Origin of the sequence: Pseudomonas frederiksbergensis (genome assembly GCF_003732275.1) — a bacterium.
Classification (GTDB): domain Bacteria; phylum Pseudomonadota; class Gammaproteobacteria; order Pseudomonadales; family Pseudomonadaceae; genus Aquipseudomonas; species Aquipseudomonas frederiksbergensis_H.
The window spans coordinates 1153146-1210816 of the sequence record NZ_MOBM01000038.1 but is presented as its reverse complement, the minus strand read 5'-3'; the positions used below and the strand labels follow the sequence as shown (position 1 = coordinate 1210816).

47 protein-coding genes and 2 pseudogenes (2 of these 49 cut by a window edge) are annotated in these 57671 nt (G+C 57.8%); 34 read left to right on the top strand and 15 right to left on the bottom strand.

The features are described from left to right. The 8 genes from BK662_RS24950 to BK662_RS24915 form a co-directional block, all read left to right on the top strand. A protein-coding gene (locus BK662_RS24950) for an outer membrane protein transport protein (protein WP_123359931.1) crosses the window boundary here: on the top strand, positions 1 to 953 show its 3' portion. 295 nt of this gene lie to the left of the window's left edge; 953 of the gene's 1248 nt are visible here — the last part of the coding sequence; its start codon lies beyond the left edge, outside the window; the stop codon is at positions 951 to 953. A 197-nt stretch (positions 954 to 1150) separates the two neighbouring features. Then, complete coding sequence (choxAB, locus tag BK662_RS24945) at positions 1151 to 2803, top strand: cholesterol oxidase (RefSeq protein ID WP_123359537.1); 1653 nt, start codon at positions 1151 to 1153, stop codon at positions 2801 to 2803. Positions 2804 to 2827: 24 nt separating this feature from the next. Further along, positions 2828 to 4093 carry an NADH:flavin oxidoreductase/NADH oxidase family protein gene (locus BK662_RS24940; protein WP_123359538.1) on the top strand — a complete coding sequence of 422 codons (1266 nt, stop codon included), beginning with the start codon at positions 2828 to 2830 and terminating at the stop codon, positions 4091 to 4093. After that, positions 4018 to 5028: an alpha/beta fold hydrolase gene (locus BK662_RS24935; RefSeq protein ID WP_259695953.1), complete on the top strand. Its 1011-nt coding sequence runs from the start codon at positions 4018 to 4020 to the stop codon at positions 5026 to 5028. The genes BK662_RS24940 and BK662_RS24935 overlap by 76 nt, the downstream gene beginning before the upstream one ends. After that, positions 5015 to 5413: an SCP2 sterol-binding domain-containing protein gene (locus BK662_RS24930; RefSeq protein ID WP_123359540.1), complete on the top strand. Its 399-nt coding sequence runs from the start codon at positions 5015 to 5017 to the stop codon at positions 5411 to 5413. The genes BK662_RS24935 and BK662_RS24930 overlap by 14 nt, the downstream gene beginning before the upstream one ends. A 485-nt stretch (positions 5414 to 5898) precedes the next feature. After that, the gene (gene mexE, locus BK662_RS24925; RefSeq protein ID WP_007905572.1) at positions 5899 to 7152 is read left to right on the top strand and encodes a multidrug efflux RND transporter periplasmic adaptor subunit MexE; all 1254 of its coding nucleotides are present in this window, start codon (positions 5899 to 5901) and stop codon (positions 7150 to 7152) included. A 15-nt stretch (positions 7153 to 7167) separates the two neighbouring features. Next, positions 7168 to 10359, top strand: a complete 3192-nt coding sequence (locus BK662_RS24920; protein WP_123359541.1) for an efflux RND transporter permease subunit — start codon at positions 7168 to 7170, stop codon at positions 10357 to 10359. Beyond that, positions 10356 to 11777, top strand: coding sequence for an efflux transporter outer membrane subunit (locus BK662_RS24915; protein ID WP_123359542.1), 1422 nt, complete (start codon positions 10356 to 10358; stop codon positions 11775 to 11777). Before BK662_RS24920 ends, BK662_RS24915 begins: the two co-directional genes overlap by 4 nt. 208 nt (positions 11778 to 11985) lie before the next feature. Here the strand turns inward: BK662_RS24915 and BK662_RS24910 are convergent, their stop codons facing one another. From BK662_RS24910 to BK662_RS24900, 3 genes are read right to left on the bottom strand one after another with little or no spacing between them, the layout of a single operon-like run. Beyond that, entirely contained in the window at positions 11986 to 12951 is a 966-nt protein-coding gene (locus BK662_RS24910) for an HlyD family secretion protein (protein WP_123359543.1), read from the bottom strand. Positions 12952 to 12955: 4 nt separating this feature from the next. Continuing rightward, positions 12956 to 13156 (bottom strand): DUF1656 domain-containing protein, encoded by a 201-nt coding sequence (locus BK662_RS24905; RefSeq protein WP_038983381.1) that lies wholly within the window; start codon positions 13154 to 13156, stop codon positions 12956 to 12958. Then, entirely contained in the window at positions 13146 to 15293 is a 2148-nt protein-coding gene (locus tag BK662_RS24900) for an FUSC family protein (protein WP_123359544.1), read from the bottom strand. Before BK662_RS24900 ends, BK662_RS24905 begins: the two co-directional genes overlap by 11 nt. A gap of 212 nt (positions 15294 to 15505) precedes the next feature. Between BK662_RS24900 and BK662_RS24895 the strand changes: the two genes are divergently transcribed. The 4 genes from BK662_RS24895 to BK662_RS24880 all read left to right on the top strand — a co-directional run bounded on the left by BK662_RS24895 (position 15506) and on the right by BK662_RS24880 (position 20934). Beyond that, the gene (locus BK662_RS24895; protein ID WP_123359545.1) at positions 15506 to 16405 is read left to right on the top strand and encodes a bestrophin family protein; all 900 of its coding nucleotides are present in this window, start codon (positions 15506 to 15508) and stop codon (positions 16403 to 16405) included. Positions 16406 to 16481: 76 nt separating this feature from the next. Beyond that, the gene (locus BK662_RS24890) at positions 16482 to 17537 is read left to right on the top strand and encodes a tetratricopeptide repeat protein (RefSeq protein WP_123359546.1); all 1056 of its coding nucleotides are present in this window, start codon (positions 16482 to 16484) and stop codon (positions 17535 to 17537) included. A 227-nt stretch (positions 17538 to 17764) separates the two neighbouring features. Then, entirely contained in the window at positions 17765 to 19267 is a 1503-nt protein-coding gene (locus BK662_RS24885; RefSeq protein ID WP_123359547.1) for an ATPase domain-containing protein, read from the top strand. 5 nt (positions 19268 to 19272) lie between these two features. Continuing rightward, positions 19273 to 20934 (top strand): ATP-binding protein, encoded by a 1662-nt coding sequence (locus tag BK662_RS24880; protein ID WP_375539013.1) that lies wholly within the window; start codon positions 19273 to 19275, stop codon positions 20932 to 20934. Between the two features lie 133 nt (positions 20935 to 21067). On the opposite strand, the gene BK662_RS24875 is transcribed toward BK662_RS24880, so the two are convergent. The 4 genes from BK662_RS24875 to BK662_RS24860 all read right to left on the bottom strand — a co-directional run bounded on the left by BK662_RS24875 (position 21068) and on the right by BK662_RS24860 (position 27087). Next, the gene (locus BK662_RS24875; protein WP_038983388.1) at positions 21068 to 21445 is read right to left on the bottom strand and encodes a response regulator; all 378 of its coding nucleotides are present in this window, start codon (positions 21443 to 21445) and stop codon (positions 21068 to 21070) included. 44 nt (positions 21446 to 21489) lie between these two features. Then, on the bottom strand, positions 21490 to 22704 hold the full coding sequence (locus BK662_RS24870) for a hybrid sensor histidine kinase/response regulator (protein ID WP_123359549.1): 1215 nt from the start codon (positions 22702 to 22704) through the stop codon (positions 21490 to 21492). Positions 22705 to 22780: 76 nt separating this feature from the next. Beyond that, the gene (locus tag BK662_RS24865) at positions 22781 to 23596 is read right to left on the bottom strand and encodes a CheR family methyltransferase (RefSeq protein WP_123359550.1); all 816 of its coding nucleotides are present in this window, start codon (positions 23594 to 23596) and stop codon (positions 22781 to 22783) included. Continuing rightward, a complete protein-coding gene (locus BK662_RS24860) occupies positions 23596 to 27087 on the bottom strand; it encodes a response regulator (RefSeq protein ID WP_123359551.1) in 3492 nt (1163 codons plus the stop codon). The genes BK662_RS24865 and BK662_RS24860 overlap by 1 nt, the downstream gene beginning before the upstream one ends. Before the next feature lie 257 nt (positions 27088 to 27344). Here BK662_RS24860 and BK662_RS24855 point away from each other — a divergent pair, with 257 nt between their 5' ends. From BK662_RS24855 to BK662_RS24790, 14 genes are all read left to right on the top strand, one after another. Next, complete coding sequence (locus tag BK662_RS24855; protein WP_123359552.1) at positions 27345 to 27707, top strand: response regulator; 363 nt, start codon at positions 27345 to 27347, stop codon at positions 27705 to 27707. 55 nt (positions 27708 to 27762) lie between these two features. Then, positions 27763 to 29055, top strand: a complete 1293-nt coding sequence (locus BK662_RS24850) for a glycosyltransferase (RefSeq protein ID WP_123359553.1) — start codon at positions 27763 to 27765, stop codon at positions 29053 to 29055. 120 nt (positions 29056 to 29175) lie between these two features. Further along, positions 29176 to 30042 (top strand): PI-PLC domain-containing protein, encoded by an 867-nt coding sequence (locus BK662_RS24845; RefSeq protein WP_123359554.1) that lies wholly within the window; start codon positions 29176 to 29178, stop codon positions 30040 to 30042. A gap of 73 nt (positions 30043 to 30115) precedes the next feature. Further along, positions 30116 to 31021 carry an AraC family transcriptional regulator gene (locus tag BK662_RS24840; protein WP_123359932.1) on the top strand — a complete coding sequence of 302 codons (906 nt, stop codon included), beginning with the start codon at positions 30116 to 30118 and terminating at the stop codon, positions 31019 to 31021. A gap of 320 nt (positions 31022 to 31341) precedes the next feature. Then, positions 31342 to 32652 carry an ABC transporter substrate-binding protein gene (locus BK662_RS24835; protein WP_123359555.1) on the top strand — a complete coding sequence of 437 codons (1311 nt, stop codon included), beginning with the start codon at positions 31342 to 31344 and terminating at the stop codon, positions 32650 to 32652. 179 nt (positions 32653 to 32831) lie between these two features. Then, complete coding sequence (locus BK662_RS24830; protein ID WP_259695954.1) at positions 32832 to 33731, top strand: carbohydrate ABC transporter permease; 900 nt, start codon at positions 32832 to 32834, stop codon at positions 33729 to 33731. Between the two features lie 10 nt (positions 33732 to 33741). Further along, a complete protein-coding gene (locus tag BK662_RS24825; protein WP_007905617.1) occupies positions 33742 to 34572 on the top strand; it encodes a carbohydrate ABC transporter permease in 831 nt (276 codons plus the stop codon). A gap of 169 nt (positions 34573 to 34741) precedes the next feature. Continuing rightward, positions 34742 to 35845 carry an ABC transporter ATP-binding protein gene (locus tag BK662_RS24820; protein WP_123359933.1) on the top strand — a complete coding sequence of 368 codons (1104 nt, stop codon included), beginning with the start codon at positions 34742 to 34744 and terminating at the stop codon, positions 35843 to 35845. A gap of 14 nt (positions 35846 to 35859) precedes the next feature. Beyond that, complete coding sequence (locus BK662_RS24815) at positions 35860 to 37332, top strand: mannitol dehydrogenase family protein (protein ID WP_123359557.1); 1473 nt, start codon at positions 35860 to 35862, stop codon at positions 37330 to 37332. 158 nt (positions 37333 to 37490) lie between these two features. Further along, positions 37491 to 38987, top strand: a complete 1497-nt coding sequence (gene xylB / locus BK662_RS24810; RefSeq protein ID WP_123359558.1) for a xylulokinase — start codon at positions 37491 to 37493, stop codon at positions 38985 to 38987. Positions 38988 to 39000: 13 nt separating this feature from the next. Continuing rightward, the gene (locus BK662_RS24805) at positions 39001 to 39939 is read left to right on the top strand and encodes a carbohydrate kinase family protein (RefSeq protein WP_123359559.1); all 939 of its coding nucleotides are present in this window, start codon (positions 39001 to 39003) and stop codon (positions 39937 to 39939) included. A gap of 543 nt (positions 39940 to 40482) precedes the next feature. Then, the gene (locus BK662_RS24800; RefSeq protein WP_123359560.1) at positions 40483 to 41214 is read left to right on the top strand and encodes a hypothetical protein; all 732 of its coding nucleotides are present in this window, start codon (positions 40483 to 40485) and stop codon (positions 41212 to 41214) included. A gap of 280 nt (positions 41215 to 41494) precedes the next feature. Continuing rightward, the gene (locus BK662_RS24795) at positions 41495 to 41761 is read left to right on the top strand and encodes a DUF2790 domain-containing protein (protein ID WP_123359561.1); all 267 of its coding nucleotides are present in this window, start codon (positions 41495 to 41497) and stop codon (positions 41759 to 41761) included. Between the two features lie 90 nt (positions 41762 to 41851). Next, entirely contained in the window at positions 41852 to 42250 is a 399-nt protein-coding gene (locus tag BK662_RS24790) for a hypothetical protein (protein ID WP_123359562.1), read from the top strand. On the opposite strand, the gene BK662_RS24785 is transcribed toward BK662_RS24790, so the two are convergent. Next, positions 42247 to 42516 (bottom strand): DUF1652 domain-containing protein, encoded by a 270-nt coding sequence (locus tag BK662_RS24785; protein WP_123359563.1) that lies wholly within the window; start codon positions 42514 to 42516, stop codon positions 42247 to 42249. The two genes, BK662_RS24790 and BK662_RS24785, sit on opposite strands and share 4 nt — an antisense overlap. Before the next feature lie 387 nt (positions 42517 to 42903). Here BK662_RS24785 and eco point away from each other — a divergent pair, with 387 nt between their 5' ends. Further along, positions 42904 to 43386 carry a serine protease inhibitor ecotin gene (eco, locus tag BK662_RS24780; protein ID WP_123359564.1) on the top strand — a complete coding sequence of 161 codons (483 nt, stop codon included), beginning with the start codon at positions 42904 to 42906 and terminating at the stop codon, positions 43384 to 43386. A 31-nt stretch (positions 43387 to 43417) separates the two neighbouring features. Next, entirely contained in the window at positions 43418 to 43723 is a 306-nt protein-coding gene (locus tag BK662_RS24775) for an NIPSNAP family protein (protein ID WP_123359565.1), read from the top strand. A gap of 40 nt (positions 43724 to 43763) precedes the next feature. On the opposite strand, the pseudogene ilvA reads toward BK662_RS24775, so the two are convergent. Beyond that, positions 43764 to 44759, bottom strand: a pseudogene (gene ilvA / locus BK662_RS24770) (threonine ammonia-lyase, biosynthetic); the annotation flags it as partial. A gap of 359 nt (positions 44760 to 45118) precedes the next feature. On the opposite strand from ilvA, the pseudogene BK662_RS24765 reads away from it, so the two are divergent. Further along, positions 45119 to 45450: pseudogene (locus tag BK662_RS24765) on the top strand (ABA4-like family protein). A gap of 141 nt (positions 45451 to 45591) precedes the next feature. Here the strand turns inward: BK662_RS24765 and BK662_RS24760 are convergent. Together BK662_RS24760 and BK662_RS24755 are read right to left on the bottom strand one after the other, a co-directional pair. Next, a complete protein-coding gene (locus BK662_RS24760) occupies positions 45592 to 46515 on the bottom strand; it encodes a magnesium transporter CorA family protein (protein WP_123359567.1) in 924 nt (307 codons plus the stop codon). A gap of 7 nt (positions 46516 to 46522) precedes the next feature. Then, positions 46523 to 48109 (bottom strand): RimK family ATP-grasp domain-containing protein, encoded by a 1587-nt coding sequence (locus tag BK662_RS24755; protein WP_123359568.1) that lies wholly within the window; start codon positions 48107 to 48109, stop codon positions 46523 to 46525. Positions 48110 to 48201: 92 nt separating this feature from the next. Here BK662_RS24755 and BK662_RS24750 point away from each other — a divergent pair, with 92 nt between their 5' ends. Continuing rightward, complete coding sequence (locus BK662_RS24750) at positions 48202 to 49299, top strand: GNAT family N-acetyltransferase/peptidase C39 family protein (RefSeq protein WP_123359569.1); 1098 nt, start codon at positions 48202 to 48204, stop codon at positions 49297 to 49299. Between the two features lie 106 nt (positions 49300 to 49405). Here the strand turns inward: BK662_RS24750 and BK662_RS24745 are convergent, their stop codons facing one another. Both BK662_RS24745 and BK662_RS24740 read right to left on the bottom strand, forming a co-directional pair. Further along, a complete protein-coding gene (locus BK662_RS24745) occupies positions 49406 to 50557 on the bottom strand; it encodes a PQQ-dependent sugar dehydrogenase (RefSeq protein ID WP_123359570.1) in 1152 nt (383 codons plus the stop codon). A 51-nt stretch (positions 50558 to 50608) separates the two neighbouring features. Next, the gene (locus BK662_RS24740; protein ID WP_123359571.1) at positions 50609 to 50968 is read right to left on the bottom strand and encodes a hypothetical protein; all 360 of its coding nucleotides are present in this window, start codon (positions 50966 to 50968) and stop codon (positions 50609 to 50611) included. A 210-nt stretch (positions 50969 to 51178) separates the two neighbouring features. Between BK662_RS24740 and ku the strand changes: the two genes are divergently transcribed. Then, positions 51179 to 52051: a non-homologous end joining protein Ku gene (ku, locus tag BK662_RS24735; RefSeq protein ID WP_123359572.1), complete on the top strand. Its 873-nt coding sequence runs from the start codon at positions 51179 to 51181 to the stop codon at positions 52049 to 52051. 147 nt (positions 52052 to 52198) lie between these two features. Here the strand turns inward: ku and lpxO are convergent, their stop codons facing one another. Then, on the bottom strand, positions 52199 to 53098 hold the full coding sequence (gene lpxO / locus BK662_RS24730) for a lipid A hydroxylase LpxO (protein ID WP_123359573.1): 900 nt from the start codon (positions 53096 to 53098) through the stop codon (positions 52199 to 52201). 374 nt (positions 53099 to 53472) lie between these two features. Here lpxO and BK662_RS24725 point away from each other — a divergent pair, with 374 nt between their 5' ends. Further along, positions 53473 to 53682, top strand: coding sequence for a hypothetical protein (locus BK662_RS24725; RefSeq protein WP_123359574.1), 210 nt, complete (start codon positions 53473 to 53475; stop codon positions 53680 to 53682). An 84-nt stretch (positions 53683 to 53766) separates the two neighbouring features. On the opposite strand, the gene BK662_RS24720 is transcribed toward BK662_RS24725, so the two are convergent. Further along, the gene (locus tag BK662_RS24720) at positions 53767 to 54108 is read right to left on the bottom strand and encodes a hypothetical protein (RefSeq protein WP_123359575.1); all 342 of its coding nucleotides are present in this window, start codon (positions 54106 to 54108) and stop codon (positions 53767 to 53769) included. 805 nt (positions 54109 to 54913) lie between these two features. Here BK662_RS24720 and BK662_RS24710 point away from each other — a divergent pair. Next, positions 54914 to 56503: an ABC-F family ATPase gene (locus tag BK662_RS24710; protein WP_123359576.1), complete on the top strand. Its 1590-nt coding sequence runs from the start codon at positions 54914 to 54916 to the stop codon at positions 56501 to 56503. 310 nt (positions 56504 to 56813) lie between these two features. After that, positions 56814 to 57671, top strand: partial view of an MFS transporter gene (locus tag BK662_RS24705; RefSeq protein WP_123359577.1) — the 5' portion only. The gene runs 330 nt beyond the window's last position; the window shows 858 of its 1188 coding nt (coding positions 1-858); it begins with the start codon at positions 56814 to 56816; the stop codon falls past the right edge of the window.

The following is a 57671-nucleotide window of genomic DNA, read 5'->3' as shown; positions in this document are numbered from 1 at the left end:
CCATACCGATTGACGAACGCTTCACTTTCGGCTTGGGCTTGTACGCTCTCTATGGCCTTGTGAACGATTACGAAAGTTCGTTCCAGGGACGCTACCATGGTTCCTATAGCAAGGTTCAAGTTAAAACCCTGAACGCCGCCGTTGCTTATCGCATCAATGATCATGTCTCTGTCGGAGGCGGGCTAACATTGAACCGTATCGAAAACAATATGCAAACCTATTTGGCCACAGGGCTGCTCAATGGGGGCAACGACACGCAGATCACTATCAAGGGTAACGATAACGCCATTGGCTATAATTTCGGCCTGATGATCGACCTGAACGACTCCACCACGTGGGGCATCACCTATCATTCAAAACTTGATTTTCACGTCAACGGCCATACGCAGGTGAGCAACTCGCCAAGTGCTTTCGGTCTCGATGGCAAATACAGCAATAAAATAGACATCACTTTGCCAGAGTCGCTGGACACATCGTTTACCCATCACTTTGACGAGCGCTGGACTGGCTACCTGGGCGCGACCTGGACCCGATGGAGCCGCGTTCAGAGGATCGAAGCCGTTAATAGTGGTGTACCGCCGCTGGGCCAGCAACTGGGTTTTAACAGCTTCGGGGATGACTTTAAATTACATGACACCTGGTCGATGGCTGTTGGGGCCTCTTACCGACTTTCTCCCCAATGGCTACTGCGAAGTGGCTTCGCCTACGATCCATCACCTGCCCGCAACGCCGATCGAAACGTCCGACTCCCCGTGGGCGACCGAAAAGCGGTGACGTTGGGTGCAGGTTTCTCCCCCAACACTGACCTGACCATCGATTTCGCTTATGGCTATCTATGGGAATCAACCACCTCTGTCAGCCAAGCAAATACAACCGGCGTACAGCCCAGCTACAACGCAAAATACGACAACAGCGCGCACATTATAGGTACACAGATAACCTATCGTTTCTGATTTGACCCTTCCTGCGCCTACGTCTACAGCCCAACAATACTATACTGTTCGTATAGCGATAAAAATATACGAATGGTATAGTCATCCTGACAGAGTCACTCCTGCAACTAGTGTCCGCAGCACCATTACAAAAATAAGGAGACCGGCATGACCAGTTTTTCCACGCCTCTACGCAGTGCTTGCCTGAGCAGCACGCAATGAATCCATCTTTCGATTTCGACTACATCGTGATCGGCTCCGGATTCGGTGGCAGCGTGTCCGCCTTCCGGTTGACAGAAAAGGGCTACCGCGTTGGCGTAATGGAGATGGGCCGACGCTGGACGGCCGAGGACTTTCCAAAATCCAACTGGGACGCGCGGCGCTGGATGTGGCGACCCGGGTTGAAGATGTTCGGCTTCTACAACATGCGCCTGTTCCGTCACGTGATGATCGTCAGCGGCAACGCAGTCGGTGGCGGATCCATCACCTATGCCAATGCCTTGCTGACACCGCGCGATAGCGTATGGAATGAGGGTTCCTGGGCCGGCCTGGCGGACTGGAAACGAATCATGCCGCAGTACTACGCCACGGCGGAGAAGATGCTGGGCGTGACAGAGAGCAAGATCATGGGCGAGGCTGATTTACGCCTCAAGAAAATGGCGGATTTGCAAGGCGTGGGCCATACGTTTCACGCCCCCCGCGTAGGGGCCTTCTTTGCTCCCGACGGTGAAGCAGGCGGCAAGAGCTACCCGGATCCCTACTTCGAGGGTGAAGGCCCGGAGCGCGGGACTTGCACCGGTTGCGGTGGCTGCATGATGGGTTGCAAGCACAACGCCAAGAACACACTCGACAAGAATTACCTTTATCTCGCAGAAAAACGTGGCGCCCAGGTTTTTGCCGAAACCAGGGTGGTGGACGTGCGGCCGCTCAACGGCAAGGAGGACGGCAGTGACGGCTATGAAGTCCTCACTGAGTGCTCGACCACCTGGTTCGACAAGCAGCGCCGCAGCTTTCGCTGCCGCGGCGTGGTCTTCGCCGCGTCGTCGTTGGGCACGATGGAATTGTTGTTCCGGCTCAAACAAAACGGGTCGTTGCCGCGCATCAGCGACGACCTCGGAAAACGTGTGCGCACCAATGCCGAATCCCTTATCGGCGTACGCTTCCCGGCAGCGGACAAGAGCATGTCGCCGGGACTGGCGGGGGGTGGCAGCATCTATCTCGATGAGCGCACACATATCGGAGTCGTGCGCTACCCGGAAGGCTCGGACGCCATTGGCCTCATGATGACCTTGCTGTGCGGCGGGCGCCCGGGGTGGACGCGAATATTGACCTGGCTGTGGACGCTGCTCAAACATCCGCTGCAAGCATTGCTCGTGCATAACCCCGTCGGTTTCGCCCGTCAGACCCTGTTATTGCTGGTCATGCAGACCGTGGACGCGTCTCTCGACATGCGATTCAGGCGTCGCTGGTTTTGGCCGTTCGCAAAACAGCTCGCCAGCGAAGGTGGCCCCATCCCAACCTTCATTCCAGAGGCGAACGCGTTTGCCGAAAAGGGCGCGAAAGCGCTCGGTGGCATACCGACCACCTTTCTGTCCGAGATCTTATTCAACATCCCGACCACGGCCCACTGCATGGGCGGCTGTGCGATGGCGGACTCGCCGGAGCGCGGCGTGATGGACGTACAGAACCGGGTCTTCGGCTATCAGAACTTGCTGGTTTGCGACGGCTCGATGCTCAGCGCCAATCTCGGGGTTAATCCAAGCCTGACGATTACCGCGCTGACCGAGCATGCCATGTCGTACATCCCATTGAAAAACACGCAATCCTGGCAGGTATCGGACTCCATCCCGCTGCACACCCTTCAATCATGAAACAGCCCTTATTGAGAACTCACCATGACCGCCGCCTCGCCTGAAGAAAATCTGCTGAACCAGCCTTTGCAACTCCCGAACGGCAGCGTTTTTCGCAACCGCCTCGCCAAGGCATCCATGAGCGAAACGTTGGGCACCTACAACAATCACCCGACGTTGAAACTGGTCGAGTTGTACCGGCGCTGGTCCGCCTCGGGCATTGGTTTGCTCATCACCGGAAATGTGATGATAGACCGGCGTGCGCTCGGCGAACCAGGCAACGTGGTGATCGAGGATGTCACTGACATGCCTATGCTACGCCAGTGGGCCGGTGCTGCAACCAGGCAGGGAGCCGCGATCTGGGTGCAGCTCAATCACCCTGGCAAGCAGTCGACCAAGGGCCTGAATGACAGCAACCTCGCGCCATCAGCGGTCCCGTTCCGCGAGGACATGGCCGCACTTTTCGAGACTCCGCGCGAAGCCACCACGGCCGAGATCGAAGATATCGTCCGGCGCTTTGGACGCAGCGCCGCCATCTGCAAGGAGGCCGGCTTCAGCGGCGTGCAAATCCATGGCGCGCACGGTTATCTGATCAACCAGTTCCTCTCGCCACACCACAATCGGCGTACGGATGAATGGGGAGGCAGCCCGGAAAAACGTCGACGTTTCGTGTTGGCTGTTTACGCCGAGATTCGCCGCCAGGTCGGCGCCGAATTTCCCGTCGGCATCAAGCTCAACTCAGCAGATTTCCAGCGCGGAGGCTTCACCGAAGAGGAATCAATGGCGACGATTCATGCACTTGCCGAAGCAGGCATCGACCTGATTGAGATTTCGGGGGGCACCTATGAGGCTCCAGCCATGAGCGGCGGGCTCCAGGAGACGAAAAAAGCATCCACCGTAGCGCGGGAGGCTTACTTTCTTGAGTTTGCTGAAAAGGTGCGCGCCTCGATCAAGGTGCCTTTGATGGTCACTGGCGGTTTTCGCAGTGCCGCCGCCATGAACGCTGCGCTGCGTTCCGGAGCGCTCGATGTCATTGGCCTCGCGCGGTTATTGGCCATTGATCCCGAGGCACCGGCGGCCCTGCTGCAAGGTCAGGACAGTTCGCAACGTGTACGGCCGATCACCACAGGCATCAAGCAAATCGATCAGATGGGCGTCATGGAAATTTTCTGGTACACGCTGCAGCTCAAACGAATCGCCAATGGCGGTGATCCGCGCCCCAACGAAAGTGGGCTGTGGGCACTTTCGAAATCAGTGATGAAAAGCGGCTGGGGCACGTTCCGTACGCGGCGCATGCGCGCACGGGCCTGAGCCCGAGGCTCACTCGCATCGATCGCCACAATAACCACCTGGAAGACTTCAACATGACCGACACCCATTTCACCACCCCTACCCGCTTCGTGGAAGTTGATGGTGATCAATTTGCCTATCGCCGCTGGGGCAACAATACGACAGGCCAGCCCCCCCTGTTCTTCCTTCAACATTTTCGCGGCGGTATGGATCATTGGGACCCACTTATGACGGATGGCCTGGCTGCAGGGCGCGAGGTCATCCTCTACAACGGTCGAGGGATTGCCTCTTCTTCCGGCAAACCGCGTAACCGGATCGAACATATGGCCGATGACGCGGCTGCGGTAATCCGCAAGTTAGGCCTGTCCAAGGTAGATGTTCTAGGCTTCTCACTGGGTGGTTTTCAGGCCCAGGACCTGACACGACGCCATCCCGACCTCGTCCGCAAGCTCATGCTGCTCGGCACCGGACCTCGTGGCGGTAATCCGGATTCAGACCCTGGAGTGCTGGAAGCTGCACCGCGCCCCGTTCCGACCCTCGAAGACTTTCTGTTTCTGTTCTTCGGTCGATCCGCGGCGGCGCAGCAGGCCGGACGTGATTTCTGGGAGCGCCGTCATCAGCGTGTCGACCAGGACCCACCCAGCTCTCCTGAAGTGATACAGGCCCAGATCGAAGCGAATATGTACTATTTGCCAAAGCTGGACCCGAACGATCCTTTCAATCATCTGCGCGAGATCAAACAGCCGACGTTCATTCTGAACGGTATGAATGACGTTATGGTTCCAACGGTCAATTCCTGGTACATGGCTCAGAACATCCCGAACGCCCAACTGTTCCTGTACCCGGATGCCGGTCATGGTGCTCAATTCCAATGCCCTGAGCGTTTTCTCAAACACGCCATTCAATTCCTCAACGAGTCCCCCCTTGCGGAGCAAGCTCACCATGCTGAAGTTTAAATTTTTGTTATGGGCGTTGACCAAGCTATTACAGAGAACAATCAAAAAAAGTCCTGACTGTGCAAAATACGTTAAAGGCAAGGAGCTGGTCTTTCAAATCCAAACGCATGACGGAGTGGGTCGCTACTTCACCCTTAAAAACGGCAAGATAAAATCCTCTGCCGGTTTGACTGAAAAGCCAAAATTCACCCTGTCGTTTAGAGATGCAGCAAAGGGTTTCGCCATTCTGTCTGCCAAAGATAGTAAAGATGCATTTCTGACAGGATTGCGTAAAGAGGACTTGGTTATCCGCGGTGACTTTGTTGAAGTGATGTGGTTCCAGGGATTAACTGAATACTTGCAGCCCGGTAAAAAAACATCAGCATTTTACCCTTCGACGCGCTAGGAATTTGATGCAGTAAGCCCTACTTGATCTGACAGTCACCCGCTTTTTTATGGGTGCCTGTCGGATCTGACTTTCTCGCCGTGATCTTAGTGGCTATTCAAGAGTTTTCGGGCTCAGTCAGCCCCCCGTTTCGGTCGCTCGTGTGCTGGGTGCTAGTGGGGGCATCGCTAAGCTTTTTCAGCCTTAAACCACCGCCATAGAGCCTAGTCAAAATGTTCTTCGGAGATCCGGATCACCTGGCTTGATCCTCAGTTTTGGGTTGAGGCTGATGGCCGCAACACAGTTCCAAGCCAATCCTTTACACTCCCTGCAACACTGAATTGTCATCATTTCATTTGATAGCCCACTAACGGAAGGTGCATGCTAGAGGGCTCGCTTTGAGCTTATATCATTCCGAATGATAGTTACCTTCGCTTCATTCGATTCGTGCCATACACCCCCGCCAAGCATCATCCGTCCATCTCAATACATTGGCGGATGCATCCATGGAACAGTCACTCAAACATTTGCGCTTCCCCTTGGCCCTGTTGGCCGTGCTGGTGATGAGCGCTTGCGGCAAGACTCCGGACGCTGCCGCCACCATGCCCGCGGCCAAAGTCAGCGTGGCCAAGGTGCTGGAACAACCGGTCAACGAGTGGGACGAATTCACCGGGCGCCTTGAAGCGCCGGAAACAGTAGAGATTCGTCCACGGGTTTCCGGCCAGATCGATGACGTGGCCTTCACCGAAGGCGCGCTGGTCAAGAAAGGCGATCTGTTGTTCCAGATCGACCCGCGCCCCTTCCAGGCTGAGGTCCGCCGCCTCGAAGCCCTGGTTGCCCAGGCTCGCGCCACCGCCACCCGCAGCGAAAACGAATCCCAGCGCGGCGAACGTCTGCGCACCAGCAACGCGATTTCCGCTGAACTCGCCGACTCGCGCACCAGCGCGGCTCAAGAAGCTCGCGCGGCCGTCGGCGCCCTCCAGGCCCAACTGGACCTGGCCAAACTGAACCTGAGTTTCACCCGCGTCACTGCGCCTATCAGCGGCCGTGTCAGCCGTGCGGAAATCACCGCCGGCAACCTGGTGACCGCCGATACGACCGCGCTGACCAGCGTGGTGTCTACCGACAAGGTCTACGCCTACTTCGACGCCGACGAGCGTGTCTTCCTTAAATACACCCAGCTCGCCCGCCAGGGCCAACGCGGCGCCACCACGCCGGTTTACCTCGGCCTGTCCAATGAAGACGGCAACCCGCACCAGGGCCAGATGAACTTCGTCGATAACCAGGTCAACCCGAAGACCGGCACCATCCGCGGTCGTGCGGTGTTCGACAACAGCGACGGCACCTACACCCCAGGTCTTTATGCCCGCCTGAAACTGGTGGGCAGCGGTACTTACTCCGCGGTGTTGATCAACGACGAAGCGGTCGGTACCGACTTGGGTAAAAAGTTCGTGCTGGTGATGGATGCCGACAATAAAACGGCTTACCGCCCTGTCGAGCTGGGTCCGAAGATCGAAGGTCTGCGCATCGTGCGCAGCGGCCTGAACAAGGACGACACCATCATCGTCAAGGGCTTGCAACGGGTTCGCCCTGGTTCACCGGTCACCCCTGAAGTGATCCCGATGGCCAGCCAGGAAACCCTCGCGGCCCTCGCACAACAACGACAAGCGCTGGAAGCCAGCAACCTGCCCCAAGTCGCGCCTGCCAAGGTCGCGCCGGGTACGGTTGTGAAAGTGGCTGCTGCCACTCCACGCGGTTAAGGGACAATTACTCCGATGAATTTTTCCCAGTTCTTCATTTCACGGCCGATCTTTGCAGCGGTACTGTCGCTGCTGATCCTGATCGCTGGCGCCATCTCGCTGTTCCAGTTGCCGATCAGCGAATACCCGGAAGTCGTGCCACCGACCGTTGTGGTCCGTGCCAACTTCCCGGGCGCCAACCCTAAAGTCATCGGTGAAACCGTGGCCGCTCCGTTGGAGCAAGCCATCACCGGCGTCGAGAACATGCTGTACATGTCCTCGCAGTCCACCGCTGACGGCAAGATCACCCTGACCATCACCTTCGCCCTGGGCACTGACCTGGATAACGCGCAGGTTCAGGTTCAGAACCGCGTGACCCGGACCGAGCCCAAACTTCCCGAGGAAGTGACGCGCATCGGTATCACCGTGGACAAGGCGTCGCCCGACCTGACCATGGTTGTGCACTTGACCTCGCCGGACAAACGCTACGACATGCTTTACCTGTCCAACTACGCCTTGCTCAACATCAAGGATGAGTTGGCGCGTCTGGGCGGTGTCGGTGATGTGCAGCTGTTCGGGATGGGCGATTACTCGCTGCGGGTGTGGCTCGATCCGAACAAGACCGCTTCGCGCAACCTGACCGCCACCGATGTGGTCACTGCGATCCGTGAACAGAACCGTCAAGTGGCGGCCGGTGCCCTGGGCGCTCCGCCGGCGCCGAATGCCACCGCGTTCCAGCTGTCGGTGAACACGCAAGGCCGTCTGGTTTCCGAGGAAGAGTTCGAGAACATCATCATTCGCTCCGGTGAGAATGGTGAAATCACTCGCCTTAAAGACATCGCTCGCGTCGAACTCGGCTCCAGCCAGTACGCCCTGCGCTCCTTGCTCGACAACCAGCCGGCGGTGGCGATCCCGATCTTCCAGCGCCCTGGCTCCAACGCGATCCAGATCTCCAACGACGTTCGGGAGAAAATGGCCGAGCTGAAGAAGAACTTCCCGGAAGGCATGGATTTCAGCATCGTCTATGACCCGACGATCTTCGTGCGCGGTTCCATCGAGGCGGTGGTTCACACCCTCTTCGAAGCGCTGATCCTCGTTGTACTCGTGGTGATCCTGTTCCTGCAAACCTGGCGCGCCTCGATCATCCCGTTGGTAGCAGTGCCGGTTTCGCTGATCGGTACGTTCGCGGTGATGCACCTGTTCGGCTTCTCGTTGAACGCCCTGTCGCTGTTCGGACTGGTACTGGCCATTGGTATCGTGGTCGACGATGCGATCGTGGTGGTGGAGAACGTCGAGCGAAACATCGGGCTCGGATTAACCCCTGTAGAAGCCACCAAGCGTGCGATGCGTGAAGTGACCGGCCCGATCATCGCGACGGCGCTGGTGTTGTGTGCGGTGTTTATCCCGGCGGCGTTCATCTCCGGCTTGACCGGGCAGTTCTATAAACAGTTCGCCCTGACGATTGCGATTTCGACCGTGATCTCGGCCTTCAACTCGCTGACCTTGTCGCCGGCGCTGGCCGCCGTGTTGCTCAAGAGCCATGACGCACCGAAAGACCGTTTCTCCAAGGTTCTGGACAAGATCTTCGGTGGCTGGTTGTTCCATCCGTTCAACCGCTTCTTTGACAAGGCCAGCCACGGTTATGTCGGCACTGTAGGCCGGGTTATCCGCAGCAGCGGTATCGCCCTGCTGCTGTACGCTGGCCTGATGGTGTTGACGTTCTTCGGTTTCTCCAGTACCCCGACCGGTTTCGTACCCGGCCAGGACAAGCAATACCTGGTGGCCTTCGCGCAACTGCCGGACGCCTCGAGCCTGGACCGTACCGAAGACGTGATCAAGCGCATGTCCGACCTGGCCCTGAAACAGCCTGGCGTGGAAAGCGCGGTGGCCTTCCCGGGTCTGTCGATCAACGGGTTCACCAACAGCCCTAACTCCGGCATCGTGTTCGTGACCCTGAAGCCTTTCGACGAGCGCAAGGACCCGAGCATGTCCGCCGGTGCGATTGCCGGTGCATTGAACGGCCAGTACGCCGGGATTCAGGAAGCCTACATGGCGATCTTCCCGCCGCCGCCGGTACAAGGCCTGGGGACCATTGGCGGTTTCCGCCTGCAGATCGAAGACCGGGGCAACCTGGGCTATGACGAGCTGTACAAAGAAACCATGAACATCATCACCAAAAGCCACAGCGTCCCGGAACTGGCCGCTCTGTTCACCAGCTACACCGTGAACGTGCCGCAGGTCGATGCCGCCATCGACCGGGAAAAAGCCAAGACCCACGGCGTGGCCGTCAGCGACATCTTCGACACCCTGCAGATCTATCTGGGTTCGCTGTATGCCAACGACTTCAACCGCTTCGGTCGCACCTACCAGGTCAACGTTCAGGCTGAGCAGCAGTTCCGCCTCGAATCGGACCAGATCGGTCAACTGAAAGTGCGTAACAACCGGGGCGAGATGATTCCGCTGGCGACCTTCATCAAGGTCAGCGACACCTCGGGGCCAGACCGCGTGATGCACTACAACGGCTTCATCACCGCGGAAATCAACGGTGCGGCAGCCCCCGGCTACAGCTCCGGCCAGGCCGAGAAAGCCATCGAGAAACTGCTCAAGGACGAATTGCCCAACGGCATGACCTACGAGTGGACCGACCTGACCTACCAGCAGATTCTGTCCGGCAACACGGCGCTGTTCGTGTTCCCGCTCTGCGTACTGCTGGCGTTCCTGGTACTCGCGGCGCAGTACGAAAGCTGGAGCCTGCCACTGGCGGTGATCCTGATCGTACCGATGACCCTGCTGTCGGCCATTACCGGTGTGATTGCCTCGGGCGGCGATAACAACATCTTCACCCAGATCGGCTTGATCGTACTGGTGGGACTTGCATGTAAGAACGCGATTCTGATCGTCGAGTTTGCCAAGGACAAACAGGAAGAAGGCCTCGGCCCGCTGGCAGCGGTACTGGAAGCTTGCCGCCTGCGTCTGCGGCCGATCCTGATGACCTCCTTCGCGTTCATCATGGGTGTTGTGCCTCTGGTTTTCTCCAGCGGTGCCGGTGCCGAAATGCGTCATGCCATGGGTGTAGCGGTGTTCTCCGGGATGCTCGGGGTGACCTTCTTCGGTCTGTTGCTGACGCCGGTGTTCTACGTACTGATTCGCAACTTTGTGGAGCGCGGTGAAGCGCGCAAAGCGGCCAAGGCGCTGAAATTGGAAAAGCAACTGGAGGCGCAACAATGAGCCTGAAAGCCTTCCTGCCGAGCCTTCTGGTACTGGCCCTGAGTGCCTGCGCCGTCGGCCCGGACTACAAAACCCCAGCTACGGAGGCGGCCAATATCACGGCCGCCACCGATGGCAGCGCCGGTCAGAAGAATTTTGACCGCGCACGTTTCGAAGGCATCTGGTGGCAGCAGTTCGAGGATCCGACACTCAACCAACTGGTGACGCAATCCTTGCAAGGCAACCGTGATTTGCGCGTGGCCTTCGCCCGCTGGAAAGCGGCCCGGGCAATTCGCGATGACGCCAGCAATGACGCCATGCCGACCATCACCAGTCGCGCGAGCAGTGATTTGGCCAAAGGGCAGATTCCCGGCCAGACCACTAAACGGGTCAACAGTGAACGCTATGACCTGGGCCTGGACATGGCCTGGGAACTGGACTTGTTCGGTCGCATCCAGCGCAATCTGGAATCCAGCGACGCCGAACAGCAGGCGGCCGAAGCCGATCTTTACCAACTGCAAGTCACCATGATTGCCGAACTGGTGGACGCCTATGGCCAACTGCGCGGCGCGCAGTTGCGGGAAAAGATCGCCCTGGCCAATCTGAACAACCAGCAGGAATCGCGCAAGATCACCGAAAACCTGCGTGATGCCGGTGTCGGCGATCAGCTGGACGTGGTTCGCGCCGATGCGCGCCTGGCCTCTGTCGAAGCCAGCGTGCCGCAACTGCAGGCCGAACAGGTGCGTCAGCGCAACCGCATCGCCACCCTGCTGGGTGAGCGTCCGGACAAGCTGACCGTCGACCTGAGTCCAAAAGACTTGCCGGCAATCGCCAAGGCCCTGCCGATCGGTGATCCGGGCGAACTGCTGCAACGGCGTCCGGACATCCTCAGCGCCGAGCGCAAACTGGCGGCCGCCACCGCTCGCATCGGCGTGGCCAAGGCTGATTTGTTCCCACGGGTCAGTCTCAGCGGCTTCCTCGGTTTCACCGCCGGGCGCGGCTCGCAGATCGGCTCCTCGGCGGCCAACGCCTGGGCGCTGGGCCCAAGCATTACCTGGGCGGCATTCGACCTGGGCAGCGTACGCGCCCGTTTGCGCGGTGCCGATGCTGAAGCCGAAGGCGCCTTGGCGACCTACGAGCAGCAAGTACTGCTGGCGCTGGAAGAGTCGGAAAACGCCTTCAGCGATTACGGTAAACGTCAGCAGCGCCTGATCTCGCTGATTCGTCAAAGCGAATCAAGCCGCGCCGCTGCCGATCTCGCCGACATTCGCTACCGCGAAGGCACCGTGGACTTCCTCGTGCTGCTCGATGCCCAGCGTGAGCGCCTGGCAGCGGAAGACACCCAGGCCCAGGCCGAAGTCGATTTGTATCGCGGCATTGTCGCCATCTACAAAGCCCTCGGCGGCGGCTGGCAACCAGAGACGGTCGCCAGCAAGTAACGTTTTAAAGAACTCCTTTGGTTGGCCGCAACCAACCAATTCTTTTGCCCCGCGCCTCATTCGGTCGCGGGGCTTTTTTTTGTCTGCACGCTTGTTGGATCCAGCACATTCCCCTGTGGGAGCGAGCCTGCTCGCGATGACCGACTGACAGGCGACGTGATGTTGGCAGACAGACCGCTATCGCGAGCAGGCTCGCTCCCACAGGGGATTAGTGGGCAGTCTCATGATCTCGGTTTTCCTCAACGGTTACCGTAGCCGTGGTCCCGGCACGCAGGCGGTTTTTGGCGACATAGTCGGCGTCGATCTGAATCCGCACCGGCACCCGCTGCGCCAGCTTGACCCAGGTGTAACTGGGGTTGATGCTGGCCAGCAGGCGACTGCCGGGGGAGTTCTCGCGGTCGGCGATAGCAAAAGCGATGCTTTGCACGGTGCCGCCGAAGGTCTCGCCGCTCATCAACTCGACCCTGACCCGGTCGCCCTCCTCGATTCGCGGCAGCTTAGTTTCTTCAAAGTAGCCGCTGACATAAAACGAGTCGCTGTCCACTAGCGCCAACAACGCTCCTCCGGCAGTGGCGTAATCGCCCTGACGAGTCAGCAAGTTGGTCACGTAACCGCTGACAGGCGCTGCGACCCGCGTGCGTTGCAAGTCCAGTTCGGCCTGGGTCAATGCGGCAATCGCCAGTTGCACGTTGGCTTGGGCCAGGCCCAGATTGGCCTGATTGCGCAACAGCTCCGCCTGCGCCACCGCCACTTCGGTGCTGGATTTTTCCCATTCTTCACCGGAAATCGCGAAACCCTGCTTAAGGGTTCGACGGCGACGCTCTTCGCTTTGGCGCTGCCTGAGCAGCGCTTCGCTGGAGACAATCGTCGCTTCAGACTGGCCCAGCGTGGCTTTCGCGACTTCCACCGCACGCTTGGCATGCTCCACTGCCAGCGTATAACGAGCCGGGTCGATCTCCAGCAGCAACTGGCCTTTCGTAACATGCTGGTTGTCTTGAACACTCAGGCTGACGATGCGCCCCGAGACATCGGCGGACAAAGTCACCACATCGGCGCGAACCCGTGCATCCCGAGTCCAGGGCGCGCGGGTGTAATGCTCCCAGGCGAACCAGCCGAGCACGAAGGCCAGCAATACCACCGCCACAGTCACGAGTCGGGCAAGGATCTTCTTCAAGGCATCAAGCTCCCATCACCAGAATCAGCGTCGCGCAAACGCAGGCGTATAACGCGCCTTCGAACAAGGCCTCATGCCAGACAAAACGCAGCACGCCAAAGCGGCGCAAGATCCAGTCCAGCAGCAGGAAAATCGGTAGGGCCAGCAGTAACGCCTGGGCAATCGGCGGCAAGTAGACGCCACCCAATTCAAAATCAATGGGCAAGGGCTGGCTCTCCTTCAGTTTGGGCGGGTTGAAAGTATTGGCGATGTCGCTCCAGAAACGACACCACGATCAACAACGCCACGCGCATTCTGAATACCGACCACAGGTGTTCATGAACGTCTAAATGCAAATCGTCCATTTCATCGCCCAAGACACGCAAGTTTCCGAGCAACTGCTCAAGGTCAATCCCGGGCCGCCCGGAGATCAATCGGCCTGTTTCACGCACGGCAGCCAGTAAATGGTTTTGCTGTTCTGTGCTCAGCAACGTGTTGCTTTGCCCCTGTTGCCTGAGCTGGTTCAAAGCCACACCCAGTGCCATGCACCCAAGGCTGACTTCGAACAGCTCCCGGGAATGCTTGTCGTTGGTAGCTGGCAATAGTCCCAACATCATGGTCAGGCGATCGACCATACGGCTTTCAAACGCAAATTGCTGTTCATCGGTGGCCGGCGTCTTCAGCAAAGCGTAGACCTGCTCGCAGCTTTCATTGAACAGCCGGCGTATCCGCAAAACGGGCCTGAACGGGAAGATCAAGGCGTAGACACTGAGCGCCAGCGCGCAGGCGCTGATGTACGCACCGGCAAACTCGAACCACTGAATGGCACTGTTTTGGCCGCTTCCTGTGTTTTGTGGGCCCAGCAACAGTATTGTCGTTAGCCCAAGACCGATGCCTGTGCCAGTGGTTGGCGGACTGGCCAGCCCTACCGCGACGGCATACAGCAATGGGGCTAACAACATGGCGAGTAACTCGAAGTTACTGATCATCGGTATCAGCAGGAACAGATAGAGCGCCGACACCACCAAGGCCAGACCCAGCCCTCTGGCAAAGCTTTGCGCGGCCAGCAACGGCCGCGGAAAAGTCGCCATCAGCGAACAGAGAATCCCCACCACGATCATCCCGCCACGGGCCCCGTCCCAAGCGGTCTCGATCCAGATCAACCCGGCCACCAGCAACGCGAAAAATGCCCGGATTGCATTCATTGCCGCCAAAGTGAAGTCCAAATGCAGCGGATTTTCCTGGCCACGGAACACGCAACTGGCTTCACGCCCTTCCTGGATCGCGTCGCTCAGTTCCAGAATCTGCGCCAGTTGCTCTAGCATCCGTGCCTGCTCCCAACGCAGTGCCCAGGCCAATGAACGCAGGGTGGCAGGCATCGTCTCGGTGAGTTGTTCGGCCTTGTAGGCCTGGTCATCGAAACGCTGTTGCAGCGCCGCGAAATGGTGCCGTGCCTCGCTCGACAATGAGCGCCCTTGCAGCGCCAATTCATCGAGAAACGCCAGTTCTTCGGCGCGCAAACGCTGTATCTCTTCCGGCAACGCGCCTTCCCAGCGTTCGGTGAGCAGTTGCCGCTGGTGACGCAGGGCCGTCAACCGCGAAGTCAGCAGCACCAGCTGATTACCCAGCAGTTGCACCAGACCATTGGCGCTGCGCAACCGTGGCGCATCGTAATATAAATGCCGACGTACCCCCTCCAGAGCACTGATTGCGCCGAGCAGTTGCATCTGCCGCCGATGGAAATCGGCCTCGCTTTCTTCGGTTCGGATGACGGCAGCAGCGTGGGTCGCGAGCAGCTTGATGACCTGATCGATCTTGGCGAAGTAATCCCGCGCCACAGCTTCCGGCCGCGCCGTGAGAAGGCTGACCACGCACACGCAAGCCACCGCCAAAAGTGTCTCGGTGACACGAGTGACGGCCAGCAGGAACGTGCCTTCCTGATCGGGTACCGCCAGCAGCGCCACGACTACCGCCGTGTACCCGCTCAGAACAAAGGCCTGGGAACTGGTGTAGCGCAACAAGGTGCCGCCGGCGGTACAGAATGCCAACCACAAGGCCAGGGTGAGGATGAAAGGCAGGGGCGCCTGGGGGAAGATCGCCATGATCAACACCGCCACCACCGCGCCTAACGTGGTGCCGATGACCTGGCCGAAACTTCGGGCCAGGGCCATGCCACCCAATGGCTGGCTGACGATGACCACCGCCATGATCGACCACTTGGGCTGTTCAAGGTCGAACAGGAAGGCCAGATATAATGTCAGCAGCCCGGCCACAATGGTCCTCAGGGCGAACAGCAGCACCTCTCGTCCGGGGTTGAGTATCGCCTTGAAATATTGAAGCAGCGGTTGCATGGGAGTGCTCATTAAGTCATCTCCAGCAAGCGTAGTCATTGCTTCAGTGCCTCGACAGGTTTCAGTGTCGACAAAACCTGTAGGCAAGTTCGCCGATAGAGATGTTTAATTTGATAGAGCCTGTCGATTACCTCGTCAGCCATAGCAATTGGACAGCCTCCCCGCCGCCCCTTAGGCTGACACTGCTGCGAAAGCGCCACTCTCTATATATAAAGTTGCTCCCCATGATTGTGCGTCCCAAGCCGAATCTGATCGGCATGCTGTTTTCCCTTAAAGGCTCGATTGCCAAGCGTATTGCCTTGCGCAGTCTATTGGTGACCCTGCTCGCGTCGGTCATTGTGTTGGTGGAGACTTGGCACCCGGCCTATTTCTCCAAGGTCAATGCCACACCCTTCACCCTGCTGGGGTTGGCATTGTCGATCTTCATGAGTTTTCGCAACAACGCTTGCTACGACCGTTGGTGGGAGGGTCGCAAGCAACTGGGGCAACTGGTCATCGAAGTACGTTCGTTGATTCGCGAAACCCAAGGGTTGATGGCGGCGGCCGAACGTGAACTGCTGCTGCGTGAACTCTGCGGTTTCACCTACGGCTTGATCGCCCGCCTGCGTTTTGAAAACGAGATGAACGCGATCAAGCCGTGGACGCAAGAAGCCGTAGACGCAAAGCACCCGAACATCACTGACGCACTCTTGCAGCGAATCGGTGCTCGGTGTTCAGCGCTGGCCGAACGCGGCCAGATCAGCGAATGGCGTTACACCCAACTGGAAACTCGACTGGTCAGCCTCAGCCAGGTGCAGGCCAGTTGCGAACGAATCAAAAGCACGCCGCTGCCCTTCCCTTACACCCTGTTGCTGCACCGCACCATTTATCTGTTCTGCATTCTGTTGCCATTTGCCATGGCCGAACCCCTTGGCTGGCTGACGCCGGTGATCACCGCCATTGTCAGCTACACCTTTTTTGGCCTCGACGAAATCGGCGACGACCTGGAAGACCCTTTCGGCTTCGATGAGAACGATCTGCCGTGCAATGCGATTGTGCGCATGCTGGAGCGCGAAGTGCTGGCAGCGCTGGGGCAAACCGCGTTGCCACCCGCCCTTGAGCCCGTCGACTACGTGCTGACCTAAGCTTGGGTTTGACTCACAGCCCGGCCTGACCGAAGCTGGTGGCTTTGCAAAAGCCTGCCAGCTCCCGGATTCCTGCATGCCTCAGTCCCGCCGCTACTTGCTCATCAGCCTCTGCGTATTGTTTGCCCTCGCCCTCGCCTGGTTTTTCCTGCGTAGCACGACGCCCGTGGTGCCGGCGGCGATCAAGCATGGCTACAGCGAAGCGCTGGCCCAGGCACGTGCCGGTCAACCAGGGGCGGCGCGGGTGCTTTATCAGCAATTGGGTCGCCCTGACCTGTCGACCAAGCGCCGTGTCTGGCTACACGCCGAACTGCCCAACTACCCAAGCCCGCAAGCCCTGAAACTGGCGGATGCGGACCTGCAACATCCATCGGCGGATGTGCGCATCGCAGCGATCAAAAGCATCAATGGGCTGGTGCCCAGTGGGCAGCGCAGCCTGTTGCTGGGGCCCTTGCTCGATGACAGCGACCCGAGCGTGCGGTTTGCAGCAGTCAACGCCTTATTGGGTCTGACGCCGGATGAGCTGGGGTTGTATTTCGGCGCTTTGGAGCAAGCCATCGATGCCTGGGAACAGCTCCTCAAACGTCAGCCGGAAAGTGCCGAAACCCAATACCAACTCGCGCGCCTGCACTTGCACAATGCCGAGCTGAAAGACGCGCAACAGGCCTTGGAGCGCACGTTGCAACTGGCGCCCGGCAACCTGCCGGCACTGGTGATGCAGATCGAAGTGTTGGATAAACAGGGCCAAAGCGACGCCGCCAGGCAATTGTTGGCAAAACAGTTAAAGGCCCAGCCTGACTCGGCCTACCTGCAACATGCGCTGGGGCTCTGGTTGCTGCATCACGGGCAAAGTGAGTTCGCCCTGCTCGGGCTGTCCAAAGCCGTGGAGCTTGAGCCGGACAATAAGGATTACCGCTACGATCTGGCTACCACGTTGCATGGTGAGCAAGAGCTGGAAGCGGCGCAGAACCAGTTGCAGGAAATCGTTCAGCGCCATCCTGCCGATCGCAAGGCGCGCGTGCTGCTGATCAACTATTGGAAGGAAAGCGGACAGTTGCAGAACGTGCAGATATTGCTGGCACAGCTGGAACAGCTAAACCCCGACGATCCGGCGTTGCAGCAAGGGCTTTAATCAAGATCAAAAGATCGAAAATCAAGATCAAAAGATCGCAGCCTTCGGCAGCTCCTACGCGCCTGTGGGCGCTGCCGAAGGCTGCGATCTTTGCTTTTTTGTACAAGAACCACACACAAACACAAAAGGTTGAACCGCTGTCTCGGCGAAAGGTCAAGTGATCAGGCAGTCCACTCAGGCACTTCAAGTCTGCTGCCTCGCTTCCCCTAGTCATGAGAGGGCATCTCTTGTCTACATCTAACGAGTTGATCAATGCAAAAGCCGTCACCGGCATAGAAGGACTGGATGACATCCTGGCCGGTGGATTAACCCGCGGCCACATGTTTTTGCTGGAGGGTGAACCCGGAACCGGCAAAACCACCATCGCTTTGCATTTTCTGTTGGCTGGCGCCCGTGCCGGCGAGCGCTCGTTGTACATCACCCTGTCGGAAACCGAGCGCGAGCTGCGTCAGGGGGCGTTATCCCACGGCTGGGAGCTGGATGAGAACATCCACATCTTCGAGCTGACGCCGCCGGAAAGCCTGCTCAATGCCGAGCATCAGCAGAGTCTGTTGTATTCCTCGGACCTGGAGCTGGGCGAAGCCACCAAACAGATTTTCGAAGCGGTCGAACGGGTCAAACCAACCCGCGTAGTGGTCGACAGCCTGTCCGAAATCCGCCTGTTGGCCCAAAGCTCTTTGCGCTACCGTCGGCAGATTCTGGCCATCAAGCATTACTTCGTGCGCTACGAGGCCACCGTGCTGCTGCTGGATGACCTGACCACCGAAGCCCTCGACAAAACCGTGCATAGTGTGGCCCACGGGGTGATTCGTCTCGAAGAATTGACGCCCAATTACGGCGCCGAACGCCGGCGCATCCGCGTGGTGAAGTATCGCGGTCAGAAGTACCGGGGCGGTTTTCATGATTTCATCATCATGGGTGATGGCGTACATGTATTCCCGCGCCTGGTGGCGGCCGAACACCGCGGGCGTTATATCCGCCAGCAGTTGACCAGCGGCATCCCGGAAATGGATGCCCTGCTCGGAGGCGGTATCGAGACAGGTTCAAGCACCCTGATCCTCGGCCCGGCCGGTACCGGCAAATCGCTGATTTCGATGGTCTTCGCCGCTGCGGCGGTGGCCCGTGGCGAAAAGGCCGCGTTGTTCATCTTCGATGAAGAACTGGGGCTGCTGTTCGAGCGGATGAAAAACATCGGCAACGACCTGAAGGCCCTGGAGGAAACCGGCAACCTGCTGATCGATCAAGTGGACGCTGCCGAATTGTCTCCCGGCGAATTCTCCTACCGGGTTCGTCGTTGTGTCGATGAGAGCAATATCAAAACCGTGGTGATTGACAGTATCAACGGCTATCAGGCGGCAATGCCCGAAGAAAATGCCTTGGTGCTGCACATGCACGAGTTGCTGCTGTACCTCAATCGCCAAGGCGCCGCGACGTTCATGACCGTCGCCCAACATGGGCTGGTCGGTGACATGCAGGCCCCCGTCGACATTACCTATCTGGCCGACACCGTCATTCTGTTGCGCTACTTCGAAGCCAAGGGCAAGGTTCGCCGGGCGATCTCGATCATCAAGAAACGCACCGGCAGCCACGAATCGACCATCCGCGAGTACCGCATCAGCAGTCAGGGCATGACCATCGGTGAACCACTGGATGCATTCCAGGGTGTATTGCGTGGCGTGCCCACTTACCTGGGCGCGAGCAAGCCGCTGCTTGAGGAAGATGTCCAGTGACGGTCATGGAGGCAATGTCCGAGCGTGCGATCATTCTTGCGCCGTTGGGACGCGACAGTCAGATTGCGCTGATGATGCTCAACGAGGCAGGGTTCGATGGGGTCATCACCCGGGATATAGGCGCGTTGTGCAATGAACTGTCGCTGGGTGCCGGCCTGCTGGTGATTGCTTCCGAGGCCTTGTTGGGCGCAAACCTTGAACCGCTGCTGGGTCTGATCGAGCAGCAGCCGGCGTGGTCGGATCTGCCGATCGTACTGCTGACCCACCACGGTGGCCCGGAGCAGAACCCTGCATCGCGACTCGGTTTGCAACTGGGCAACGTGACCTTTCTCGAGCGGCCGTTTCATCCGGTCACGCTGATCAGCCTCGTCACCACAGCGTTGCGCGGGCGACGACGGCAGTATGAAGCCAGGGACCGGTTGATTGATCTGAGCCAAAGCGAACTGCGTCTGCAAAACACCCTGGAAACCCTCGAGCAACAGGTCGAGGAACGCACCGCGCAATTGCGCCACAACGAAGAGGTGCTCAGGCAGTCGCAGAAAATGGAAGCGGTCGGCCAACTCACCGGCGGTATTGCCCACGACTTCAACAACATGCTCACCGGCATCATCGGCAGCCTGGAGCTGCTGCGTCGACGCCTGGCCCGGGGACGCACCGAGGACCTGGACAGCCTGATCGATCTTGGGGTGACCTCAGCCAACCGCGCGGCGGGCCTGACGCATCGCTTGCTGGCATTTTCCCGACGCCAGTCGCTGGATTCAAAACCGGTGCAGATGAACACCCTGGTGGTATCCATGGGTGAACTGTTGCAGCGCAGCATCAATGAAAGCATTCACCTGGAAATGCAGCTGGACGAGCAACTATGGGTGGCCGAGGCAGATCCCAATCAACTCGAAAGCGCCCTGCTCAACCTGGTACTCAACGCCCGGGACGCCATGCCCGACGGCGGAAAGCTGCTGGTCAAAACCTCCAATCAGCATCTGGATACGGGGTTTACCGAGGCACACAGCAATCTGCAACCGGGCGATTATATCGTCCTGAGCGTCACCGATACCGGTTGCGGCATGCCGCAAAGCACCATCAACCGGGCCTTTGATCCTTTCTTCACGACCAAACCCATCGGCCAGGGCACGGGCCTGGGCTTGTCGATGATTTACGGTTTCAGCAAACAGTCTGGCGGCCACGTCAGCATTCACAGTGAAGTCGGAAAAGGCACTACGGTCAGTCTGTTTTTGCCGCGTTTGAGGGGGGAACTGCTCCAGGACACCCAAGTCGATGCCCAACACGCGCCTTACGCCCGGGACGGCGAAACCGTGCTGATCGTCGAAGACGATCCCGCCGTGCGAGTCCTGGTCAGCGCCGTATTGAGTGAATTGGGCTACGCCTTCGTTGAAGCGGGCGATGCCGATAGCGCCGTGCCGATTCTTGACTCCGGTCAGCGAATCGACCTGTTGATCAGCGACGTGGGATTGCCGGGCATGAACGGCCGGCAACTGGCGGAAATCGGCCGGCAGTATCGACCCGATCTCAAGGTATTGTTCATCACCGGGTATGCTGAACACGCCGCCGTGCGCGGTGGTTTTCTTGACCCTGGCATGCAGATGATCACCAAGCCGTTCACCTTCGATTTGTTGACGGCGAAGGTGCGGGAAATGATCAGAATCTGAAGGATTCTTGTGTAGGAACTGCCGCAGGCTGCGATCTTTTGATCCGGGGCCGTCGCGCGAGCGCAAAAAGATCAAAAGATCGCAGCCTTCGGCAGCTCCTACAGGGGCCGGTTGGTCAGCGATATAGCTGCCTTCAGGACAGCATGTCCTGCATGATCTGTTGCAACACATCCAGATCGAACGGCTTGGCCAGGATCGGCGCTTTGCGGGTGATCGGGCTGTCGGTCTCGCGAATTTCCTGCGGATAGCCGCTGATGAAGATGACCTTGAGCTCCGGTCGCAGCTTCACGGCAGGTTCGGCGATCTGCACACCAGAGATCCCCCCCGGTAAGCGGAAGTCGGTGATCATCATGTCCAGATGCGGTTTGCTCGCCAGAATTTCAAAGGCCTGCTCGCCGTTTTCGGCTTGCAGCACCCGGTAACCCTCACCCGACAAATAAGCAGACAGCACCATCAGGATCGAAGGGTCATCCTCGACGATCAGTACCACATCTTGTGCATCTTCACTCATGGAAAGCCTTTGTTCGGTCAATAGCTGCTGATACGACCGTATGGTCACTCAGAGGTTGCGTTTATCGGGCTGTTTTCCTGCAGCGGCAGACAAACGCGAAACAAGGCGCCTTCGCCAATCCGGCTCTCGACGGTGATGGAGCCACCGTGGGCGGCGACAATCTGCTCCGAAATAAACAGCCCCAGGCCCAGCCCGGCTACAACGGCCTTGGCGGAAACCCGTTCGAACTGCTGAAAAATGCGCTGCTGATTCTCTTCACTGATCCCGATACCGCAATCCTGAACCTCAACCCACGCTTGCCCGTCCTGATTGTACACGCGTACGTCGATCTGGCTCTTGGCGCCATAACGCAGCGCATTGGTCAACAAGTTGGAAATCACTTGTTCGATACGGAACTCGTCCCAGTGGCCCATCACGGGCTGGTTGGCCGTCAAGGTAACCGACGACTCCGCGGCCTCGACCTGCGGTGCAAAATTCTGCAGAAGGTTGCTCACCAACTGCACCAGGTCAAACCGACTGGGACGGATCGACAGCTTGCCGGTACGGATCCTCGACACATCGAGCATGTCCTCGATCAGACGGATCAGGCTTTTGATTTGCCGCTCGTCGCGGTCGACCATCGCGTGCATCTTGTCCAGCGTGAAGGCCGCGGCGTTACTCCGGGCCAGGTGCATTTTGCGCAACTGGGTTTCGAGAATCAGGCCATTGAGCGGCGTACGGACTTCGTGAGCCACGATAGACATGAAGTCATCACGCATGCGCACCGCTTGCTCCAGCTCATTCTGGGTATTCTGCAACTGTTTGAGCAGCGCCTCCTGCTCCCGGCGACTTTGCTCCAGCGCTTCGACCTGATGCTTCATCGCTTTGCTCTGGCGATACAAGTCGACGAAGACATTGACCTTGCTCTTGACCGCGTGAACGTCCAGCGGCTTGTGCAAAAAGTCTACCGCCCCGCTTTCGTAGCCCTTGAACGCGTAATTAAGCTCGCGGCCGGCGGCACTGACGAACACAATCGGGATGTTTTTGGTTTTTTCCGTGCCACGCATCAACTCGGCCAGCTCGAAGCCGTTCATGCCGGGCATCTGCACATCGAGAATGGCCATGGCGAACTCGTGTTGCAGTAACAACGACAAGGCTTCGTCGGCGGACAGGGCTTTGTAGACGATACGGTCTTCACGCCTGATCAAGGCTTCGAGCGCCAGAAGGTTCTCCGGCAGGTCGTCGACGATCAGTAATTTGGCCTGGATATTACCTAACATGCGATTCCTTCCAGCTCGATAAGCAGACAGCCGATGCCGCAAAGATCCAGCAGATGAGTATCCAGCACTGCCCTATTCATGATTTTCGATAGATCCGTTCGGGTTTGACCAATGCTTCAAATTGATTGCCATAGGCCGAGAAATCCAGGGTTTCCTTACTGCCCAATGCCAGAAAACCCCGATGACACAGCGATTCGTGAAACAAGCCGAACGCGCGACCCTGTAGCTTTTTGTTGAAATAAATCAATACATTGCGGCACGAAATCAATTGAGTCTCCGAGAACACACTGTCGGTGGCCAGGCTGTGATCAGCGAAAGTCACGTTGTCGCACAGGCTCTTGTCGAAAATGGCATAACCATAGGCCGCCGTGTAGTAATCGGCGAACGAGCGCTGCCCACCGGCCTGCTGGTAGTTGTGAGTGTAGGCCCGGACATTCTCCAGGGAGAAAATCCCCTGCCGGGCTTTATCCAGCGAGCGTGGGTTGATGTCCGTGGCATAGAGGATGGTGCGATCCAGCAGGCCTTCTTCGCGCAGCAGAATCGCCATCGAATAGACCTCTTCACCGGTGCTGCAACCAGCGATCCAGACCTTGATCGATGGATAGGTCCTGAGCAGCGGCACCACTTCCCGACGCAGCGCCAGGAAGTGTGAAGGGTCGCGGAACATTTCGCTGACCGGGATCGTCAACAATTGCAGCAGTTGCATGAACGCGGTCGGATCGTGCAAAACCTTCTCTTGCAGCGCCGAGATGGACTTGCACTCGAACTGACTCAAGGCGTGATTGACCCGGCGTTTGATCGACGCGCTGGAGTAATCGCGAAAGTCGTAGCTGTACTTGAGGTAAATCGCCTCAATCAGCAAGCGCAATTCGATTTCCGTACTGCGCTCCACTAGATACGTTCCATCTTCGGTAACCACACACGGATCAACGAGAACAGGCGATCCAGGTCAATGGGTTTGGCCAGGTAGTCATTGGCGCCGGCCTGCAAGCAGCGCTCCTGATCGTCCTTCATGGCCTTGGCCGTCACCGCAATGATCGGCAGCTTGCGCCAGCGCGGATCCTTGCGGATTTGGAGGGTGGCTTCGAAACCATCCATCTCCGGCATCATCACGTCCATCAGCACCAGATCGATGTCCTCGACTTCATTCAATTTTTCAATCGCTTCACGGCCGTTACGGCCAATGACCACGATTGCGCCCTTCTGCTCCAGCGCACTGGTGAGGGCGAAGATGTTGCGTACATCATCGTCCACCAGCAGCACTTTACGTCCTTCGAAAACCTTGTCGCGACTGCGGGCGGTCTTGAGCATCGTCTGGCGCTCCTGGGACAAGCGGGATTCGACCTTGTGCAGAAAGAGTGTCACTTCGTCCAGTAACCGCTCGGGCGAGCGCGCGCCCTTGATGATGATCGAGCGCGAATACTTGCGCAGCTCGGCCTCTTCGTCCCGGGTCAGGTTACGTCCGGTATAGACGATTACCGGCGGGAACGAGCAGATATCCTCGGTGGACATGCGTTTGAGCAAGTCATTGCCGAGCATGTCGGGCAGCTTAAGGTCGATGATCATGCAGTCGAAAATCGTGTTGCGCAGCAGCTCGAGAGCATCCTGCGCCAGCCCGACGGCGGTGATTTCGATGTCTTCGTCGCCGATCAGCCGGGCGATGCTGTCGCGTTGCACATCGTCGTCTTCGACCAGCAATATCCGTTTGACCTTCTGCGTCAGTTTGGCTTCGAGGCGGGCAAATACAGCCTTGAGTTCCTCACGCGTGGTGGGCTTGACCGCATAACCGATGGCGCCCATGTGCATGGCGGCCTCCATGCGGTCTTCGACCGAAATCACATGCACCGGGATGTGCCGGGTTTCGGCATGTTCTTTCAAACGCTGCAATACCGTCAGCCCGGAATGATCCGGCAGGCGCATGTCCAGCAGGATCGCATCGGGGATGAACTGCCTGGCCAGGTCGTAGCCTTCGTCGGCGCCGTGGGCTACCAGGCACTGATAACCCAGTTCATGGGCCAGGTCGTAGAGGATGTGCGCAAAGTTCGGCTCATCCTCCACGACCAGAATGCAGCGAGTAGCGAATGGCGCCTTGTTGCGATCATCGTCGAAACGCGGAATGTCGACGTCGGCAATCAGCGGCATAGTCGTAGTAACCACGGCGCTATTCGACAAAGCTACCGGCGTGGCTTTCATGGTCTCGACAGGCGCGTCGCCCGGCTCGACGTAGTGCTGCGGCAACACCAGGGTGAACACACTGCCCTGCCCGGGCATGCTGGTCACGCTGATGGAGCCGCCCAATAACGTGGCCAGATCACGAGAAATCGACAAGCCCAGGCCGGTGCCGCCGTAACGACGATTGGTGGTGCCATCGGCCTGACGGAAGGCTTCGAAAATGCTTTCCTGCTGATCCGGGGCAATACCGATGCCGGAATCACGGACAATAAAGGCGATGCCATTGTCTGGCTGAGCGGCGACGCTCAGGTTGACCGTGCCCTTTTCGGTGAACTTCACCGCGTTGGACAGCAGGTTCTTGATCACTTGCTCCAGCCGCTGGCGGTCGGTGAACAGCATCAGCGGTGCATCGGCCTGCAATTGGACCTGGAAATCCAGGTTCTTTTCCGCAGCCATCGGCTGGAACATACCACGCAGGCCTTCCACCAGACGCGCAACATTGGTGTTCTCTGGACGTACCTCAAGCTTGCCGGCCTCGACCTTGGAAATGTCGAGAATGTCGTTGATCAGGTTAAGTAAGTCGTTGCCGGCGGAGTAGATCGAATCGGCGAACTTGACCTGCTCGGCGCTGAGGTTTTCCTGCGGGTTTTCCGCCAGCAGTTTGGCCAGGATCAACGAACTGTTCAGTGGCGTGCGCAGCTCGTGGGACATGTTGGCGAGGAATTCGGACTTGTATTTGCTTGAGCGCTGCAACTCTTCGGCGCGCGCTTCGAGCTCAACTTGAGCCAGATTCAGTTCGGTGTTCTTCTGGTCCATGGCATCACGTTGCGCGGCCAGGATCTGCCCCTGCTCGGCGAGTTGTTCGTTGGTTTGCTCCAGCGCTGCCTGCTGGGTTTCCAGGTGGCCCTGGGATTCCTTGAGAATCCGCGACTGCTCTTCCAGCTCCTCGTTGGCGGTCTTGAGTTCTTCTTGCTGAACTTGCAGCTCTTCGTTGAGTTGCTGGGCTTCGGCCAGCACTTCCTGCAAGCGTTGGCGATAGCGGGCAGCCTCGATCGAGGTACCGATGTTGCCGGCAATCAATTCGAGCAGTTCAACATCGCGATCGGTCAGCGTGCGCAGGAACCCCAGTTCGATCACACCGTTGACCCGATCGTCGTCGCTGGTCGGCACCACCAATATGCTATGCGGTAAACCTTCGCCCAGGCCGGAGCTGACTTTGAAGTAGTCGCCCGGTACGTCATCAAGACGAATCAAGCGCGCCTGTTGCGCCACTTGGCCGACAATCCCTTCGCCACTGTAGATCTGCTGCTCAAGCGCTTCCTGTTCCCGGGAAAAACCGTATGACGCGATGCGTTTCAGGCCACCATGATCCTCACGGACATAGATCGCCGCGACAGCTGTCCCTAAATATTGGGCGCAGAACTGCAGAATGTTGCGCCCCAACAGATTGAGGGATAACTGCCCCAGGACTTGCTCGGCCAGTTCGGTCTGACCGTTGCGCAACCAGGCTTGCTGTTCCAGACGCCGGGCACTGGCCTGTTGCCCGGCGAGGTTGGCGCTGTAACTTTGCGACAGTTTGAGCAAGTCCCGACGGCCAATGTAGGCCAGCAACCCGCTGATACCGGCCACGAACAGCAGATAAAGGGCGATGCTCCAAATCGTGGTTTGGCGCACTTCCTCGTTGCGAGTGGCGCGCAACTGCTGTTCCAAATCGATCACCTCTTCGAATTGCTTGCGGATCTCATCGGTCAGCCGCTTGCCGCGCCCGGCCTTGACGGCGCCACGGTAGTCACCGCTGGCGCGCTGCAAATCAATCATCGATTGCGCGTAATTGCCCCATTCCGTCTGCAAGGCCTGGAGCCGGCGCAGACGATCGGTCTGGACCGGATTATCGGTGGTCAATTCGAGCAAGGTATCGAGAGCGACGGCGATTCTCGGCTTGGCCGTCTCGTAGGGATCAAGGAAATGTTCATCGCCGCTGAGCAGGAACCCGCGCATGCCGGTTTCCAGATCGACGGTCAGCTTTATCGCCTCATTGGCATTATTGATCACCCGGTCGGTGTGCTGGACCCACTGGATCACCGACAGCAGATAGGTAATCAGCGAAACGAAGAACACCGCACTGATGACGCCCACACCCAATGGCAGGCTGACGTTGCGGCTCAGGAGTTTACGGAATCGTTGCTCATCAACCGAGGACGCAGAGGTCATGGGGAAGCCTTGTCGTACTGTTGAAAAGCATCGAGTCTGCCCCAAAACGGCCGAGCTCATCCATTTTTCTGACATGTTTCGCGGCAAAAACCTGCATTTAGCTGCTCTGGGACAAAGGAGCGGTTATTCTCTGCAGTGCTTGTGCGGCTATTGTTTTTGTAACGCGCCGGCACTTTGTCATGATTCGTCACTTATTCACGCTAGAGCCCGGCGATTTCGATCGACGAAGCCGCACATTCAATCTTTGAGAGCCCACTATGCCCATCACCTCCACCATCCTTGTCGTCGAAGACGATGCCATCGTGCGCACGCTGATCGTCGATGTACTGGAGGAATTGGAATTCCGGGTGCTTGCAGCGGATGGCTGTGAAATGGCGCTGGACTTCATCAACGATGAAGATCAGGACATCGACTTGCTGATGACGGATGTGGGGCTGCCGGTCATGGATGGTCGGGAACTGGCGAAGCAGGCGCGGATGCTGCGTCCCGAGTTGCCCATTCTGTTCGCCAGCGGTTATGCCGAAAGCATCGAGGTGCCTGACGATATGCATGTGATCGGCAAGCCGTTTTCCATTGATCAGTTGCGGGATAAGGTCAAGGGCATACTCGTCCAGGCCTGACTTTTCTCGCGCCCGATCCTCTCCGTTCTCTACCCGCTTCAAGGAATACCCGTCAATGAGTCAGCCCCGCGCAACCAAAGTCCTGGTGATTGGTTACGTCTGGCCCGAGCCCCGCTCTTCTGCGGCCAGTGGGCATGTGATGCAAATTCTCGATACGTTCCTGCAGCAAGGCTGGGACATTACCTTCAGCAGCCCGGCCGGCACCGGTGAGCACCGTGCGGACCTGACCTCTCTGGGCATTCGCGAAGTGCCGATCGAGTTGAATAACAGCAGTTTCGACACCTTTGTCAGTGAACTGGCACCAGATATCGTGCTGTTCGACCAATTCATGATGGAAGAGCAGTTCGGCTGGCGGGTCGAAAAACACTGCCCTGATGCGTTGCGCGTTCTTGAAACGTCCGACCTGCAAAGCCTGCGGCATGCCCGACATCAGCGCCTCAAGGACCGCCTGAAGGCCAGTGACGATGTTGATGATTTCACCGGGCTGTTCGCCCCGGCACTGCGCGAAGAGTTCGAGCTGATGGCTGACACCGATCTGGCCAAACGGGAGATCGCAGCGCTGTATCGCTGTGATCTGAACCTGATGATTTCCGAAGTGGAAATCGAGCTGCTGGTCGAACAATTCCGGCTGCCGCGCAACTTGCTGCACTGGTGTCCGCTGATGGTCGATGCGCCAAGTGCGCCGCCGCCAGCCTTTGAAGACCGTGCGCATTTTCTCAGTATCGGTAACTTCCGGCACGCGCCGAACTGGGATGCCGTGCTCTGGATGAAAACCACGATCTGGCCGCTGATCCGTGCGCAGCTGCCAGAGGCGCAACTGCATATCTATGGCGCCTATACGCCGCCCAAAGCCACCGCCCTGCACAATGCGGCCCAAGGGTTTCATGTGATGAACTGGGCAGAAGACGCCTTGCAAGTCATGTCTGCAGCCAGGGTGTGCCTGGCACCGTTACGCTTCGGTGCGGGTATCAAAGGCAAGATTGTCGATGCAATGCTCTGTGGCACCCCGAATGTCACTACCCCCATAGGCGCCGAAGGCATGTGCGGTGAGATGCCATGGTCCGGTCATGTGGCTCGCTCGGCTCAAGCCCTGGCGGATGCAGCCATAAAGCTGAACCAGGATAAGTTGCACTGGACTCAGGCCCAACAGGCAGGTGCTGAGTTATTGAACAAGCGTTATCGTCAAGATATCCATGGTCCTGCATTAATAGAACGTTTAGAGCACTGCCGGAATAACTTGCAAAGTTTGCGTAACGAAAATTTTACCGGCAGCATGTTGCGCCACCACCTGCATAAAAGCACTCAATACATGTCGCAATGGATAGAGGCAAAAAACAGCTCGCAATAACAATATTTTGAAAACACTAATTGCTTGCACAGCCCCTGACCTACAATCAAGAATAAATCGCACGACAACAACTCTGATAATCGGGCGTTCTTTTATTCCTGTATAGCAACGGACTGCATAATGACAAATAAATACCCCTATAAAAACTGGATGTCGGCGACATCTTCCATTGATAAGTTAACCCTCTTGGAATTGGTCTGGCCCGGCGCCCATAACTCTGGCGTGGATTATGACTTTCCTTACCCAATCCACGTTCAACCGGCCAGTCACTGGTTTGTCTGCCAGGATGGGCCATTTATCCAGCAGCTCAACGAGGGCGTCCGGGTACTCGACCTGCGATTCCATTCAGACGAGCACTGGCTGGGCGTCAAGAAGTTCCATACGTTTCACGGCTACAAGCTGCTCAGAGGCCGATCGTTGAGCGAACTGTTCAAGAGCCTGGACTTTTTCCTTAATGAAAACCCGGATGAATTCGTCGTGTTGGATATGCACGAACTCAAAGGCCTTGATGAACAACATTTCGATTATAAAGGCTTTCATGAGGCCATCATGAGTGAACTGGGCGAGCGATTGATCCCGCTAAAAAACCAATACTTGACACTGGGCGCACTAAAGAAAATGAGTTCCCTGCAAAGAATCGTACTTGCCGGCGAATGGCACCCGGACTTCACCTCACCCCTGTATTGGCCGAAAATTAGAAGTGAATGGAGCGGCAGCGACATTACTTCCCCCGAAGAGCTAAGACAGCATATTGAAAGAACACTGAATAACCCGCCCCACAAAAACACATTCTGGTCATTATCCGCCACCAGTTATGGAGAACTCGCTGGAGTAAAACGAATCACCCAGGAATTGAACAAGTGGTTTGGTCCGGACTCTGGATGGGCGCCGAAGTGCAGCATTATCAGTGCCGACTTTATTGGAGCGACACAACTGGTCAGCTATTGCAGGGAAATCAACTTTTTCAGGGGACTGCGCAAGACGTAAGGCCGGCGAACTGGAACTATTTTGGGCGGGGGTGCATGATTGGCGTCTGAAAAACAAAAAGACCACACTGGACATGACGCGTATCGCCAGAGTTACCGATCCTGCCTACGAATTGATGGACGACCATAACGGGTTATCCATCATCTATCGTCAACACGGCTTCCCCTGCCCTTTGGTGCGCTGGCATTTCCATAAGGAATACGAACTGCACCTGATCGTCGCCAGCTCCGGCAAAGTGTTCATCGGTGACTACATCGGTAACTTCTACCCGCAAACGCTGTTCCTGACCGGACCCAACCTGCCCCACAACTGGATCAGCCAGGTCGCCGAAGACGAAGTGGTGCCCAAGCGCGACATGCTGGTCAATTTCACTGACGAACTGTTTGAAAGCGGCCATCAGGTGTTCGCCGAACTCAAGACGCTCGCCCCCTTGCTGGAGCGCGCGCAGTACGGCATCGAGTTTCGCTGCAAACATACGATCCGCCAGGCCATGACCTTGATGCAGCGCATCGCTGATACCAAGGGCATGACCCGGCTGGGGCACTTTTTCATTCTGCTGGAGTTGCTGGCCGCGTCTGATGACTATCAGTTGCTGTCCGGTGCGACAACGCCGCAATTGGCCGATGAACACAATATCGACCGCACCAACCGGGCGGTGGACTACATCTTTGCCCATTACGCCCGGGATTTGCCGCTGGAAGAAGTTGCCGAGCATCTGGGGCTGAAGCCGACCTACTTCAGCCGAGTGTTCAAACAGGCCACTGGGCGCTGCTTTATCGAATTCGTCAATCGCCTGCGCATCAGCAAATCCTGCGAGCTGCTGGCCGATGGCGACAAAACAGTGACTGATGTGTGTTTCGAGTCAGGCTTCAATAATATTTCCAACTTCAACCGGCGCTTTCAACAGCTCAAGGGCATGACGCCGTCGCACTACCGGCGGCTGGCGGTGCAGCGTTTGACTGAGCAAAACCACGGTTAAACGCAGGATCAAAAGATCGCAGCCTTCGGCAGTTCCTACAGAATCCCGCGATCCCTGTAGGAGCTGCCGAAGGCTGCGATCTTTTGATTTTCGGCCGTATAAACCTGTACGGATTCAATCGGGGTTAACCGCTAAAACACCGTCCTCTGCGCTTCCCGCATTGAACCCCAGTGCAAAAAAGTATCGGTCACAGTGCGATGGATGATTTGTCAGCCCATCGATTGAGGGCTGTAATCAGTGCACATTCTTCCTGCCGTCGGAAGACACAAAAACAATAACTGTCCTTCTGTAACCCGCCGGGTGCAGAAAAGGAGTGCATGATGCAACCTTCTGTAAAAGCTCTGCTTGCTCTCACCTGCATGACCCTCAGTAGCGTCAGCCTTGGCGCCCAGACCCTGACCATTGCTACCGTCAACAACAGCGACATGATCCGCATGCAAAAACTCTCGAAAACCTTCGAGGCCGAGCATCCGGACATCAAGCTCAATTGGGTGGTGCTCGAAGAAAACGTCCTGCGCCAACGCCTGACCACCGACATCGCCACCCAGGGTGGACAGTTCGACGTGTTGACCATCGGCATGTACGAAGCCGCACTCTGGGGTGCCAAGGGTTGGCTGGAACCGATGAAGGACTTGCCGGCCACCTACGCCCTCGACGACGTTTTCCCTTCGGTGCGTGAAGGCCTTTCGGTCAAGGGCTCGCTCTATGCCCTGCCGTTCTACGCTGAAAGCTCTATCACCTATTACCGCACCGACCTGTTCAAAGAAGCCGGGCTGACCATGCCAGAGCGCCCGACCTGGACTCAGATCAGCGAATTTGCCGGCAAACTCACCAATAAAGACAAAGAACAGTACGGTATCTGCCTGCGCGGCAAGGCTGGCTGGGGCGAGAACATGGCGCTGATCACCACCGTCGCCAATGCTTACGGCGCACGCTGGTTCGATGAGAAATGGCAGCCGGAATTCACCGGCCCCGAGTGGAAGAATGCGCTGAACTTCTATGTCGATACCATGAAGAAGTCCGGCCCGCCGGGCGCGTCGAGCAACGGCTTCAACGAAAACCTGGCGCTGTTCAACAGCGGCAAGTGTGCGATCTGGGTCGATGCCAGCGTCGCCGGCTCGTTCGTCACCGACAAGACCCAAAGCAAGGTCAGCGATCACGTCGGCTTCACCTACGCACCGCATGAAACCACCGACAAAGGTTCGGCCTGGTTGTATTCCTGGGCGCTGGCCATCCCGACCAGTTCCAAAGCCAAGGACGCGGCGAAAACGTTCAGCGCCTGGGCCACTTCCAAGGAATACGGTGCGCTGGTCGCGGAAAAAGACGGCATCGCCAACGTGCCGCCAGGCACTCGCGCCTCGACCTACACCGAGGCCTACATGAATGCCGCGCCGTTCGCCAAGGTGACGCTGGAATCGCTGAAGGCCGCGGACCCGAGTAAACCGTCCCTCAAGCCCGTGCCCTACATCGGCATCCAGTTGGTGACCATTCCCGAGTTCCAGGCCGTGGGCACCCAGGTCGGCAAACTGTTCTCGGCAGCGCTGATCGGCCAGACCACGGTCGACCAGGCCCTGACCGCCGCCCAGTCAACCACCGAACGTGAGATGAAGCGCGCCGGTTATCCCAAGTAACCCCGCAACCTGCTCCCGCCTTCTGTGGGAGCGAGCCTGCTCGCGATGACGGCCTCCCATTCGACATTGCGGGTGACTGATATACCGCCATCGCGAGCAGGCTCGCTCCCACATTAGATCTTCATAGGTCTGCATGAATCGGTTCTATCGCCATGAATATTTCAACTGTCAAAGCTCACATGGACATCCCCCAACCGGTGCGTAAAAACCGGTTGAGCAATCCCGGCTGGTTTCTGGTCAGCCCCTCGGTAGCCTTGTTGCTGCTGTGGATGATCGTGCCGCTGGGCATGACCGTTTACTTTTCAATGATTCGCTACAACCTGCTCTACCCCGGTGAAAACCAGTTCGTGGGGCTGGAGAACTTCAGCTACTTTCTGAGCGACTCGGGCTTCCTGCCCGGCGCCACCAACACCCTGTTACTGGTGGGCAGCGTGCTGCTGATCAGCGTGGTGTTCGGCGTGTTGATCAGTGCGTTGCTGGAGGCCAGTGAGTTTCTCGGTCGCGGCATCGTGCGGGTGATGTTGATCTCGCCGTTCTTCATCATGCCCACCGTCGGTGCGCTGATCTGGAAAAACCTGATCTTTCACCCGGTCTCGGGGATTCTCGCCTACATCTGGAAGCTGTTCGGCGCGCAGCCGGTGGACTGGCTGGCGCACTACCCGCTGCTGTCGATCATCATCATTGTCTCGTGGCAGTGGCTGCCCTTCGCGATCCTGATCCTGATGACCGCCATGCAATCCCTCGATCAGGAACAGAAAGAAGCCGCGCGCCTGGACGGTGCCGGTCCCATCGCGATCTTCTGGCACCTGACCCTGCCGCACCTGGCCCGGCCAATCGCAGTGGTGGTGATGATTGAAACCATCTTCCTGCTCTCGGTGTTCGCCGAAATTTTCACCACCACCAACGGTGGCCCCGGCTACGCCTCGACCAACCTCGCCTACCTGATCTACAACCAGGCGCTGGTGCAGTTCGACGTCGGCATGGCGTCCGCCGGCGGTTTGATCGCGGTGTTGATTGCCAACGTCGCGGCCATCGTGCTGGTGCGAATGATCGGCAAAAACCTGACAGACAAAGCCTGAGGCCTGCGCCATGACTCTTCAACAATCTCGCCGTCTGCAAAGCCTGCTGCTCGGCACCCTGGCCTGGGCCATCGCGATCCTGATTTTCTTCCCGATCTTCTGGATGGTGCTGACCAGTTTCAAAACCGAAATCGATGCGTTCGCCACGCCGCCGCAGTTCATCTTCACGCCGACGCTGGAGAACTACCTGCACATCAACGAGCGCAGTGACTACTTCAGCTTTGCCTGGAACTCGGTGGTGATTTCCTTCAGCGCCACCGCCCTGTGCCTGCTGATCGCGGTGCCGGCGGCCTACTCGATGGCGTTCTACGAAACCCAGCGCACCAAAGGCACGCTGCTGTGGATGCTCTCGACCAAGATGCTGCCGCCGGTGGGCGTGCTGATGCCGATCTACCTGCTGGCCAAGAGTTTCGGCCTGCTGGACACGCGAATCGCGCTGATCGTGATCTACACGCTGATCAACCTGCCGATCGTGGTCTGGATGATTTACACCTACTTCAAAGACATCCCCAAAGACATCCTCGAAGCCGCACGCCTGGACGGCGCGACGCTGTGGCAGGAAATGGTTCGGGTGCTGCTGCCGATCGCCAAGGGTGGCCTGGCTTCCACGGTTTTGCTGTCGCTGATCCTGTGCTGGAACGAAGCGTTCTGGTCGCTGAATCTGACCTCGTCGCAAGCCGCGCCACTGACCGCGTTGATCGCCTCGTACTCGAGTCCTGAAGGTCTGTTCTGGGCCAAGTTGTCGGCAGTGTCGACCCTGGCCTGTGCACCGATCCTGATCTTCGGCTGGATCAGCCAGAAACAATTGGTCCGCGGCCTGTCGTTCGGTGCCGTGAAATGAAGATCACCAACCGAATGCGATCTCTGTGGGAGCGAGCCTGCTCGCGATGGACGTGAACGATAACGCGTGCAGCCAGGAAAAAAACATCGCCTGCCATCGCGAGCAGGCTCGCTCCCACAAAAAAGCCCACCCGGCTCAACTGAATAACAACATGTGGAGGCCCATCATCATGGCCAACCTGAAGATAAAAAATCTGCAAAAAGGCTTCGAAGGTTTTTCCATCATCAAAGGCATCGACCTCGAAGTGAATGACAAGGAGTTCGTGGTATTCGTCGGCCCGTCGGGCTGCGGCAAATCCACCCTGTTGCGGCTGATCGCCGGTCTTGAAGAGGTCAGCGGTGGCACCATCGAACTGGATGGCCGCGACATCACCGAAGTCAGCCCGGCCAAGCGCGACCTGGCGATGGTGTTCCAGACTTACGCCCTGTACCCGCACATGAGCGTGCGCAAAAACATGTCGTTCGCTCTGGACCTGGCCGGTGTGGCGAAAGCCGAAGTCGAGAAAAAAGTCGGCGAAGCGGCGCGCATCCTTGAACTCGGGCCGATGCTGGAACGCAAACCCAAGCAACTGTCCGGTGGTCAGCGTCAACGCGTGGCGATCGGCCGGGCGATCGTGCGCAACCCGAAAATCTTCCTGTTCGACGAGCCGCTGTCCAACCTCGACGCCGCGCTGCGAGTGCAGATGCGCCTGGAACTGTTGCGCCTGCACAAAGAACTGCAAGCCACGATGATCTACGTGACCCACGATCAGGTCGAAGCGATGACCATGGCTGACAAAGTCGTCGTCCTCAATGGCGGCAAGATCGAGCAAGTCGGTTCGCCACTGGACCTGTATCACCAGCCGGCCAACCTGTTTGTCGCAGGCTTTCTCGGCACGCCGAAAATGGGCTTCCTCAAGGGCAAAGTCACCCGCGTCAACGGCCAAAGCTGCGAAGTGCTGCTGGACGCCGGCACCCGCATCACCCTGCCGCTGACCGGTACCAACCTGAGTGTCGGCGGTGCGGTGACCTTAGGGATTCGTCCGGAACATCTGCAGCTGGCGCAACCCGGTGACTGCACCCTGCAAGTCACTGCCGACGTCAGCGAGCGTCTGGGCAGCGACACCTTCTGCCATGTCCTGACGTCTTCCGGCGAAGCGCTGACCATGCGCGTTCGCGGCGATCTGGCCAGCCGTTATGGCGAAACCCTGAGCCTGCACCTGGATGCCGAACACTGCCATTTATTCGATGCCGACGGCGTGGCGCTGACCCGCCCACTGCGCGCCGCAGCCTGATCCGAGAGCATGCGATGAAACTGAATAGACAGAACCTCAACCGCCTCGCCCCCGAGGTGGCCCTGCCCGCCTACACCCTGAGCGATACCCGCCAAGGCATCGCGCACATTGGTGTCGGCGGTTTCCACCGCGCGCATCAGGCGTACTACACCGACGCCTTGATGAATACCGGCGAAGCGCTGGACTGGGCCATTTGCGGGATCGGCCTGCGCGCCGAAGACCGCCGCGCCCGGAACGATCTCAAAGAGCAGGACTATCTGTTTACCCTGTTCGAACTCGGCGACAGCGACGACGCAGAAGTGAGGGTTATCGGCGCCATCCGCGACATGCTGCTGGCCGAAGACAGCGCCGAGGCGGTGATCGACAAACTCGCCGATCCAGGCATCCGCATCGTCTCGCTGACCATCACCGAAGGCGGCTATTGCATCGATGACAGCAACGGCGAGTTCATGGCGCACCTGCCGCAGATCCAGCACGACCTGTCCCACCCGAACGCACCGAAAACCGTGTTCGGTTTCCTCTGCGCCGCACTGGCCAAACGTCGTGCAGCCGGCACGCCTGCGTTCACGCTGATGTCTTGCGATAACCTGCCGCACAACGGCGCCGTGACCCGTAAAGCCCTGCTGGCATTCGCCGCCCTGCGCGATGCCGATCTGCGCGCCTGGATCGAACGCCACGTCAGCTTCCCCAACGCCATGGTCGACCGCATCACACCGATGACCAGCACCGAACATCGTCTGCAACTGGCCGACAAACATGCCGTCGATGATGCCTGGCCGGTGGTCTGCGAACCGTTTGTGCAGTGGGTACTGGAAGACAAATTCGTCAACGGTCGCCCGGCCTGGGAAAAGGTCGGCGTGCAGTTCACCGACGATGTCACGCCTTACGAAGAGATGAAGATCAAACTGCTCAACGGCAGCCATCTGGCCCTGACTTATCTGGGCTTTTTGAAGGGTTACCGCTTCGTTCACGAAACCATGAACGACCCGCTGTTCGTGCGCTACATGCGCGCCTACATGGACCTGGACGTGACGCCGCAACTGGCGCCAGTGCCGGGGATCGACCTGACCGAGTACAAAAACACCCTGGTGGCGCGCTTCTCCAACCAGGCGATTGCCGATCAGCTGGAGCGAGTGTGTTCGGACGGCTCGTCGAAGTTTCCGAAGTTCACCGTGCCGACGATCAACCGCTTGATTGCCGATGGGCAGGAGACCAAGCGTGCGGCGCTGGTGGTGGCGGCGTGGGCGCTGTACCTCAAAGGCGTGGATGAGAATGGCCAGACCTATGCAATTGCGGATCCGCGGGCGGCGTTCTGTCAGGCGCTGGTGGCCGATGATGTGTTGATCACTCAACGATTGTTGGAAGTTGAGGAGATTTTCGGGACGGCGATTCCGCGTTCCCCGGAGTTCGTGGCAGCGTTCGAGTGGTGCTGTAACAGCTTGCGGGAGGTTGGGGTGACGCGGACGTTGGAGCGGGTTCTGGCGTAAGAATGGTGGTGAACCTGCTGCCGTCTTCGCGAGCAGGCTCGCTCCCACATTGGATCGTTGTCGAACACAAAACCTGTGTCCTCTGAAGATCTCCTGTGGGAGCGAGCCTGCTCGCGATTGGGCTCACTGATATCGACCTGACGATCCAAGGATCTTCCATGGCAAACCAACAACTTTTCCTCGGCATCGACTGCGGCACCCAAGGCACCAAAGCCGTTGTCCTCGACGCGCACAGCGGCCAGGTCCTCGGTCAGGGCGCCGCCGCCCACAGCCTGATCAACGGCGCCAACGGTCGTCGCGAGCAAGACACCGCCCAATGGCTGGAAGCCTTTACCCTGGCCACCCACCGCGCGTTGCTCGCAGCGAATGTAGACGGTCAGGCCATCCTCGGCATCGGTGTTTCCGGCCAGCAACATGGTCTGGTGCTGCTCGACGATCACGGCCAGGCGCTGCGTCCGGCCAAGCTCTGGTGCGACACCGAGTCCACGCCGGAGAACGACCGCTTGCTCGCCCATCTGGGCGGCGAAAAAGGCTCACTGGAGCACCTCGGCGTAGTCATCGCGCCGGGTTACACCGTGTCCAAACTGCTCTGGACCAAAGAACAGCATCCGGAAGTGTTCGCCCGAATCGCCCGCATCTTGCTGCCCCATGACTACCTCAACTACTGGCTCACCGGCCGCAGTTGCAGCGAGTATGGCGATGCCTCGGGCACCGGTTATTTCAACGTGCGCACCCGCCAATGGGACTTGCAACTGCTGCGCGACATCGACCCCTCCGGGCGCCTGCAAGCCGCACTCCCGCAGCTGATCGATGCCCACCAACCGGTCGGCACGATCCTGCCAAGTATCGCCGAGCATTTGGGCATCAACCCCAAGGCGCTGATCTCCAGCGGCGGCGGCGACAACATGATGGGCGCGATCGGCACCGGCAATATAAAACCCGGCGCGATCACCATGAGCCTCGGCTCCTCGGGAACGGTCTACGCCTATGCCGAGCAAGCGAACGTCAGCCCGGATACCTCGGTCGCGACATTCTGCTCCTCCAGCGGCGGCTGGCTGCCATTGATCTGCACGATGAACCTGACCAACGCGACCGGCGCGATTCGCGAGTTGTTCGAATTGGATATCGAGGCGTTCAACGCCTTGGTCGAGCAAGCGCCGATCGGTGCCGACGGCGTGTGCATGCTGCCGTTCCTCAATGGCGAACGCGTTCCCGCCCTGCCCCATGCCAACGGCAGCCTGCTGGGGCTGACCATGACCAACCTGACCCGGGCCAACCTGTGCCGCGCCGTGGTGGAAGGCACTACCTTCGGTTTGCGTTACGGGCTAGACCTGCTGCGCCAGAATGGCTTACAAAGCCGCAGCATCTGCCTGATCGGCGGCGGTTCGAAGAGCCCGGTGTGGCGGCAGATCGTCGCTGACATCATGAATACGCCTGTGATATGTACCGAACAAAGCGAGGCCGCGGCCCTCGGCGCGGCGATTCAGGCGGCGTGGTGCAAGTCCTGGGCAAACGGTCACGAAGACAGCCTGACGGACTTGTGTGAGCGTTGCGTAAAGCTCGATCTGACCAGTGAAACCTTACCGATTGCAGAAAATGTGGTGGCCTGCCAGCAGGCCTATGAACGCTATCAACAGCATGTCGCAACCCTTTAAAGAGCGAGCAATTATGTATTTGGTATGTGGCGAAGCGCTGTTCGATTTCTTCAGCGAAGACGATGCCAGTGGCTTGGCATCCAAAGTGAATTTCAAGGCAATTGCCGGCGGCTCGCCGTTCAACGTGGCCGTAGGTTTACGCCGTTTGGGCGTGGACGCGGCGCTGTTTGGCGGGCTGTCGACCGATTACCTCGGCCGACGTTTGCAGCAAGTGCTGCAGGATGAAGGTGTGCGCCCGGAGTACCTCGTGGACTTTGCCGCGCCGACCACCCTGGCAATGGTCGCCGTCGGTGCCAATGGCTCGCCCCATTACAGCTTTCGTGGCGAAGGCTGCGCTGATCGGCAGTTGAGCCTGACGCATCTGCCAGAGCTGGGGCCTGAAGTGCGCGGTTTGCACGTCGGCTCGTTCTCGCTGGTGGTGCAACCGATTGCCGATACTTTGCTGGCATTGGTGCAACGGGAAAGCGGCAAACGCCTGATCAGCCTCGACCCGAACGTGCGCCTGAATCCCGAGCCGAACATCGAGTTGTGGCGATCGCGGATTGCCACGCTGGTGGAGCTGGCGGATCTGATCAAGGTCAGCGACGAAGACTTGAGCCTGTTGTATCCCGAGCAAGATCCTCAGCGTGTGATCGAAAGCTGGCTGGAGCATCGCTGTCAGTTGGTGTTCCTCACCCGTGGCGGCGAAGGCGCAACGGTGTTCAGCCGTGCCCACGGTTCGTGGTCGGTGCCGGCCTGTTCGGTGAAGATTGCCGACACCGTGGGGGCTGGCGATACGTTTCAGGCGGCGCTGATTACCTGGTTGACCGAGCAGCAGCTGGATTCGGTTGGAGGTTTGCAACAGCTGAGTCGCGAGCAAATTGACGCGATGCTCAGGTTTGCAGTGAGCGCTGCGGCGCTGACCTGCAGCAAGACCGGGCCGGATTTGCCGTATCGGCGGCAGTTGAGCTGATATCGACGCCCCCATACCTCCTCCAATCGCAGGTCCTGATTTCAGGGCCTGCCGTTGGACCTGAACAATAGACAGGCTTTTATATTTTTTTGATATATTTTTATTTCGATTTAAAGTTGTATTAACCCCATCAAAAGACAAGCGGCTATTGACAGCTTTATCCTATTTAGCCGGACAACAATAGTTATAGCAATTTACACTCACAACTAGTTCAAAACAAAATAGCCACACAAGATTGACGACACCAACGACATATTAATCTTGTAAGTTTTTTACCTCCGCATCTGTCGGACAGCACTGTATCTATTCGCATACAATACCCTCATCCTACTGAATCAAATAAATAAAACAGACAATCACTGCATGTTTATATCGGCAGAATCCAGCTACCGCTGAGGTTGATATTTATTTAATTGAAAACAACCAGCCAGTTACTTGACCGCCACATACCTTCAACTAATATCTTTTCCACGCACAGCGCAGGTAAGGATTATTGCTGTGCGCTCATCCTTATACCCCCACAACAGGAAAAGGAACTCCAACATGGAAAGTGTCGCTATCTCAGCTGCCCAAATTAACTGGAACGGCGGACAACGTATTACTCTCACCGCAGGAGATACAGCCACCTGCACCGCGCTTAGCCCCGGCCAGCTTTATGGCATCTTTACCTACAACTCCGCTCAAAATGACAACAATTCGACTGTCTACGTGAACTGGAGCAACAGCCAACCGCCCGTACCGATCACGGTGCCTGGTACCACAGCCAATGCAGGCTTGGCATCATTGGGTTTTGTCTCGGGCACCGATACTCAAACCGTTTCGGTTTCACTGCCCAGCAATGCCGGTAACTCCCAGGTCGAAATCTGGTTGGGAAGTGTCGGCATGCCGACCAATACCTCGGGGCTGAGCAATTATCCTCTACCGGCCGATGGTGAGCAGCATCCGTTCAACAAGTACGTCCGTTACTATGCGGTACCCCCATCGAAGTGGATGAACCTGACGATCGCCAGCACCATTACACAGTTCATCTCCTGCCAGTTCCGTGAGGCGCAAGCGACCGTATTCGTCGTCAATGAGACGTCAAATGGCCTCCTCACCGGCCAGGTCACCACAATTGGGCCTACTGCCAGTGCGGTTGGGGCCGTCAAGATCTCTTACTCGCAGATTCAGAGCATCTCCAATAATCTGCAAGGCGACGGTACGCAGTGGGTGTGGATGGATGCTGACAGCCAGCAAGACTCTCAGAGCGCGACCATTTCCTTGCAATCGCTTTGAATTTCCTGGCCAGGTAATAAGGAAGGCCCCACCTGTGGGGCTTTCTTTTTTATCTGGCGTAGCGGCCAATCGCCTCGAAAAATGCCTGTATTCATTGCGCAAAATCGCGGCAATCAACTGGCGCCCCACGACAGGCGGCATGCAACCCGGTTAACCATCGCTTAACCCCACGGTCCAAGACTTTACTGGACCGCACGCCCTCAGCTACCTCTGACGCCCAGTGCGGCAGGTTCGACGTTCTTGCATCGAACTGACTTTCCCTCTGCACTGGAGACCCATCGTGAACATGCGAATACTACTGATGACCACCGCCCTCGCCTGCACCGCGCTCGCAGGTCTTGCTCAGGCCAACGAGACGTCGTCGTCACAGGCCGTGCCCTATCACTACGGCATGCCGCTTCATGTGGGCAAAGTCGTTTCCCTGACTGAGCCGCAGACGCTGGAATGCCAAGTGGTGACGGCCGACATGAAGTACATCGACAAGTCGGGCAAGCCTGCGGAAATTACGTACCGAAAACTTTCTGACGCGTGCAGTTATCAGAACTGACAGAAGATTCTGATTCGGTGCCTGGCGGTAGGCCTGTGAGGATTCTGACGCTATGCTTTGGCGTCCCCCTCACTGCCGAAAGGATTCGTCATGCAGTTCTCGTTTCGCACGCTGTCGACATTCACCGCCGCCCTTTGTTTTCTGCTGGCGCTGGCTTGGGGTTTGATGCCGCAAGGGTTGCTGGCAATCTGGAGTATCGAGTATTCGTCCGCGGCGGGGTTTGTTGCCAGGCGCAGTGCGGTGCTGTTCGGCGCGTTGGGGGTGATGTTTTATCTTGTTCGGCAGGCCCCGCCCTCGGTGGCGCGAAGCGCGATGTGCAGCGGCTTTATGGTGGGGTGTTTCGGTTTGGCAGCACTGGGCTTCGGCGAATGGCTCAATGGTCATGCCGGGCCGGGTATTTTGCTGGCGATAGTGGTAGAGCTGGCACTGGGTCTGGGGTTTATCCAGACCCGGCGCGTGTCGCTCGAACTGGGTGAAACTGCCGGTTAATGGGCTTTTGACGTCGGGTGCAACAGCTGGCTGTGCGCATTGTGCGCAAGGTCGGTGCGTAACTCGGCTATCAGATTATTGATTTCCCGACACCCGTTGAGGTGATGGGCGTCTATGCCGGTGACGAACAGGTCGAGATGGTCAGTCTCGCTGTCCGAATACACCTTGACGGTCATCGACAGGTCCGGCGACAGCGTGCATTGGCAGCGTTTCGGAAGAAAACTGCTTTCAACGATATTGCGTAGTTCCAAGGCAGAAAGAAACATGGCCACCCTCTCGGTATTGTGAGATTGCCAATCAAAAATCAATGTCGGTCGGAGCTCAGATCGCCCGTTCTTTTCGTCCGTGCGGGTTTCATCGTTCCAACGTCCGACCGTTTTCTTGTTTCAGCGCTGACTCAACAGGGATCGCGGTCAGCTCAAGACAGCTTCAGCATAAAACATGCCCAGAATTTCGCTCTGCACCTCGTCGGCGAATCAAGGATTGGCGGGGGTGGCTATAAAGCGACTCGTGCAAAATGCAAGAAAGGACTGTTTCAAAACCTGCATTTTGCATACCCCACGATGTCGGGTTTGCATTGGCTGAGGACGGTAGTAAGAATGCGGTCCATCCATTCAGTATCCGCTGACCCCACACACACGCAAGGAGGCATCATGGGTGCTTTGCCCTTTAACACGACCGTCGGGCTGATAGTTGCCGTTCTGTCGTCCGCAGCCCACGCCGCAACACTCGAAGACGTCGCGCCGTATCCCAAGCCCGAGAGCGGTTTTACCCGCCAGGTCATTCACCTCGCCCCGCAACAACAGGAAGACGGCTATCAAGTCGAGATTCTTGCCGGCAAGACCCTGACCGTAGACTGCAACCGTCAGCGCCTGGGCGGCAGGCTTGAGGAAAAGAACCTTGAGGGTTGGGGTTACCCGTTTTACCGGCTGGAAAAAGTCACCGGCCCGATGAGCACGCTGATGGCCTGCCCCGATGGCAAGAGCAAAAAGGACTTCGTACCGGTGGTCGGTGACGGTTTCAGGCTGCGTTACAACAGCAAGCTGCCGATCGTGCTCTACGTGCCCAAAGACGTCGAAGTGCGCTACCGGATCTGGTCAGCGTCGAGCCATGTCGAGAAAGCCGTTCAGGAATAACCGGTCCATCACGCCCATAGGAGCTCCCACCTTGATTACCTGTCACGTCAAATATGTGATCGACCCCTATCAACTGACCGAATTCGAAGCCTACGCCAAAGCCTGGCTCGGCATCGTCGAACGTTTGGGCGGTACTCACCACGGGTATTTCCTGCCTTCCGAGGGCGCGAGCAATATCGCCTACTGCCTGTTCAGTTTTCCGTCACTGGCGGACTACGAAAGCTACCGACATATTGCGATGACCGACCCAGAAAGCACGGAACTGGTGGCCTTGTTGGTCGAGAAGAAGTTCATTGTGAGCTACGAGCGGACCTTTTTGCGTCCGCTGCTGGCCTGAGTTCCTAACATCTGAGCCCCCCTCACGCCGACACGCCGCTCAACGCTGCGCGCTCGGCCACGTACCGCAAACTGTCGAAATTGATGTTCGCTCCGGAATCGATGGCCACCAGGGTCTGACCACGGGCGCTGGTTCGTGCCACGTACTGCTTGATCCCGGCCACGGCCAATGCGCCGGAAGGTTCGGTGATCGAGCGGGTATCGTCGTAGATATTCTTGATGGCGGCGCAGAGTTCGTCGTTGCTGACGGTCATCACCTCATCGACGCAAAACCGGCAGACCTCAAAACCATAAGCCCCGATTTCAGCGACGGCCACACCATCGGCGAAGGTGCCGACAGTTGGCAGCACGACCCGTTCGCCGGCCTTCAATGCAGCCTGCAAACAGGCGGAATGCTCCGACTCGACGCCGATGATCCGGACTTCAGGGCGCAGGTATTTGACGTACGCGGCGATACCGGCGATCAAGCCACCCCCGCCCACCGGAACGAAGATCGCGTCCAGCGGCCCTTGGTGCTGGCGAAGGATTTCCATGGCGACGGTGCCCTGTCCGGCGATCACGTCCGGATCGTCGAAAGGCGAGACAAAGGTGCGACCGGTTTGCCGTGCCAGGTCCAGCGCGTACTCCAGGGCAAACGGAAAACTCTCGCCATGCAGCACTGCATCCGCTCCTCGGCTGCGAACCCCATGCACCTTCAATTCCGGTGTCGTGCAGGGCATGACAATGGTTGCGGCGACCCCCAACTCGCGGGCCGCCAACGCTACGCCTTGGGCATGATTGCCAGCCGAGGCAGTGATCACGCCGCGAGCTTTCTGTTCGTCGCTGAGGTTCACCAGTTTGTTGTAAGCGCCGCGGATCTTGAAGGAAAACGTCGGTTGCAAGTCTTCACGCTTGAGCAGTATCTGATTGCCCAACGCCTCGGATAATGCCGGTGCCGCTTGCAGCGGCGTGCGCACGGCGAGTTCGTAAACCGGCGCGGCGAGGATTTTTTTCACGTAGTGCTCAAGCAAGCTCTGCTGGGCGGGGGTGCTGCTCATGATCGTCTCCTTGGTATCCGGGTTTACGCGGTCGGTGTAGGAGCTGCCGAAGGCTGCGATCTTTGCTTTTCAAGATCAAAAGATCGCAGCCTTCGGCAGCTCCTACACCGGTTGCGTGCATCCGGTAAGCTCAAAACCCAGAAGACAGAAAGTAAAAACCCGCCTCTAGGGCGGGTTGGGTGCTGCAGTCGTGAGCTAGCCCGCCAAATAAGGAATGGCGGTAATAATGCTTGGCTGGCAGCGCAATACGGTGGAAGTCATGGCTGGAAATTAGCCGGAGGCTGATGGCAAGTCAATGGCCAATTTTCAAGAGCCGCTGTAGGCTGGCGATTCTGCTCATTGTCCCAAGGAAGGAAACCATGAAGTCTGTCGCCCTGCCCCTCATTGCCCTGATCGCCTTCGCCGGCTACACCGTTTCGGGCTGCAGGCCGAGCAGTCGTTGCTCGACTTCGGCATCAGCCTGATGTCGCGGCCCGATACTGCGCAGGTGGTGATTGTTTTGTACCTGTTGGCGACACTTGCCGGTATCTGGATGTACCAGGATGCGCGCAAGCGTGGGCAGTCGGGGTTGTCGGTGGTTCCTTATTTGTTGGTGACGGCGATTTTTGTGTCTGTCGGGCCGTTGTTGTATCTGGTGGTGCGGGGTCTTCAATGCCGCAAGAACTCCATCGATGCCACTCAACAAGCATGATCCAGATTTTGTCTGATTTTGAGATGGCTATCGCGAGCAGGCTCGCTCCCACAGGGGGCTGTTCCGGACTCGAAAGTTGGGCACCCAGATCAAAATGTGGGAGCGAGCCTGCTCGCGAAGGCAATCTGACAGCCGCCAAAGTCACCTCGCCAGGCGCTTGAGGCCAATCACCATCCCCCCCGCCCCCAGCATCATCGCCGTCAGAAACAACGGATAGGAAACCCACCACGGCGTGCCGGCGGTCATCATGCTGAACTCGGACATGCCGCCAATGCTCGCAATCAGGTTCAACGGCAGAAACACCACGTTGATCAACGTCAGTTTGCGCAGCAGGTTATTCATGCTGTTGTTCATCAGATTGCCCCGCGCATCGATCAGCCCGGAGAACACCGTGGAGTAGATTTCCGCCTGTTTGTAGCACTGGTTATTTTCGATGATCAGATCGTCGATTAAACCAATGGCTTCAACGCTGAAGTGTTCCTTTGCCGCATGATTACGCAGCCGGGTCAGGACCGCGCCATTGCTGTGAATGGCGTTGATGTAATAGATCAGGCTTTCGCTGAGGTTGAACATTTGGATCAGATGCTGGTTCTGCATCGAGGCATTGAATTTCTGCTGCAACTCCCGGGCAACCATCTTGATCACCTTGAGGTGCCCCAGATAGTGGTGAATGTTGTTGAACAACAGGTCGAGCAACACATCCAGTGGCGTCTTCAGTGACTGCCGCGTGCCGAGGCCGCTGAGCGGCGAGTCGTCGGTGGCGATCACTAGCAGACGCCCCGGGGAAAACAGCAAGCCACAGGACGACACTTCGAAGGACAGGCTACCACCACCTGAGTAGTTTTTCGGACGCTTCCAGATCAGGAACAGGTTGTCGGGGTGGAACTCGATGCGCGACACCTCGTCGGGGTCCAGGGCCGAGGCCAGAGCGTGTTCATCGAGCTTGAAATGGCTGTGCAACAGATCCCGTTCGGCCGCATCGGGGTTACTGAATAGCATCACGTCGGCGTCTAGCCGTTCGACCGCTTGCAGGGCGCCGTGGCTCAGCTCAAAACTCTTGATCATCGGCCGCTCACCAGGCCTGACCGCGGCGTTTGAGCTCCAGCCGACGGACAAACTCTTCCAGCACCAAGGAATACAAATCGTCCTGCAAGTAGGCGTCTTCGATGCCGGCGTCCATGTTCGGGTTGTCGTTGACTTCGATCACCACCACTTTGTCGCCGGACTGTTTGAGGTCGACGCCGTAGAGACCATCGCCGATGAGATTCGCGGTTTTCACCGCCAGTTCAACCACCGCTCGCGGTGCTTCGTGAACCGCCAGGGTGCGGCATTCGCCGTTGATGTCCTGGCCTTTGGCCTTATGGTTGTAGATCTGCCAATGGCCCTTGGACATGAAGTACTGGCAGGCAAAGATCGGTTTGCGGTTGAGCACGCCAATGCGCCAGTCGTATTCGGTGTAGAAGAATTCCTGGGCCAGCAGCAACACCGAGTGTTCGAACAGTTCAGCGGTGGCTTCAAGCAAGGCTTGCTGGCTTTGGACCTTGATGACGCCCTTTGAGAAACAACCGTCGGGGATCTTCAGCACCAGTGGAAACCCCAGACGCTCGCCTACCCGCTCGAAATCTTCCGGTCGTTCCTTGTAGAGGATTTCAGTGGCGGGCATGCCCAGCTGATGGCTCTTGAGCAAATCAGTCAGATAAACCTTGTTGGTGCAGCGAAGGATCGACGCCGGGTCATCCATCACCACCAAACCTTCGCTCTCGGCTTTTTTGGCGAAGCGGTAGGTGTGGTTGTCGACGCTCGTTGTCTCGCGGATCAGGAGCGCGTCGTACTCGGCGATTCGGGCGTAGTCCTTGCGTTCAATCAGCTCGACGTCGATGCCCAGTGTCTTGCCGACCCTGACGAAGTTGTCCAAAGCCTTGGGATTGGACGGCGGTAATGCTTCTTGCGGATCGTGCAGAATGGCCAGGTCATAACGGGCCAATCGCCTGGAGCGCGGCATGCGCCAGATCTTGCGACTGAAACTGTCAAGTGCATTAGCGAACTGATCTTCCTGATCTTCACGCAACTTATGCAAGGCGCCAAACTTTACACCTTCGATGTGCCAACCATTAGTTTGACGAAACTCAACCAGCAATATCGGACAAGGAAAAACCTCGAACAACTGTCGAGCCAGATCCTGTAATGGCTCAATAGAGGTTTTGCCGAAGTACAGTGTCAGGGTAAACCCTTCGGTATCGCTGTAAAGGTGATTACTGAGGGCTTTTTCCAGGGTTTTATCCAGATCATCCAGGGCCAGGCCATACAGGGATTTGCGGGTCAGTTCGCTGATGGTCCGCACCGACGGAATAACCTTGTGCCCCCGCGCTTCGGCCAGCAGCGAGCAGTAATAACCGTGCCCGAGGTACTTGTAGCTGCGGCACAGGTTGATCACCTGAACCCGCTTGCCCTGCTCGTTGTCGCGGGTCTGTTCGAGGTATTCCTGGGCGGTGACGATGTCTTCACTGGGAAAGTAAGAGGCCCAGTCTTCCTTGCGTTCGACGATGATCGTCAACTGGCTGGAAGTTCTGATCGAGCCATTTAAATAGTTTGCAGAAGTTATTGCTGCCGGTAACGTTTGCTCAGATACTTCGCGCCAATGACCTTGTACCGCTGACATAGTGATTGATCCATTGAAGAACAAGACCTTTCCTATTAAGCACGAACTTTTACGAAAGTCCCGTTTCGTTACGCAACTTTTACGGCGGTCATATGAATCCTGTTTTTCGCTTGGCGGTAGTTGAAGACATACCGGCACTGCTGGCACTCGAACAGCAATGTTTCATCACGGACCGGCTCAACAGTCGCAGTTTTCAATGGATGATCATTCGGGCTCACGGACAACTGTTGGTGGCCCAACGTGGCGAGCAATTAGTGGGCTATGCGGTGGTACTGTTTCACCGGGGCACTTCATTGGCGCGCCTATACTCGATTGCGATCGCCCTTGATGCTCGCGGCAGTGGACTGGGCAAGCAATTGCTCGAACGTGTCGAGGCTTGCGCCATTGAGCATGACTGCGCCTACCTGCGGCTGGAAGTGCGCATCGACAATCCGACGGCGATTGCTCTGTATGAGCGCAACGGCTACCGGCGTTTCGCGCGGATTCACGACTATTACCAGGACCATGCCGACGCGCTGCGATTGGAAAAACGTATCCTCCAGCACCGCGACTCACGCAACATCAAGGTGCCTTACTACCCGCAGACCACCGAGTTCACCTGTGGCCCGGCCTGCCTGCTGATGGCCATGGGCGCACTGCAAGACGATCGAGCGCTGGAGCGCGGCGAAGAACTGCAAATCTGGCGCGAGGCGACCACGGTGTTCATGACGTCTGGCCACGGAGGCTGCAGCCCTCAAGGTATGGCGCTGGCAGCATGGCGGCGTGGCTTTCGGGTGCGGCTGCAACTGAGCATGGCCGGGCCGCTGTTCCTCGACGGCGTGCGCGATGCGCATAAAAAAGACGTAATGCGCCTGGTACACGAGGAGTTCACGGCGCAGTTGCAAGCCACCGACGTGGAGCGAATGATCGGCGGACCACTGGATCTGCCACGGTTACTGCACGATGGCGGACAACCGCTGGTATTGATCAGCAGCTATCGCCTGACCCGTTCCAAGGCGCCGCACTGGGTGATCGTCACCGATTGCGATGAAGAGTTCGTCTACCTGCACGATCCGGATGTGGATCACAGCCAGCATCGTCAGTCGATAGATTGCCAGCACTTGCCGGTCAGCCATGGGGAATTCGACAAAATGTGCAGTTTCGGGCGAGGCAAGCTGCGGGCTGCGGTGATTCTCTATCGGCGTCAGTAAACCTGTGGCGAGGGAGCTTGCTCCCATTCGAGTGCGAAGCAGTCGATTGCATGGGGGCGCTTCGCACCCCAGCGGGAGCAAGCTCCCTCGCCACAGGTTATGCGTTTTACTTCAGGCCAAGCTTGTACAGCCCCCCTTCATCTTCATCGGTCAGTACATACAAATATCCATCCGGCCCCTGCCGCACATCGCGAATCCGTTTGTTGAATTCACCCAACAACCGCTCTTCGTGAACAACTTTGTCGCCTTCGAACTGCAGGCGGATCAACTCCTGACTCACCAGCGCCCCGATAAACACGTTGTGCTGCCAGGCCTTGAAGCGATCGCCATCGTAGAAGGCCATGCCGCTCAGGCCGGGGGATTTTTCCCATACATGGTGCGGGCCCAAGGTGCCTTCGGCGGTTTCGCCCTTGGCTTCCGGGATTGGCAGGCCGGAATAGTTGATGCCGCGGGTTGCCAGCGGCCAGCCGTAGTTCTTGCCTCGTTCGATGATGTTGATCTCGTCACCGCCCTGGGGACCGTGCTCGTTTTCCCAGAGCGTGCCACTCCAGGGATTGAGCGCCGCGCCTTGCGGGTTGCGATGGCCGTAGGACCAGATTTCCGGGCGAACGCCTTTTTGCCCGACAAAAGGGTTGTCCTTCGGCACCTTGCCGTCTGGATAGATCCGCACGATCTTGCCTTGCAGTTTGTCGAGGTCCTGCGCCGTGGGCCGGTCGTTGTTCTCGCCCAGAGTGATGAACAGATAACCGTCGCGATCGAACACCAGTCGCGAGCCGAAGTGGTTGCCGACCGAGAGCTTGGGCTCCTGACGGAAGATCACCCTGAAATCCTTGATGGCCGTCAGGTCTTCCGACAACCGTCCGCGACCGACCGCCGTGCCGGCCTTGCCGCCCTCACCGCCCCCTTCGGCGTAAGACAGATAGACCATGCGGTCTTGCTTGAAGTCGGGCGACAGCACCACATCGAGCAACCCGCCCTGCCCCTTGGCCCAGACCTGAGGCACGCCGCTGAGCGGGCCCGAGAGTTTGCCGTCAGCGCTGACCAACCGCAGGTTACCGGGCCGCTCGGTCACCAGCATCCCTTGGCGATCGGGCAGAAACGCCAGCGCCCAGGGATGTTCCAGGCCTTTAACGATCGGCGTGAGCTCAAGGGTGCCCTGCTCGCTTTTTATATCCTGTGTCGGCGCCGCGAAAACGGGCGCAGTGGCTGTAAATAACGCGCTGGCACAGAAAGTGGCCAAGAGGGTTTTACGCAACATGCACGATTCCTTTTGTCGTCAAAATGGCTGGCAAGAGCTCTGTCCTGCCGTTCAACGGTAGTTGCGGTCCGAGTCCCGGGGCGGTGGATTGGGAATGAATTTCGGTTGGCTGGTGGGAGCCGGTCGATCTTGCGGATAGCGGTTGCCGATACCGCCGTTATCCAGCGTTGGCGGTCGTGGCACAGGCACCGTGCCTGGCCCGCGGATTACCGGAATGCTGGGTTGCGTGCCTTGCATGCTGTTGGGATTGGCCCGGCGAATCGGGCTGTTGTAGGGATTGTTGTGGGTGCTGCCCGGCAGGTTCTGCGCCAGCAGCAAGGGCGAGGACGGCGATGCGGCATCTGCCAGAGCCAAAGGACTCAGCACGCCACTCAATGCCAGCGCGATGACGCCGAGCACACATCGGTTCATGGGGACCTCCCTAAATGAGCGCGCCACGCTTCATGGATGAATGAAGCCACGCTACGCCCAGGGTTCGGATTTGTTAACTAAAACCTCCTTCACAAGATGTAACACGAGTTAACCGCACCGCCGATCCGCCCGCAGGACCGGGCCGCCGCCGACTGAAACTTTTGCCCTTGGGCACAGGTCACCAGAACATCAATCGACGAGATCACGACGATGGCACGGGCAATCTGGAAAGGCGCAATCAGTTTCGGTCTGGTGCATATTCCCGTGGCGCTGGTTTCGGCGACGTCTTCGCGCGGGATCGATTTCAACTGGCTCGACAGCCGCAGCATGGACCCGGTCGGCTACAAGCGCATCAACAAGGTCACCGGCAAGGAAATCACCCAAGAGCACATCGTCAAAGGGATCGAGTACGAAAAGGGACGTTACGTGGTGCTCAGTGAGGAAGAGATTCGCTCGGCTCATCCACTGTCGACCCAGACCATCGACATTTTTGCCTTTGTCGCCAGCGAGCAGATCCCCCTGCAAAACATCGACACGCCCTACTACCTGGCGCCGGACAAACGCGGCGGCAAGGTCTATGCGCTGTTGCGCGAAACCCTCAGCAAAACCGACAAGGTCGCTCTGGCCCGCGTGGTATTGCATTCGCGCCAGCACTTGGCGGCCCTCATGCCGCTGGAGTCAGCCATGGTGCTGGTGATGCTGCGCTGGCCGGCCGAAGTGCGCAGCCTGGATCAACTGGAGCTGGGCAGTGAGGTGACCAAGCCGGATCTGGCCAAAGGTGAGCTGGAGATGGCCAAACGGCTGGTGGAGGACATGAGTGCCGACTGGACGCCTGAGGAGTACCGCGACAGCTTCGAAGACAAGATCATGGCGCTGGTCGAGAAGAAGGCGAATGAAGGCAAGATCGAAGATGTCGAAACGGCGACGGGTGAAGAGGTGCGTAAAACCGCCGATGTTATCGATCTGACCGAATTGCTCAAACGCAGTCTTGGTGGCAAGGGCGGCGGTAAAACGGCCAGTAAACCGGCCACCAAAGCCAAACCTGCTGCGCAGAAAAAGCCCACGAAACGGTCGAGCGGCTGACCCTTCACTGGTACATCCATGAGTCAGGCGGTGTGAATCTCGGCCCCATCGCGAGCAGGCTCGCTCCCACATTGGCCTTGTGAACGACATAAAACAAAGGTGGGAGCGAGCCTGCTCGCGAAGGCGTCATACGCCTCAATACCAAATTCAGATCAAAACAAAAATCGTCAGCAACCCACCAAAAATCGCCCACTTCTCCAGGTAGTAGCGAGCGCGGTTACGCTTCTTGAGCGCTTTGCCGCGCAGGCGAATCTTGTAGATTTTGGCGAACAAGCGGTTGATACCACCGACCTTGTCGCCGGCATCGTTCGGCGCGCCCGCCGCCGCCATCACCGTACGGCTGAACCAGCGGTTGAACGCTGCCGCCCAGCGATATTTCATCGGCCGTTCAATGTCACAGAACAGGATGATGCGGTTTTGCGCAGTGGTGTTTTCGGCGTAATGAATGAAGGTCTCATCGAACATTACCGCTTCGCCGTCGCGCCAATGGTAGTTCTCACCGTCGACGTTGATATAGCAGCCGGCATCGTTCGGCGTTTCCAGTCCCAAGTGATAACGGTACGAACCGGCATAGGGATCGCGGTGACGGACCAGTTTCGAACCCGGCGGCAGTTCAGCAAACATCGCGGCCTTGATCGAGCCGATGCTTTGCACCAGTTCAGTCGTGCGCGGACAGAGTTTTGCGGCCGACGGATGACTATCGCCATACCATTTGAGATAGAAACGTTTCCAGCCACTTTTGAAAAACGAGTTGAAACCAACGTCGTCATATTGATTCGAACGCTTGATCTCCCCGGCCTTGAGCAGATTCTGGCCTTCGGCGCGAATCTCTTCCCAATGAGCCTGCAAAGGGCTCAAGTCGGGAAAGTCTGCCGGGTTGAGATAAGGCTTACTGGGCTTTTTCGAGAACAGATAAAGGAAGCAATTGATCGGTGCCAGAAACGTCGAGTGGTCACTTAACTGGCGGCCTAATTTGTGGCGCACCTTTCCGCGCAAGTGAACATACGCGATGGAGATGACATAAATAGCGGCAATGATAAATTTCACGGAAATCGTCACACGTCAGAAATGAACAAACTGCGTCCCGATGGCGCGTTCTTGAGCCATGCCGATGGTCGGCACAGGGTCGAAAGATGGCATTTTAGCCAAACTCTGTAACTAATAGTTAACCTTCAACTGTGAAAATGTGTCTACGTTATGAGTAGCACGGTTCGCGAACCGCTCTCCCGATAGTAGCCTCATGCCATACCACCATTCGTCGCGTATGTAAATACAGCGCCCAATATATGACGGTAACTGGCTTGGGCTTTGCAGAAGCAGAATGTAGCAGCCCCAGAACGACGTAATTCTGACGCGGCGGCAATTAAATTAACGTTTAAGGACTGCAGCGATACGCTTGGTCAGTCACCGGGAGATTTAACGTGTCAACTCTCAATGAAATCGCAGCGAACCACGCGAGAATGGCTAAGGCAAAAGAAGAAGAAGAGTCGACCGGACTGAATGAGCGACACGTTCAAATAATGGGAAGTTTCGAAATCCCATCCCTTGATGAGCAACCGCACATCCCGCTGCACCTCATCACCGGAGGGCAGGACAACCACCTCGGACAAGCCACTGGCTACTTGCTCTGAGTCTCGACCTGGTCAGGCACCGACTTGTCGCACGCCGTTCAACGTGCGGCAAAGCCAGGTTTTCAACCGCTGCCAGCGAGTCGTTTACAGCGGGCAGATAGCGACAACTTCATGGTCACTGCCTGGAGAGGTGATCTGCACGGTCCAGCCTTGCGCAAAAACCATGTCGTGATGCTCGACGATGGCACTGATGACGGGGCAAAGCTTTCTGGCTTCTTCTGGAGAGCTGTCTACCGAGATGTTGACCGAACGATCTTCGCTTGAGAACTCGGAGGCCTGAGTCAAGGCGTCGTTGCCATCCAGGATTTTGCAGAGCAATGAGGCGTTCTCAACGGACTCGTCTGTAGTGCCGGAGTAAGCACATTGAGCCGTCACAATTGTCAGTAAAAAAAACAAACCTGTTGCGTATTTGTGTCTCACTTCCATGTTCCTTGGGTTGGGAGGAAGGAATACTAATTCATGAGCCGGTCAATAGTTTTGACGGCAACCCCCTTTCCTTCCAACTACGCCCGCATGCATTGAGCGGCAAATAATCACCGGCACCACTGCGACTCACAGGGTGCGGGTGAGGGGCGCGTCTTGGGAGAGTACCAGGGGAGTATCTGCGAGCCGCTATTGATCAGGTGATGGTCAGCGGTGATGACAACGAAACGCCAGCACGCCCGCAAATCCGGCCCCTGACGAAGAAGAATAGCCCCCTCCCCACCTTCTGCTGTCACGCATGGCATGGAGAGACGAGTCTGAATTGGTGCCCACCCTGACCAAGTGCTGGCCATTCAGCAATCCATCTGAAACACACAAGGCCGGGCAAGCAGTGCTGACTTTACCCAGAGCCACGCCAAGTGTCCCGAACACAACACTGAACAAAAATAACATTGAGGTGCGATCAAAAGGAGCGCCCCTACATTTGCCCGCCCCCTGGATGAGCCACCCCATCAGACAGCCCCCGATTCTGCACAAACCGGGGCCGCACCTTGAAGAAGCGGGCGACACGTTATCGCCCACCGTACAACTGCCGTCACACTTATGCGACAATATGCTCAATGTCTGGCATGAATCCCGCCTTTATTGCCCAACAGCTTGGACACAGCGTCCAGATGCTGCTCTCGACTTATGCGCGCTGGTTGAACTCTAGCGATGATTGGGGAGAGATGGAGAGAAACTCCAGAACGCCCCAGGAATGGCCCAAGCGCCAAATGCGCAGCTCGCAACCCATTGATAGGTAAAGTAATTGATCTCCACAGCTAACATCACGATGCAGTTCGGCGCCAAGCCGCTATTCGAAAACGTTTCGGTCAAATTCGGCGCCGGTAACCGCTACGGCCTGATCGGCGCTAACGGTTGCGGCAAGTCGACCTTCATGAAAATCCTCGGTGGCGACCTCGAGCCGTCCGGCGGCCAGGTCATGCTCGAGCCGAACGTGCGTCTGGGTAAATTGCGCCAGGACCAGTTCGCCTACGAAGAATTTACCGTGATCGACACCGTGATCATGGGTCACGAAGAGCTGTGGAAGGTCAAGGCCGAGCGCGACCGCATCTACTCGCTGCCGGAAATGACCGAAGAAGACGGCATGGCCGTGGCCGAGCTGGAAACCGAATTCGCCGAAATGGACGGCTACACCGCTGAATCCCGTGCCGGCGAACTGTTGCTGGGCCTGGGTATCGGCATCGAGCAGCACTTCGGCCCGATGAGCGAAGTGTCTCCGGGCTGGAAACTGCGCGTGTTGCTGGCGCAGGCACTGTTCTCCGATCCTGAAGTGCTGTTGCTCGACGAACCGACCAACCACCTGGACATCAACACCATCCGCTGGCTGGAAAACATTCTGACCCAGCGCTCCAGCCTGATGATCATCATCTCCCATGACCGTCACTTCCTGAACAGCGTGTGCACCCACATGGCTGACCTGGACTACGGCGAGCTGCGCCTGTTCCCGGGCAACTACGACGAATACATGACCGTGGCGACCCAGTCCCGCGAGCAATTGCTGTCGGACAACGCCAAGAAGAAAGCACAGATCTCGGAACTGCAATCGTTCGTCAGCCGCTTCTCGGCCAACGCCTCGAAAGCCAAGCAAGCGACCTCCCGCGCCAAGGCGATCGACAAGATCCAGCTGGCCGAAGTCAAGCCTTCGAGCCGTGTGAGCCCGTTCATCCGTTTCGAACAAACCAAGAAGCTGCACCGTCAGGCGGTCATCGTCGAGCGCATGGCCAAAGGCTTCGATGGCAAGCCGCTGTTCAAGGACTTCAGCTTTCAGGTTGAAGCCGGCGAGCGCGTGGCGATCATCGGCCCGAACGGTATCGGTAAAACCACCCTGCTGCGCACTCTGGTCAACGAACTGACCCCGGATGCCGGTACCGTGAAGTGGACCGACGCCGCGGAATTGGGCTACTACGCCCAGGACCACGCTCACGACTTCGAAGACGACTGCAACCTGTTCGACTGGATGGGCCAGTGGACCCAGGGCGGCGAGCAAATCGTTCGCGGCACCCTCGGTCGCATGCTGTTCTCCAACGACGAGATCCTCAAGTCGGTCAAGGTCATCTCCGGTGGTGAGCAAGGTCGCATGCTGTTCGGCAAGCTGATTCTGCAAAAGCCGAACGTGCTGATCATGGACGAACCGACCAACCACTTGGACATGGAATCCATCGAGGCGCTGAACCTGGCGCTGGAGAACTACCCGGGCACGCTGATCTTCGTCAGCCACGACCGTGAGTTCGTATCGTCCCTGGCCACCCGCATCATTGAGCTGAGCGCCGACGGCGTGATCGACTTCAGCGGCACCTATGACGACTACCTGCGTAGTCAGGGTGTTTTGATGTAAGACGGCTGCAAGCTTCAAGTGAAAAGCCCTGTCCTGGTGACGGGGCTTTTTGTATTTCTGGGCCAAGGAAGTTTGTGGTGCCGAAACCTTCGCGAGCAAGCCCGCTCCCACAGTGGATCTCCAGTAGCTATCAATCTTCTGCACGCGGCCGATCCAGTGTGGGAGCGGGCTTGCTCGCGAAGAGGCCATCACTGACACCGCAAAATGAAGTTCCAGCCTGATTTGCAATCCACATTGTTAGCCTGCTTCCTTTTATTTCACACCCACGCCATGATGCAGTTCTCCTACCGCCGCCCGCGAACGAGCTCTCATGTCTGTGCAGCAGTTGCCCCCGCAAAGCTCCATGGCGATCACTCTGCAGATCGTCTCTATCGTTTTCTATACCTTTATCGCCTTCCTCTGCATCGGCTTGCCGATTGCGGTGTTGCCGGGATATGTCCATGAACAGTTGGGGTTCAGCGCCATCGTCGCGGGGCTGACCATTGGTTCTCAGTACCTGGCCACCCTGCTCAGTCGGCCCATGGCCGGGCGTATGTCGGACAGCATCGGTACCAAACGGGCGATTGTTTACGGGTTGTCGGGGATTGCGTTGAGCGGCGCGCTGACATTGCTGTCGACCCTGCTGCAAAGTGTGCCGTTGTTGAGCCTGATCATCCTGATCGCTGGCCGGTTGTTGCTGGGCATCGCTCAAGGGTTGATCGGAGTCGGCACAATCAGTTGGTGCATGGGCCAGGTCGGTGCCGAGCACACGGCGCGTTCGATTTCCTGGAACGGGATAGCCTCGTACGGCGCCATCGCCATCGGCGCGCCGCTGGGCGTGGTGATGGTCGCTGAACTGGGGTTCGCCAGCCTCGGGATTGCGCTGTCGTTACTGGCCTTGATGGCGCTGCTGTTGATCCGCAACAAACCTTCGGTGCCGGTGATTCGCAGCGAGCGCCTGCCGTTCTGGGCGGTGTTCGGCCGCATTGCTCCCTTCGGCGCGAGCCTGAGCCTGGCGTCCATCGGTTACGGCACGCTCACTACCTTTATTACCCTGTATTACGTCAGCCTTGGCTGGACCGGCGCGGCGTATTGCCTGACGGTATTCGGGGTCTGTTTCATTCTGGCGCGGTTGTTGTTCATATCCAGTATCAGCCGTTTCGGTGGCTTCACCTCCGCCATTGCCTGC

What these genes read in the sequence shown, in the direction of transcription:
- choxAB (WP_123359537.1), top strand. Translation starts at nt 1,151, where the DNA reads ATGAATCCATCTTTCGATTTCGACTACATCGTGATCGGCTCCGGATTC.
- BK662_RS24940 (WP_123359538.1), top strand. Translation starts at nt 2,828, where the DNA reads ATGACCGCCGCCTCGCCTGAAGAAAATCTGCTGAACCAGCCTTTGCAA.
- BK662_RS24930 (WP_123359540.1), top strand. Translation starts at nt 5,015, where the DNA reads ATGCTGAAGTTTAAATTTTTGTTATGGGCGTTGACCAAGCTATTACAG.
- mexE (WP_007905572.1), top strand. Translation starts at nt 5,899, where the DNA reads ATGGAACAGTCACTCAAACATTTGCGCTTCCCCTTGGCCCTGTTGGCC.
- BK662_RS24920 (WP_123359541.1), top strand. Translation starts at nt 7,168, where the DNA reads ATGAATTTTTCCCAGTTCTTCATTTCACGGCCGATCTTTGCAGCGGTA.
- BK662_RS24915 (WP_123359542.1), top strand. Translation starts at nt 10,356, where the DNA reads ATGAGCCTGAAAGCCTTCCTGCCGAGCCTTCTGGTACTGGCCCTGAGT.
- BK662_RS24900 (WP_123359544.1), bottom strand. Translation starts at nt 15,293, where the DNA reads ATGAGCACTCCCATGCAACCGCTGCTTCAATATTTCAAGGCGATACTC.
- BK662_RS24895 (WP_123359545.1), top strand. Translation starts at nt 15,506, where the DNA reads ATGATTGTGCGTCCCAAGCCGAATCTGATCGGCATGCTGTTTTCCCTT.
- BK662_RS24890 (WP_123359546.1), top strand. Translation starts at nt 16,482, where the DNA reads ATGCCTCAGTCCCGCCGCTACTTGCTCATCAGCCTCTGCGTATTGTTT.
- BK662_RS24880 (WP_375539013.1), top strand. Translation starts at nt 19,273, where the DNA reads ATGGAGGCAATGTCCGAGCGTGCGATCATTCTTGCGCCGTTGGGACGC.
- BK662_RS24875 (WP_038983388.1), bottom strand. Translation starts at nt 21,445, where the DNA reads ATGAGTGAAGATGCACAAGATGTGGTACTGATCGTCGAGGATGACCCT.
- BK662_RS24870 (WP_123359549.1), bottom strand. Translation starts at nt 22,704, where the DNA reads ATGTTAGGTAATATCCAGGCCAAATTACTGATCGTCGACGACCTGCCG.
- BK662_RS24860 (WP_123359551.1), bottom strand. Translation starts at nt 27,087, where the DNA reads ATGACCTCTGCGTCCTCGGTTGATGAGCAACGATTCCGTAAACTCCTG.
- BK662_RS24855 (WP_123359552.1), top strand. Translation starts at nt 27,345, where the DNA reads ATGCCCATCACCTCCACCATCCTTGTCGTCGAAGACGATGCCATCGTG.
- BK662_RS24850 (WP_123359553.1), top strand. Translation starts at nt 27,763, where the DNA reads ATGAGTCAGCCCCGCGCAACCAAAGTCCTGGTGATTGGTTACGTCTGG.
- BK662_RS24845 (WP_123359554.1), top strand. Translation starts at nt 29,176, where the DNA reads ATGACAAATAAATACCCCTATAAAAACTGGATGTCGGCGACATCTTCC.
- BK662_RS24840 (WP_123359932.1), top strand. Translation starts at nt 30,116, where the DNA reads ATGACGCGTATCGCCAGAGTTACCGATCCTGCCTACGAATTGATGGAC.
- BK662_RS24835 (WP_123359555.1), top strand. Translation starts at nt 31,342, where the DNA reads ATGCAACCTTCTGTAAAAGCTCTGCTTGCTCTCACCTGCATGACCCTC.
- BK662_RS24830 (WP_259695954.1), top strand. Translation starts at nt 32,832, where the DNA reads ATGGACATCCCCCAACCGGTGCGTAAAAACCGGTTGAGCAATCCCGGC.
- BK662_RS24825 (WP_007905617.1), top strand. Translation starts at nt 33,742, where the DNA reads ATGACTCTTCAACAATCTCGCCGTCTGCAAAGCCTGCTGCTCGGCACC.
- BK662_RS24820 (WP_123359933.1), top strand. Translation starts at nt 34,742, where the DNA reads ATGGCCAACCTGAAGATAAAAAATCTGCAAAAAGGCTTCGAAGGTTTT.
- BK662_RS24815 (WP_123359557.1), top strand. Translation starts at nt 35,860, where the DNA reads ATGAAACTGAATAGACAGAACCTCAACCGCCTCGCCCCCGAGGTGGCC.
- xylB (WP_123359558.1), top strand. Translation starts at nt 37,491, where the DNA reads ATGGCAAACCAACAACTTTTCCTCGGCATCGACTGCGGCACCCAAGGC.
- BK662_RS24805 (WP_123359559.1), top strand. Translation starts at nt 39,001, where the DNA reads ATGTATTTGGTATGTGGCGAAGCGCTGTTCGATTTCTTCAGCGAAGAC.
- BK662_RS24800 (WP_123359560.1), top strand. Translation starts at nt 40,483, where the DNA reads ATGGAAAGTGTCGCTATCTCAGCTGCCCAAATTAACTGGAACGGCGGA.
- BK662_RS24790 (WP_123359562.1), top strand. Translation starts at nt 41,852, where the DNA reads ATGCAGTTCTCGTTTCGCACGCTGTCGACATTCACCGCCGCCCTTTGT.
- BK662_RS24785 (WP_123359563.1), bottom strand. Translation starts at nt 42,516, where the DNA reads ATGTTTCTTTCTGCCTTGGAACTACGCAATATCGTTGAAAGCAGTTTT.
- eco (WP_123359564.1), top strand. Translation starts at nt 42,904, where the DNA reads ATGGGTGCTTTGCCCTTTAACACGACCGTCGGGCTGATAGTTGCCGTT.
- BK662_RS24760 (WP_123359567.1), bottom strand. Translation starts at nt 46,515, where the DNA reads ATGATCAAGAGTTTTGAGCTGAGCCACGGCGCCCTGCAAGCGGTCGAA.
- BK662_RS24755 (WP_123359568.1), bottom strand. Translation starts at nt 48,109, where the DNA reads ATGTCAGCGGTACAAGGTCATTGGCGCGAAGTATCTGAGCAAACGTTA.
- BK662_RS24750 (WP_123359569.1), top strand. Translation starts at nt 48,202, where the DNA reads ATGAATCCTGTTTTTCGCTTGGCGGTAGTTGAAGACATACCGGCACTG.
- BK662_RS24745 (WP_123359570.1), bottom strand. Translation starts at nt 50,557, where the DNA reads ATGTTGCGTAAAACCCTCTTGGCCACTTTCTGTGCCAGCGCGTTATTT.
- BK662_RS24740 (WP_123359571.1), bottom strand. Translation starts at nt 50,968, where the DNA reads ATGAACCGATGTGTGCTCGGCGTCATCGCGCTGGCATTGAGTGGCGTG.
- ku (WP_123359572.1), top strand. Translation starts at nt 51,179, where the DNA reads ATGGCACGGGCAATCTGGAAAGGCGCAATCAGTTTCGGTCTGGTGCAT.
- BK662_RS24720 (WP_123359575.1), bottom strand. Translation starts at nt 54,108, where the DNA reads ATGGAAGTGAGACACAAATACGCAACAGGTTTGTTTTTTTTACTGACA.